Source organism: Bergeyella porcorum (genome assembly GCF_042427575.1).
GTDB lineage: Bacteria > Bacteroidota > Bacteroidia > Flavobacteriales > Weeksellaceae > Bergeyella > Bergeyella porcorum.
Window position 1 is genome coordinate 1 of the sequence record NZ_JBHMFD010000009.1, and the last position, 57,671, is coordinate 57,671.

Here is a 57,671-nt window from a genome sequence, read left to right on the forward strand (position 1 = left end):
ATTCCCTCTGGTTGTTCAGAAATTATTTTCATTAATAATAACTGAATTTACGAAATGCAAATCTAATAGCGAAGTCGAAAGCTAATGCCTAATCTGGAGTAAAATTAACAAAAAAAACTCCTTCAGCTTGGCTGAAGGAGGGTAAGGGATGATTTACAAAATTTATTTCTTCAATACTTTAAATGTTTTATCTCTTACTTTCACTATATAGAGACCAGAGTTGTCCACTTTATTGTCCCCTTTGCTTAGGCTAAGGCTTTTCACCACCTGTCCTACGGCATTCACCACTGTAACCTCTGTTGCCGTAGTGGTATAGAAAACTCACCAGAAGTAGGATTAGGATACACCTTAGTATCCTCTCCTTTTACCACATCTTGTATGGATAGTGTATAACATTTATTCAGCTGTCCGAAAGTTAGTGCCATCAATTGGTCGCGAGTTTCATAGGCGACTTTTACTTTACAGGATTGATTCTTAGTGATTTACACCGTAAATATATATACAGAAATGAGGTCTAAAATTTGTCTTATTATGGGTTTATTTGTATTTTTACTTCGCCTGAAGAGTGTCATAATTGAAAAAAAAAATGAGTTTTTTTCAATTATACGACATTCTCGGGCAACTTTTATTTTTAAAGTTTCAGATAGTTGTGCAATTCACGCAATATTTACAATATTTAACACTTAGTTTATAGAGTTTTTAATACCTTTGACAAAATTTTTTTTGAATGAAAAGACGAGATTTTCTGAAAGGCGGTTCGCTGGCATTTGGTGGACTTCTTTTCGCTCCTATAGGGGCTAAAGCCAATATAATAAAAGAAGAATTCAAAGGTAAAAAGGCCAAAAACATCATCTTTATGGTAAGTGATGGAATGAGCAACGGCACGCTGGTAATGGCTAATTTATACAGCCAAAGAAAGCTGGGCAAAGCCACCAATTGGATTTCTCTCTATGAGGATAGCCTCACGCAACGCGGGATGATGGATATGGCATCGCTAAACTCTATCGTTACAGATTCTGCTGCTGCTAGCTCCTCTTGGGGCGGTGGACATCGGGTAAACAATGGTAGCCTCAATGTAGGCCCTAATGGTGAAGAATACTTACCTATCCTGCAAAAATTTAAAAAAGCTGGAAAAAAAGTAGGCTGCGTTACCACAGTACCCATTACCCACGCTACACCAGCAGGGTTTTCAGTGTTCTCTAAAAGCAGAAATTCGCAGAGTGACATTGCTAAAACCTACTCCGAAATTGGTTTTGATGTGATGATGGGAGGAGGAAATCAATACTTTGATGCCTCTAAAAGAAAAGATGGAACCGATATGTATGAGGTGTTTCGCAAAAAGGGCTATACCGTAGCCAGAACAAAAGCGGAAATGATTGCCGCTCCTAAAAACCAACCGCTTCTAGCTACTTTTGATGAAGATGCTTTGCCTTACTCTGCCGACCGCAATAGCGATACAGAGCTTCAAAAAAACATCCCTACCCTTGCAGAAATGACCGCCAAAGCCATAGACCAAATGAAAGACCACCGCAATGGTTTTGTAATGCAAGTAGAAGCTGGAAAGGTGGATTGGGCTGCCCACGCTAATGATATTTCGGCATTGCTCTATGACCAATTGGCATTTGATGAAGCGGTAAAAGTAGCAATGGACTTCGCTAAGAAAGATGGGAATACCTTGGTGGTAATTACTACCGACCACGGTAATGCCAACCCAGGGCTTATCTATGGTAAAAATGTAGATCAGAACTTTGATAACATCCAAAAATTTACCCAAACCAATGAATGGATTTTACAAGGCATCAACCCTACAGATTCTATAAAAACGGTAAAAGATAGAATTGCACAGGCTAATGCAGGAATTTTAATCTCCGATGAAAAAGCCAAAGAAATCCTCTCCTATTACCAAACGGCAAAGCAAGAAGATGGCATCTACAACCCAAGACATCTTCCTTTCAAATTGCTTTCTGATATTCAAAAAGATTATACCTCTGTAGGATGGATTAGTATGGACCACTCCTCAGACTATGTAGAGCTCACAATGTATGGCCCTGGTAGTGAAATGATGAAACCTTTTATGAAAAACACAGATATCCATCCATTTTTGCTAAAAGCAGCTCATATAGAAAATAAGTTTTAATCTATATTACCCAAAAAAACCATCTCTCCATAAAGAGATGGTTTTTTAGTTCTTCAAACTTTAAAATAATTCAGAGAAAAAAATTCACCATCGTGTAACTTTTTCATAACTTTACCTACTCATTATAAAAATTAGATTTAAAATGAAAAAGAAATTTTTATCTGTTGCAGCATCGGCATTCGTTGCAGTGCTTGCTAATGCTCAGCAAATCAATTTTGAGGAGTATAAACTGTCTAATGGATTGCATGTAATCCTCCATCAAGACAACTCCGCACCAGTAGTTACTACTGGAGTAATGTACCACGTAGGGTCTAAAGATGAACAAGTGGGAAAAACAGGCTTTGCTCACTTCTTTGAACATCTTTTGTTTGAAGGCACCCACAATATCCAACGAGGAGAGTGGTTCAAGATTGTTTCGTCTCACGGAGGTAGCAACAATGCTAATACCACCACCGATAGAACCTACTATTACGAAACTTTCCCTTCTAATAATTTGGAGCTTGGACTTTGGATGGAATCTGATAGATTGCTACAGCCTATCATCAACCAAATTGGGGTAGATACTCAGAAAGAAGTGGTAAAAGAAGAAAAAAGACAAAGGCTAGACAATCAGCCATACGGAAGATTCAGCTACGGCGAGGCTACGATGCCACACATCTTTGATAAGCACCCATACCGATGGAGTGTGATTGGCTCGTTTGAAGATTTGAGCAGTGCCAAACTGGAAGACTTCCAGCATTTCAGCAAAAAATATTATGTTCCAAACAATGCCGTATTGGTAGTCGCAGGAGATTTTCAAACTCCAGAAGCTAAAAAACTGATTGAGAAATATTTTGGCTCCATCCCGAAAGGAGAAGTAATAAAGAAAAGCTTCCCGAAAGAAGAGCCTATCACCCAAGAGAGAAGAGTAACAGAGTACGATGCCAATATCCAGATTCCTCTTTTAGCTTTTAACTATAGAACTTCTGATAATAAGTCTAAAGATGCCTACGCTCTTGATATGCTTTCCAGCTATTTATCTGGTGGTAAAACCTCTGTGCTTTACAAAAAATATGTAGATGAGAAGAAAGAAGCATTGCAAATCTTTGCATTCAACCGTCAGATGGAAGACTACGGGGTATATACCATAGGGGTACTTCCTCAGGGGAATACACCATTAGACAAATTGGAGCAAAGCATTCAGCAGGATATTGAAAAGGTACAAAAAGATTTGATTTCCGAAGAAGAGTATCAAAAACTTCTCAACACTTATGAAAATCGTTTTGTTTCTCAGAGATCTGGTGTAGAAAACATTGCTCACGCTTTGGCAGACGCCTATATGTTGCAAGGAGATACCAATAAAATCAATACCGAACTGAAAGTTTTCCAATCTGTTACCAGAGAAGATATCAGAGAAGTAGCGAGAAAATATTTGGGTAAAAACCAAAGAATCATCATCAACTACTTACCAGAATCTGCAAAAAAATCAGAGAAAAAATAATCTTTAATCAGACATTAGACAAAAAAAATGAAAACAAAAATATTATCCATTGCGGTTGCTTTTTTAGCCCTTACTGCCAATGCTCAGATCAATCGTCCAATGCCAAAACCAGGACCCTCTCCTGTAGTCAACCTAGGCAAACCAAGTGAATTTAAACTCAGCAATGGTCTTACCGTTATCGTAGTAGAAAACCACAAACTACCAAGAGTAAGTGCCACGCTATCTATAGACAATAAACCATTTGCCTTGGGCGATAAGAAAGGTGCTGATGATCTTTTAGGCGGTCTTTTAGGAACTGGAACTACAAAACTCTCCAAAGATGACTTTAATAACAAAGTGGAGCAATTAGGAGCTAGAGTAAGCTACTCTGATGGTGGTGGAAGAGTTTCTTCCCTATCAAAATATTTCAACGAAGTATTCGGGTATTTTGCAGAAGGAGCCTTGAATCCTAAGTTTACACAAGCAGAATTTGATGCCTTGAAAGCAAGAACTATAGAAGCTTTAAAATCTGATGAAAAGAATGTGAGCTCTGCCGCTTCTAGAATGGGAAGCGTATTTACCTATGGTAAAAATCACCCTTTTTCAGAGTTTGAAACTGAAGAAAAAATCAAAAACTTATCCTTGGCAGATGTAGAAAACTACTACAAAAAATACTATGTTCCCAACAATGCCTACCTTATCTTTGTAGGAGACATTACCCCTGCAGAGGCTAAGAAGCTTTCAGAAAAGCACTTCTCTGGTTGGAAGAAAACCAAACTCAACATTGCTGATTTGCCAAAGGTAGCAGAGGTAAACAAAACAGAGATTGCCGTAGTTAATATGCCTAATGCTGTACAATCTGTAGTAGAAGTAAACTATCCTGTAACGCTTACCAAAAAAGACCCAGACTTCTATGCCGTACAAGTGGCTTCTACCATCTTAGGAGGGGATTTTAATTCAAGATTGAATATGAACCTTCGTGAAAAACACGGCTGGACTTACGGTGCCCGTGGTGGTGTAGTGGACTCCAGATATGCAGGAAGATTCTACACGAGTGCTACGGTGCGTAATAGCGTAACCGATTCTGCCGTGGTAGAAACCATCAAAGAAATGCGTGGTATGACGCTTAATAAAATAGACAACCAAGAGTTGGAAAATGTAAAGGCTAAATTCCTTGGTAACTTCGTACTGTCTTTGGAAAGACCAGAAACCGTAGCAAGCCAAGCCCTTACCAAGAAAACCAACCAATTGTCTGACGATTTCTATGCCAACTACATCCAAAACATCAACAAAGTAACCGTAGATGATGTTTTGAGAGTATCTAAAAAATACTTCCGCCCAGAGCAGGCTAAAATTGTAGTTACGGGAAAAGCAGAGGAAATAGGCGAAGGTCTGAAAAAATTAGGCTATCCTGTATCTTTCTTTGATGCTTATGGCAACCCTATAGAAGACCCTGCTAAAAATAAAAAACAAGCCAATGTTACGGCTCAGCAAATTGCAGAGAACTACATCAAAGCCATTGGAGGTAAAGCCAATGTGGACAAAGTGAAAACCGTACTACAATCTGGTAAAATCTCAATGATGGGTATGGAAGGCGAATATGTGACTAAAAATGCTTTTCCTGATAAAGTAAACAGCGTTATCAAAATAATGGGGGCTGAAATCAAGAATGTATTTGATGGTAACAAAGGTTATGCTTCGCAAATGGGTAATAGAAGAGATATGGATGCGAAACAAATTGCAGCTATGAAAGGGCAAAACAATGTATTCCCAGTATTATCTGTAGGTTTTGCAGATAGTAAAGTAGATGGCATCGTAAACCTTAATGGTAACGACCACTATAAAGTAGTGAACACAGCGGCTAAAAAAGTGGAATACTATGATGTAAAAACAGGTTTGCTTTCCAAAGTTGAAACCACTACTTCTACCCCACAAGGCGACATTACTTCCATAGCCAATTACAGCGAGTACAAAACCTTTGATGGAGTATTATTCGCTACCGTTACAGAAATGCAAGTAGGGCCTCAAACCTTTAAAATCACTTTTGACAAAGTAGAAGTGAATAAAAATGTTTCTGATGCAGATTTTCAATAATCCCTAAAGAGACTTTTTCCAATACACGAAAGTCGCTCCTTACCGAGCGGCTTTTTTTATATTAAAAGACAATCAGTTTCCAAGTTTTTTCCTAATTTTACGCCAATAATCGTAAAACAAACAGCAATGAAGAAGATTACAATAAGTCTATTGGCGTTTTCGGGGATTGTATTCCTCAACTCGTGTACCACCCAAAAAGCTCACAGCACTACCGAACCAGAAGTGCAGACCGTTTCTGAAACCTATTCTAACAAAGATAAAGGTCTGAATCTAGAATATATGGACACCACCGTGCGTCCTCAGGATGATTTTTTCAGTTTCGTGAATGGCAATTGGTACAAAACCGTGGAAATCCCTTCCGACAAAGCCAGTTGGGGATCTTTCAATAAGTTGAGAGAAGACACCGATGAAAAATCACTTTCTATCCTCAATAAAATCCTTTCTGAAAACTACGCTCCCAACTCCGAAGGACAAAAAATACAAGCCCTCTACGGTACTTTTATGGATTGGGACAAGAGAAATGAACTTGGCATCAGCCCTATTCAAAGTGATTTAGCAAAGATTGACGCTATAAAATCCATCGCAGATTTGCAGAAATATCTGATAACCGCCACCAAAACAAGAAACAATCCTTTCTATATGTGGGGCGTAGGCTCTGACCTAAAAAACTCTAAAATGAATGCCGTCTATCTTGGTGGACCTTCTTTGGGATTAGGAAAAGACTATTATCAAAAAGTGAATGAGTCTAATACCAAAACCCTAGCAGAGTATCAAAAATTCGCAGCTCAATTGTTCTCCGTTCTAGGATATGCTAACGCCGATGCTACAGCACAGAAAGTGGTAAACTTTGAAAAAGAACTAGCCAACTACCTCCTTACCAATGAACAAGCTAGAGATGCCAACCTAAGATACAACCCTAAAACCACCGAAGAGCTTAAAACTTTGGTGAAAAATATCAATCTTCCTACTTACCTCACCTCCGTGGGCGTTAATACCGATAGGGTGATTATTGGTGAACTAAAATATTATCAAAACTTAGATAAAATCCTTAGCTCCAAAAACCTACCCCTCATCAAAGATTATATGAAATATCAGCTTCTTAGAGGAAATTTAGGCAGCTTGGATAAGAAAATGGACGACATCAGTTTCAATTTCTATTCCAAATACCTGCAAGGGCAAAAAGAACAAAGAGCAATGGATAAGCGAGGACTACAGCTCGTAAATGGGGTATTGGGTGAAGCCTTCGGAAAACTTTATGTAGAGCAATACTTCCCTGCAGAGGCCAAAGGTAAAATGGAAGAGTACATCAACTACATCCGAAAAGCTTTCTCAAAAAGAATAGATGAGCTAGACTGGATGTCTGCTGAAACCAAAGTAAAAGCCCAAGAAAAACTAGCTAAATTTAATGTAAAAATAGCCTATCCAGATGAGTGGAGAGATTACTCAAAACTTCGAATGACCGCTCCAAAAGATGGTGGAACTTATTACAATAATATGGAAAACCTTGCTGAATGGAGCTACCAAAGAAATCTGGATAAAATAGGGAAACCAGTAGATAAAAAAGAATGGGGAATGTCTCCACAGACGGTAAATGCCTATTACAGCTCTACCAACAATGAGATTGTATTCCCAGCGGCTATCTTACAAGCTCCGTTCTTCAATTTTGATGCCGACCCAGCCGTTAATTTCGGTGGCATTGGAGCGGTAATTGGTCACGAAATCTCTCACGGTTTTGATGATGGTGGTTCAAGGTTTGATGGAGATGGCAACTTGAAAAACTGGTGGACAGATGCGGATAGAAAAAACTTTGATGTTAAAGTTGGTCAGCTAGCCACACAGTTTGACCAATACGAACCCGTGAAGGGAAGTTTCGTCAATGGGAAGTTTACCAGCGGAGAAAATATTGGCGACTTGGGTGGCGTAGCCGTAGCCTACGAAGCATTGCAAATGTATCTAAAAGATAAAGGCAACCCTGGTACCATCAGCGGATATACCCAAGACCAAAGATTCTTTATGAGCTGGGCAACGGTATGGAGAACCAAATCTACCGACCAATACTTGCAAAACCAAGTAAAAACAGACCCTCACACCCCAGGGTATTACAGAGCTTTCGCTCCCCTACTGAATATTGATGCCTTCCACGAAGCTTTCAATACCAAACCGGGAGATAAGATGTACAAAGCACCAAACGAAAGAATTAAGATTTGGTAATTGTGAATATAAAAAAGGCTATCTTTATTGAGATAGTCTTTTTTGTTCTTATAATTCAACCTTTAAAAGTAACTTTTTTTCAAACTTAACTCGTGTGCTTATTTTTGGGGAATAGTATACCACCTACACAAATCTATCTCTATTGATATTCACCACGGGCGTTGGCTCGTGGTTTTTTATTTTCCATTAGCCATTTCATCACGGGGGAAGCCTTGGGTAATTGCTCAAACCTCATTTCACTTCGGGGGAAGCTTCGGGAAAATGATTTTTTGCCGTTTCATCTCGGGGGAAGCCTTGGGCAATTGCTCAAGGCTCATTTTATCTCGGGGGAAGCTTCGGGCAATTGACTTTTTGCCGTTTCATCACGGGGGAAACTTCGGGGTTTTTATTCATTAATAATTATTTTATATTTTCACGAAATTCAATAAAAAAACCGTGTTATTTTTGCATATACCAATAAATCGCTCGCATAATACTTTCCCCAAAGTGTAATAACACCTTTGATTCAGCAGCAACAAAAACTCAAAAGCCTGCACTTTACACAGTGGCGATTTAAGGAAATTTCATCGAAAAGAAAATAATGAAACGCTATTTTGAAAAGTAGTAATATCAGGCTCAAAATAAAAAGCAACAACCATCCGCAGACTGCTGTTGCTATTATTATCGGGTCTAAAAGTAGATTACTTCACAATCTTCATTTCGTTCAGTAGCCATTTGGCATCGGCATATTTATCAATAATGAAAAGAATGTACTTGGTATCTACCATTATATTTCGGCTAAAACGAGGGTCAAAGTTGATGTCACTCATTGTTCCTTCCCATTGGCGGTCAAAATTGAGTCCTATCAAATTACCGTGGGCATCCAATGCTGGACTTCCCGAGTTACCGCCCGTAGTGTGGTTGGTCGCCGTAAAATTGACAGGAACATCACCCGTTGCGTTTTTGTACACGCCAAAGTCTTTTTTATTGTAAAGTTCTATCAGTTTTTGTGGTACATCAAATTCATAATCTCCAGGCACATATTTTTCCATCACACCAGCAAGGTGAGTCTGATAGCCGTAGTAAAGTGCATCTTTCGGATTAGAACCTTTCACTTGCCCATAGGCTACACGCAGTGTAGAGTTGGCATCTGGGAAGAAAGGTCTGCTCTTATCCGTTGCCATCTGCTGTGCCATAAAGGTTTTTTGCTCTTTATCAATCTGCTTTTGAAGTTCGGTATATCGGTCTGCAACCTTTCCGAAATAGGCTTTTTTCAGCATTACTAAAACGCCCATCAGCGGGTCATTAGCGATTTCTTTTTTTAAAGCCTCTTGGTTTTCAAAAACTTTATTGATATCGCTGTGGGTAGTAGCTCCATTGAAAGGTTTTCTCCCCGTCACCACAGAGTTTTTAGACCATCCTTCTACTGCGTTCAAAGTTTTATCCAAATCTTTGAATTGGGCAAAACCTTCTGGCAAGAACTGCTCTGGCGTTTTAAGAGCGTAAAGGTTAAGGATTTTCGCTGTTACTTTGGCGTCTAATTCTCCATCATAATCCTTGTAGATGGACGCCAATCTCTTGGTGTCAATTTTATTCTGAGCCAAAAGCCCTTCGTATAGGTTGAGTAGCATCAGCGTTTCTGAATTTCTAAGCAACTCGCTGTAATATGCACGGTTGAGGGCATACGGAGCTTGCTCGTTGTACAATCTATTCAGATTATCCACCGTGGTTTTTACCGCTGGATTTTTCTTGATGAGTTCCGCTTCATAAGCCTTTTTCTTGGCTACGGCGTTGGATTTTTTAAGCCCCTCTACCTCGCCTTGCCATTTCTTCCAATAGTTGGCAGTAGAAGCAAATTTAGATGCATATTTTATTCTGGTAGCGTCATCGGTACGCATCTTTTCATCTAAGACCTTCAAGGCAATATCCCTTACGGAAATCATTGCAGGGTCTATCTCATTCATTATTTTTTCTACAGCAATGGCTGGAAGGTATTCTTGCGTTCTCCCTGGAAATCCGAAAACAAAAGTAAAATCTCCCTCTTTCTTGTCTTTGATGGAAATTGGCAAGAAATGTTTAGGCTGATATGGGACATTGTCTTTGGAGTATTCTGCAGGCTTATTGTTTTTATCCGCATAGATTCTAAACACGGCAAAATCCCCTGTATGCCTTGGGAACACCCAGTTATCTGTATCTGAACCAAATTTACCAATAGAAGATGGCGGAGCCCCCACCAAGCGAACATCTTTGTAAGATTCTATGATGTAGGCGTAGTATTTATTACCATAATACATTGATTTTACCACCACTTTTTGGTAAGGTTCTACTTTGAAGGAAGCTTTTACCTTCTCTATATTTTGATTAATCTCCGCTTCGGAAAGGTTGGGATTTCCTGCCAGCACCTCGTTGGTCACTTCTTTAATATCCACCACGAAATCTGCCGTTACCCCAGGATTAGGCAATTCTTCACTCATATTTTTTGCCCAAAAACCATTTTTAAGATAATCGTTTTGAAGGGTAGAATGAGCCTGAATTTCACTATAACCACAATGGTGATTGGTAAGGAGCAAACCTTTTGGAGAGATAATTTCCCCCGTACAGCCGCCATCGTACTGCACTACAGCATCCTTAATGCTGGGTTTATTCGGGTTGAAAATATCTTTTGCAGAAATTTTCATACCGAGTTCTTTCATTTCTTTTTCATTGAGTTCGGTAGGCATCCACATTCCGCCGTATTGCTGTGCAAAAGCCATTACTGCAGGAAATAGAGCCGATAGAAGTATATTCTTTCTTAGCATTGTTTAAAATTTTGGGGTTAAAAATACGGATTTTTGGAGAATTATTCTACGATAAAAGATTTCATTTTTTTGATAATTACGGCTTGTAAACTTTCAATTAGTCAGCATTACTCTTGTTATAATAAAAAAATTCCAACCCTTATAAGTTGGAATTTTATTTTTTATTATTTCTTTGGAATATTAGCTAAAATATCTTTCAGATACCCCCAAAACTTCTGAGTGGAAGAGATGCTGGCTCTTTCGTCTGGTGAATGTGCCCCACGGATGGTAGGTCCAAAGCTTACCATCTCCATCTCTGGATAATTGGCTCCAATAATACCACATTCTAGCCCTGCGTGGCACGCTACAATATGAGGCTTTGATGTAAATTTTTCCTCATAAAGTTGCTCCATTACTTTTACTATTTCGGAACCTGGCTTAGGTTTCCATCCTGGGTATGAGCCACTAAACTCTACCTTAATTCCAGCTAATTCAAACACAGATTTTAATTGCTCTGCTACAGCCATCTTGGAAGACTCTACAGAAGAACGCGTGAGACAAAGGATTTTCAGCTCCCCGTTTTTAAGGGCTACTCTGGCAACATTATTAGATGCTTCTACCAAGTCTGCCACATCTGGACTCATTCTATAAACGCCATTGTGTGCTGATTTCAAGGCTAAAACTATCTTTTGGGAATGTTCTACAGAGATTCCTTTCTCCGAGGAAGGATACTGTGCTATGGAAATGCTCAACTCTTTTTCTAATGATTCAAATTCTTCTAAAATCTCAGCTTTCAATTCTGAAAAAGCATCTAAGTATTGTTCTGCATTTTTCACCGATATTACCGCAATGGCTTCCCTCGGGATAGCATTTCTAAGGCTTCCCCCTTCTATGGAGATAAGCTGAAGATTTTGTTCTAATGCAGGATAAAGCAATCGTCCTAAAATGATATTAGCATTCCCCAGTCCTTTGTGAATATCCATACCAGAATGCCCACCCTGCAATCCTTTAATCTCTATGCGAAGTGTGGTACCTGCTACAGACTCTTGTGGATAGCTCTGTGTAGCCGTTACATCTATCCCTCCTGCACAGCCTATATCTATCTCATCATCTTCTTCGGTATCTAGGTTGAGGAGAATCTCACCGTGAAGTTGCCCCGGCTTTAAGGCTAATGCCCCCGTCATTCCTGTTTCTTCATCTATGGTAAAAAGAGCCTCCAATGCAGGATGTGGAATATCTGAACTTTCTAAAACTGACATTATTGCCGCCACTCCCAAGCCGTTATCCGCTCCCAAAGTAGTTCCTTTGGCTTTTACCCAATCACCATCAATTTCCATCTCTATGCCTTGGGTTTCAAAATCAAATTCTACATCATTGTTTTTCTGGCAAACCATATCTAAGTGAGACTGAAGCACTACTGGCTTTCGGTCTTCCATACCTAGGGTGGCTGGTTTTTTGATGATGACATTGCCTACCTCATCTACGGTAGTTTCAAGTCCCAATTGCTCGCCAAAGTTTTTGATAAAAGCAATCACTTTTTCTTCCTTTTTAGAAGGTCTAGGAACTGCATTGAGTGCAGCAAAATTTTTCCAAATAATTTTAGGTTCTATATCTGTAAGATTCATATATGAATATTTTTTCCAAATTTAAGAATAAAAAAACGGACCGAAAAGTTTTATCAGTCCATTAACTTTTGAAAGATGTTATCCTCTTGCTCTTTCCAGAAGCACCATCATCATTAGTGATAGGATAATTAGACTTTCTTTATCATCGGTAATATCTACTTTTCTTCTGAGCTGAAAGCGTCTCCCGAAAAATGAAGGCATTTTTTTAAGTTCGAAAAGTAGATTTCCGTTTCTATCTTTTACATCATAAGTAGGATTGAGGAAATATCCCGTAAAGAAACCTATAATTGGTAATTCTCCCACGAAGCTGTCCCAAAATTTCACCCACGCATTGCGTTCGGAGATATGATATTGCACTTGTTTATTTTCGTCTAAAACTTCGTAGGTAGATTTCCACAGAGAACGCATTCCCTTTCTAGCTAAAGTGCCTACAAGATTTCCCAAATGGTCTCGTAACGCATAAGAAGCATTGAAATCTATCCATTGATTGGCAGCGATATGATACAACTCTTCTCTACGACTTTCATCTGAAAATACCACCACTTTTTCCTTTAGTTTGAAAAGTTTTTGGCGTACATAGCACACATAGTTGCCATTGGCATCTGTAATATTAAAATCACTAGAAAGTGTAGAAATTCTGAATTTAAAATCCAATGGATAATTGAGGTTTTTAAGCGTCATCATAATTTATTTTTCTCAAAGATAATTATTTTTACTATACCTGAAGTTTAAACTACTCTAGTATGCTATGCAGTTTTAAATAAAATCTCAAATATATTATCAAAATCATCTATTTTACTCTATAACTAAAAGTAGTATCTATTTTATGAATATGATTTTTGGAACCATCAATATTTATTTTAATAACAATGCTATCTGTATCAGATTTTAAAGAATAAACCTTCATAAGCTCACTATACACAGAATCACTAAATACTCTAATATTATTTTTATTAAGCCTAACATTAGGGCTATCTATACCACCTCTTTCTATTGAAATGTAATGTATTTTTTCACCTTTATGAGGATAAAAATATGTAATATAAAGTCCAGTACTTTTTTTAAAATTTTCAAAAAAAGATATTTCTTTTGAAGTCATTGTATGAGCATCAGCTTTACCCATAGCTAAAGACCAAAAAATCATATTTCCGATAATAACAAATAATAAAACCATTGGTGTCCCAATGAGAAATAATTTTAAAATATTTTCTTTTTTCATCATTTTAATCCAAAAAAAATCATTTTTATAACGAAAAATTTTAACAACTTTTTTTTCAATACCTTGATTTTACACAATCTAAAATACAACTAGTAAAGATAAGCAATTAATCGGTTTGCAGTTTAATTTCCTAACTTATTCAAAAATCTATCATAAGAATCCACTTACCATTCATCAGCTTGATAAAAGCTAACATTTTCCATCATATCCAAATTTCCAATGTTAATTTTACATTAATTATTTGTTAATTCAATTTAAATTCACTTACTTTGTATTGGATTATCATCCAATTCACTGATTAACAACCCTAAAATTACAAGTAAGATGAAAAATACAATATTGAAAACCTTCGGTTTTATAGGCGTTTTGGCGATTTCAGCAGTTTTCTCTAACGCTAAAGCTCAGGACGCAAACCTCTTGCAGGAAGTGAATATAACACAAAAAGATAATTTCAAACAACTGAGAAACTTGGTATCTCAAAACTTTGATTTTACCAACCCTAATTTATCAGAGGGCAATACGGAAAGTGTAGTTAAATTTGAAGTAGCTGAAAATGGAAAAATCAGCAATGTGGAAGTTAGTGGCGACTGCAAATACATCAATGAAGAGCTGAAAAATGTAATGACACAGCTTAGCTATAAGTTTCACAATCCTAATCAGTTATCCAATGTCTATGTGATGCCTATCAACATTCTCATTGCATCAAGATAACAGCAAAATCATTTAAAGCCAAAAGAAGCCGTCTCACAACCCGTGTAAGACGGCTTTTTGATTTTTGCTATCCTATTATTATACCTCCCCCTGCCCCTTTCAAAGAGGAATGCTATTGACACCGTTTTTATTCCACGCCAGTCGCATTATTCTCATTAAACATAGGAACAATAAAAAACCTCATTAAAATTGATTCAATAAGGTTTTTCATATCATTTTACTCGTCTTCGTACTGTTCCAGATAATAGGCAAAACTAAACCCATCTACTTGCTCCTCCACATCTTCTAAAGTTGATAGCAGGTCTTCAAAATCCTCCAATTGCTCCACGCTCATATTCACGAACTCTATGCGCAGAGGCATTGGCAACTCCCCTGTTATCACATCTTCCAAAGCATCCAGATTGTCTCCAAAATACTCTGGTAAAGATACTTTCTCTTTCAGCTGAGTGTAGAAATCTTCGTAATCTCCTATCTCTACAAAATCTATATATACCGTCATTGTTTCTATTTTTTTTATTGTTTTTGAAAACTTTTGTAATGATTGTGCGTTAGCCAGACCTCCCCTTTCTTGGTAAACACAATACGGTCTGCTCCACGATTGCCACAATTATAGTTGACATCCGCCTCGAAATATTGCTCCCCTTTAGGTAACTTTCCTTCCCTATTAGAGAAGCGGTCTCCACCAATAGCTTGCCCTGGCAGCACCTCACAGAGATTCCCTTGGGAAGGTATCCAGCCTTTCTTTTTCGCTTCAGACTTGGTAAGATAGTAGGAGGGCAATGTTCCATTTTGTTTCACGAAAGGAATTACCACTTCCTCCGAGGTCAGCTCGTCTATTGCCTTAGAATCTGATGTCCTTGAAACCTCTTTTGTTTCACTAAAAGTATTCATCTCCTCCTGCGTGGCTTCATTTTTCTCTAACAAGCGAGGCAACAGCGTTCCTATGACAATCCCTACTGCAAGGATGAGTAATGTTTTTATTATTTTAAAATTCATTATTTATCTTTAGTTCACTACAAAAGCCCTATCGCGGATAAGCTCCGCAATGGCTAAAATATCTTTACCTATCAGCCTATCGTCTTCCAATTTAGCCACTTTACTTCTTACAATATCATAGTTCTTTTCGATAATCTCTGAACATTGGGCGGGTCTTCGGAATTCCAAACCTTGTGCTGCATACATCAACTCGATGGCAAAAATATTCACCAAATTATCCAACACCTGATTAAACTTTCTCCCCGAAATACTGCCCATAGACACGTGGTCTTCCTGCCCCAGACTGGTAGGCACGCTATCTGCTGATGCAGGGAAACATAAGGTTTTATTCTCGGTAACCAACGCCGCAGAGGTGTATTGCGGAATCATAAAGCCAGAGTTAAGCCCAGAGTATTCTGTGAGCAATCTTGGCAAGCCAAATTTGCCTTCCAATAAAAGGTAGCACCTCCTATCCGAGATATTTCCCAACTCCGCCGATGCCAAAGTGGCGTAGTCTAACGGCAAAGCCATCAGCTGCCCGTGAAAATTTCCACCAGAGATAGACTCTTCAGCACTCAAAACAATAGGATTATCCGTTACAGAGTTCAGCTCCGTTTCTGCCATTTGTTTCAGATGTTCAAAGGCATTTCTGCTGGCACCGTGCACCTGCGGTACACATCGGAAAGAATAAGGGTCTTGTACTCTATCACAAAACTCGTGTGAAGAGAGATTTTCAGAATCTTTTAGAAAGTGAAGCATCCTAGCCGCTACTTTTTTACTCCCTTCAAATGGGCGAATATCGTGCAACTCCTTCTTAAATGGGCTTGCAGAGCCTCGGTAGGCTTCTAGCGACATTGCGGCTGCCATATCTGCTAGGTCTAAGAGGTATTCCATTTTCTCTAATCCTTTGATGGCGTGGGCAAGGATGAACTGCGTTCCGTTAATCAAGCCCAAACCTTCTTTTGGCCCAAGCTTTAACGGTTCTAGTTGATGCTCTTTCAATACGATTTCCGTATCACAAGGCTCCCCATCTTTCCATACTTTTCCCAGACCTATCAACGGCAAAACTAAGTGCGATAGCGGTGCCAAATCTCCCGATGCCCCCACCGAGCCCTGCTCTGGCACTACGGGGATAATGTCTTTCTCCAGCATTAGCACCATACGCTCTATCACTTCCAGAGAAACCCCCGAAAATCCTTTGGACAGGGCGTGGACTTTAGCAATCATCATTATCTTAGAAAGCTCTTTATCTATGGGTTTTCCTACGCCTACTGCGTGAGAGATGATGAGATTATGCTGCAACTGAGCCGTTTCCTCTTCAGAAATCTTCACATCGCAGAGGGGACCAAATCCCGTGTTAATCCCATAGACCGTTCTATCTGACTCTACAATCTTTCGGACATTTTTTTGCGATTTTAATATTTGATTTTTAGCTTCTTTGGTCAGTTTTCCTTTCGATGGATTCTTTGCAATTGCCAAAACATCGTGAAAAGTAAATGTATCTATACCGTAAATCATTATAATAATTTTTTAAGCCCTAAATTTAAAGTTAATTATTGAAATATTAAAATGTTATCCTTAGAGTTAAAGTATTTTAATCTTTATACTCCTCTGGAATCGTACAAACTGGGATAGGATTGATTTTATGCTGAGCGGCTTTGTGCATACGGGCAAAGATTTTATAGACTTCCAAATCTCTCTCTTTATAGTCGGCTTCTGTTTTCTTGCCCCATTCTTTTTGGATTTTTTCCAACTCTGGGTAGGTGGCTCCTATCTGCTGCTCATCGGTACGCTCGGTATCCCAAAGTCCATCGGTAGGGATGGCATTCTGGATAGATTCCACCAAATTGAGGGCTTTTGCCAAGGCATAAACTTCTGTTTTATAAAGGTCTGCGATAGGTGAAACATCTACGCCTCCATCACCGTATTTGGTATAGAAACCTATCCCAAAATCTTCCACTTTGTTGCCTGTACCGCATACTAGCAAGCCATTAATCTGCCCATAATAATAGAGCGTAAGCATTCTCAGTCGGCTTCGGGTATTTGCCAGAGCCAATTTTTCGTTGGCACTTTCGGTTTCCTCCGCTTTGAAGGTGGTCAATAGTTCCTCAAAAGCGGGGGTTAGGTTTATGCTCATTGCCTTGGCATTGGGGAACCTTGCCGTAATGTCATTCATATGTTCCCATGCACGGTTTACTTGGTCTTCCTTTTGGCGGATGGGCATTTCCAGCATCAGTAAATCTAGCCCCGTCATTGCACACAATGTAGAGACTACACCGCTATCTACCCCACCAGAAACACCTATGATATAACCCTTTACGCCAGCTTTGGTAGCATAGTCTTTCAGCCAATCTACAATGTGATTGATAATTTTATTGGTTTGCATCGTCATTCTATTTTAAAAGTTTAAATGAAATAACTACTTTTGTAAATATTTATCGTTGTAAAAATAATGAAGTTTTTTAGATATACCGCTATTTTTTTAATATTCGTTTTAGGATTGATGTCTTGCCAAAAAGAAAACGCTTCTCATTGGGACAATGCCATAGATACCCCGAAAGAAGCGGTATCGGTAACTGATATTTCTGGAGATTTTTTCAATCCCAGCATCAGCACTGTGGCTTTTAAACAAAAATACCCTTGGTTTCAAGGGACGGTAAGCGATGCTGATTTTGAAGCGCGCAGAAGCGATTCCACGGAAATTAAAATCTACAAAGAGGCGATTGCTAAAATCAATCAACCGCAATTAAAAAGCGATTTATCTGAGCTTTTCACAAGGGTAAAATTTTATTTTCCTTCCTTTCAAACTCCGAAAGTCTATCTTTTTTCCTCTGCTCTTCAGATGGCAAAAGACCCGATAATCTTGGACCCTAATGAAGGTTTTCTGTTTATAGACATTTCTGGATTTATGGGAGAAAACAACTCTAATTACAAAGGGATAGAGCAATATTATCAAAAGTCTATGCAGCCTCAAAATATTGTCCCAAAGGTATCTCAAATCATTGCTGAGCAATTGGTTCCTGCAAGTTTGGAGCATCAGAAATTTATTGATATGCTAATCTACAATGGAAAAATAATGCTGCTGCAAGATGCTTTTTTGCCTAAAACCCCCGATGATTTGAAAATCAACTACACGCCTCAGCAGTACGATTGGGCGATTGCCAATGAGGAAAATATCTGGAACTATTTTATAGAAAATGATTTGATTTTCAGTGATGAATCCCGATTGCAAGAGCGATTTATTACCCCAGGTCCTTTTTCTAAGTTCTATACGGCTATTGATAACGAGTCTTCTCCACAAATTGGAATTTTTATAGGATGGCAAATCTGCAAAGCGTATTTTGAGAAAAATCCTAAAACGCCATTGATGGATTTCCTAGCTCTAGACTCTGAAACCATTTTTAATAATAGCGGATATAAGTAATTGTTAATTGTTAATTATAAATTTAAGCTATCAACCGACAACTATAAACTATAAACTATAAACTATAAACAATCATCAAACTAATAAAAAAATGCGTAAAACAACCATTACCATAGATGTAGAATTAGATGAAAATCATATTCCTGAAAAAATGACTTGGAATGCCCAAGATGGTGGCATTGAATCTCAAGAAACCAAAGCTACAATGATTTCCGTTTGGGATGATAAGGCAATGGAAGCCCTCAGGATAGACCTTTGGACAAAGGATATGCCCGTGGACCATATGAAGCGTTTTTTTCATCAGATTATCATTTCCTTAGGACACACCTATCAAAGGGCTACGGGCGAAGATGATGTAGCAGAGTGGATAGAGAATATGGCAGAGGAATTTGCAATTAAATCGGCTATCAAATAAATTTTATATCTTTAATGAATCAGATTATAGACATTCTAAAAAACGGTGGCACCATCCTCTACCCCACAGATACCATCTGGGGTATAGGTTGCGATGCTACCAATGTAGAAGCCGTCCGTAAAGTATTTGATATTAAAAAACGAGAAAAAAACAAGTCTTTCATCATCTTAGTAGAAAGCGAAAAACGACTGCAAGATTTGGTAGAGGTACCAGAGATGGCTTGGGAAATCATTGACCTGAGCGAAAAACCCGTTACCATTGTCTATGATAATCCCCACGGATTGCCAAGAGAACTTTTAGCCGAAGATGGAAGCATTGGCATCAGGCTGGTGAAAGATAATTTTTGTAAAAAACTGATTTCCAAACTCAATCAACCTTTAGTTTCTACCTCTGCCAATTTTAGCGGAGAGAAAAGCCCAATGAAGTTTTCAGATATCAATCCTGAAATCATTCGCTTGGTAGATTACGCCGTAGAAGACCATAGAGAAAGGGTTTCGCAATGGCAAGGTTCATCCGTGATTAGAGTGTGGGCAGATAATAGAATTAAAGTATTGAGGGAATAAATTCTTATTACAAAATCAATATTAAATAGTAGAAACATAAAGGACATCTCCATAATCCTTAACAAAATAATGCATATCAATCTTAATCAAAATAAAAATTTAAAATTATTTAAAACCATTTCTGAAGTAGCACACCAGCAGGGGCAGACTGTCTATGTTGTTGGAGGCTATGTGCGTGATTTACTAATGAAACGCAAAGCACCTACGGATATTGATTTTGTAACGGAGCAAAATGGCATTCACCTCGCTCAAAAAGTTGCCGAAAGCATCAATCCAAAACTCAAAGTTTCTGTATTCAAAACCTATGGCACGGCGATGTTTCGTCATAATGATTTGGAGCTAGAATTTGTAGGTGCCAGAAAGGAAAGCTACTCTGAAGATAGCCGAAAACCATCGGTAGAAGTAGGCACTTTGGAAGACGACCAAAAACGCCGAGATTTTACCATCAATGCAATGGCTATTTCTCTCAATAAAGACAATTTTGGAGAACTGATAGACCCCTTCAATGGAAGGGAAGACTTGCAAAACGGCATCTTGCGTACCCCTTTAGACCCCCATCAGACTTATTCTGATGATCCGCTGAGAATGATGCGTGCTATCCGATTTGCTTCCACATTAGGTTTCAAAATAGAATCTAAGTCTTTGGAAGCCATCAAGAAAGAAGCCCACCGCATTCAGATTGTGTCTATGGAACGCATTATGGTGGAGTTTAACAAAATTATGCTTTCAGAGCAGCCTTCTATCGGACTAAAACTATTGGATGATACCACGCTTTTAGAAAAAATCATCCCAGAGCTCACCGCCCTGAAAGGCATAGAAGAAGTGGAAGGACAAACCCATAAAGACAATTTCTATCATACACTGGAAGTGGTGGATAACATCTCTAAAAACACCGATAAACTTTGGCTTCGCTGGGCAGCTTTGCTTCACGACATTGGGAAAGCTCCTACCAAAAAATTTGTAGAAGGAACAGGCTGGACATTCCACGGACACGAGTTTCTCGGTTCCAAAATGGTGAAAAAACTCTTTCAAAGGCTTAAACTTCCCCTCAATCAAGATATGAAGTATGTTCAGGAAATGGTAAAGCTGTCCTCCCGCCCTATCGCTTTGATTACCGATGATGCTTCAGACTCTGCACTAAGGCGTTTGCTCTTTGATGCAGGAGAGGATTTGGAAGATTTATTCATCCTCTGTAAAGCCGATATCACTACTAAAAACGCTTCCAAACAAAGGAAATATCAGAAAAACTTTGATTATGTCGCTAAGAAAATCAAAGAGGTGGAAGAAAAAGACCAAATAAGAAACTTTCAGCCACCTGTTTCAGGAGAAGAGATTATGGCAATGTTCGGTTTAAAACCTGGGCGTGAAGTGGGTATTTTAAAAGAAAAAGTGAAAGAAGCCATCTTGGAAGGCGATATTGCTAATGATAAAACCGAAGCCATCGCCTTTGTAAAACAAGAAGCCAAAAAAATGGGATTATAATAAAAACTCAAAATTAACATAAGATAAAAAATGAATTACGAAGACAAAATTCAGAGCTCAATTACCAGAGTATTTAAAGTGGTATTTCCTAACATTACCAACCATCACAATACAATGTTTGGTGGTACAGTAATGGAAATGATGGATGAAATTGCCTTTATGACCGCAACCCGTTTTGCAAGAAAATCTTTCGTTACGGTGAGTTGTGATAGAATTGATTTCAAAAAACCTATCCCAGCCGATACTATTGTAGAGCTGATAGGGAAAGTGAAATATGTAGGTAATACCAGCATTAAAGTAAATGTGGAAATCTATATAGAAGAAATGTTTGCCGATGTGCGAGAAAAAGCCGTTTCGGGAGATTTCACCTTAGTAGCCATAGGCGATGATGGCAAGCCTAAAAAAATCTTTGAATAATAGTTTCTAAAAGTAATTTGCTCAGACCACAATAGTCTGAGCATTGTTTTTTTCTACATTGTCATTCCGATATCTATTCCTTTTATTTTTCGGTAGAGGTCGGTTGCAAAATTATCCGTCATTCCCGATACGAAATCCAACACGCCCAAAACCTTCTGGTAAGTACTGCCATCTTCATAGTGAAACTGGGGAGGCATCAGTTGTAAAGATTTTTTATCATAAGAAGTTCGCCTTTCCTTTGGTTTCATTATTGGAAATACAAAATGATTGAGCAACTCATACATCACATTATACCCCGCATTTTCTATCTCTACCACAGAACGATGACCATAGATTTTCTCTATTGAAAATTTTTCTATCTCTTGTAATGAAGGGTTACCTTTCTTGTAAATATCCAGCAATGCCACCTCCAAAGTCCCTGCCAGTATCGCTTCAAAATTTTGCTTAAAAATCTGAAACGATTGATTAATCAAAGCATTAATCACCTTAGCACGGAGATAGGCAATGCGTTCGTTAGCATTGGTAAGCACCGCCATTTTCTCTTCCACTCTTCGGGTGTCTGCATTTTCAGATTTTATCAGTTCAAAAAATAGGTTTTCAATATCCGAAGTTGCCACAATCCCCAGCCTATGGGCATCTTCCATATCTATAATATTGTAGCAAATATCATCTGCCGCCTCCACCAGCCATACAAAAGGATGGCGTCTAAAAATGGTAGGCTCTTCATTTTCTTGTAACATATTTACCGATTGGGCAATGTTCAGAAAGGTTTCTTTTTCGTTTTGGAAAAATCCAAATTTCTTACGATGCAATTCACCTTTTTTCTTAGCAATCGCTTCACAAGGATATTTGGCAATACTTGCCAAGGTGGTATGCGTCAGTTGGGTTCCACCTGCGTCTTTTCCCTGCTGCTGATGCGTCAGTACCCTAATGGCATTGGCATTTCCTTCAAAATTGATTAAATCTGCCCATTCTTTTTCGGTAAAATATTGTTTTAAATCGGATTCATTTCTTTGAAAAAAACTGGCAATAGCATCTTCCCCAGAATGACCAAAGGCAGGATTGCCCACATCGTGGCACAAGCAAGCTGCCGCTACCACATTACTCAGATTATAGAGATAGAAACTCTCTGCCTCTTCGGACAAATCTTTCCCATAATGCTCCACGATAAACTCACCTGCCAAGCTGCCCAAACTTCTTCCTACAGAGGATACCTCCAAAGAGTGCGTCAATCTATTGTGGACAAAGACACTTCCTGGCAAAGGAAACACTTGCGTTTTATTTTGTAACCTTCGGAAAGCTGATGAGAAAATTAATCTATCAAAATCCCTTTGGAAATCCGTTCTTGAAGCCTTGGTTGCCCCGTGATTTCCTGTTCTTTGATTGGTGAATAAACGATTTAAATCCATACGAGCCAAAAGTAAGACTTAAAATTGAATTGTGAAAATCAATACTTGAAAATCGCCATTAGCCACCAGAACTAAAAAATTTTCAAATGAAATATTAATTCATATATATTATTGGGTAAAATTAAATATCTTTAATAAAATCTTCATATTCCCAATAAAATCGTTCGAAGCCATCCATCTCATCATAGAAAAATTCAAAAATATCTCTCCAAGTATCTCTATTAAAAACCGAAACGCCGTGTTTCTCTACCCAAATTCGGCTGATGACCTTGCCATTATCCAACGGATAAAATTCATCTTTATGAAAAGCTCCTACAAAATCTTTTAAAATATCCTCCAAAGACCAGATTTTTTCATAATAAGCATTACGAAACAACTCATCTTTCATCTCTATATCTATGGAAACTTCCGCTTTTTTATTATCCACATAGAATTTAAAAGAGAAATCTTTAATCTTGGTATCATACAATATCCATTTACGAGGAAAAGATTTTCCAAACGCTGTCCAAAACTCCTTTTTTATCTGTTGTGCTTCTTGTTTGCTAAACATTGTTTTCTAAAATAATCCCTACAAAAATAATAAAACCATCTCATTTCAGAGGATGAGATGGTTTTTTAAAATAGTGTTCAATTAAAAGTTATACCAACATTGTTAGAGGTTGCTCCAAGTAAGTTCTCAATGTTTGCAAGAACTCTGCTCCTGTAGCTCCGTCTATCACTCTATGGTCACAAGCCAATGAAAGTTTCATCGTATTGCCCACCACAATCTGTCCATCTTTTACCACTGGTTTTTCTATGATGGCTCCCACAGAAAGAATTGCCGCATTAGGCTGATTGATAATAGATGTAAATGTTTCTATACCAAACATTCCAAGGTTAGAAATAGAGAATGTAGAACCTTCCATTTCGTTGGCTTTCAATCCTTTATTTTTAGCTCTACTTGCCAAGTCTTTCACCGATGCAGAAATCTGATTATAGTTCATAAAATCAGCATTTTTCAATACTGGAACCACCAGACCATCTGGAATAGCCACAGCCACCCCGATATTGATATTACCGTGGTGAACAATTTTATCACCTCCCCAAGAAGAATTAATCTGCGGATGCTTTCTCAATGCCATAGCCGTTGCCTTGATGACCATATCGTTGAAAGAAACTTTGGTATCAGGTAAAGTATTCATCTCTTTTCTAGCTTGGATGGCTTTATCCATATTGATTTCCACCATCAGATAGTAATGTGGTGCAGAGAATTTACTTTCAGAAAGTCGTTTTGCAATAACATTTCTTACTTGCGAATTTGGCGTTTCTGTTGTTTCTCCTGCCACAAAGTTCATAGCCACTTGCTGAGCAGCCGGCTGAGCTACTGCAACATTAGCTGCTACTGCATTAGTTGCCGATGGCTGATAGTTTTCAATATCTTTTCTTACGATTCTTCCATTTTCTCCTGTCCCTTTCAAGGTAGAAATATCAATTCCTTTTTCTTGAGCCATTTTCTTTGCCAAAGGAGAAATCGCAATTCTATCCGAAGTAGTAGCCGAGATAGAAGCAGGTGAAGGTGAAGGTGATGCTACAACTTTTTCTTTATTTTCAGTTTTTGGAGTCTGAGCCTGAGGTTTTGCAGTAGCTCCTCCTCCATTTACAATTGCAGAAACATCTGTTCCCGCAGGTCCAATAATGGCAAGAACGGTATCTACCAAAGAAGCTCCACCTTCGGAAACGCCTTGGTAAAGCAATGTCCCATTAAATTCAGATTCAAAATCCTGAACCGCCTTATCTGTTTCAATTTCTGCTAAAATATCGCCTTCTTTCACAGCATCGCCCACATTTTTGTGCCATTTGGCTACTTTTCCTTCCGTCATTGTATCCGAAAGGCGAGGCATTGTAATCACCTCCACTCCTGCTGGAACTTCGGCTACTGCTTGTGGTTCTGAAGATGGTGTTTCCTCTACTTTTGCCTCTACTGGTGCTGCTTCTGCTTTTGGAGCCGCCCCACCACCGATAAGTGCCGAAATATCCTCACCTGCATTGCCAATAACTGCCAATACAGAATCTACCGCAGCGGCATTCCCTTCTTCTGTCCCGATGTATAGGAGGGTTCCTTTAATTTCAGATTCAAAATCCTGAACCGCTTTATCGGTTTCAATTTCTGCTAAAATATCGCCTTCGTTTACGGCATCTCCTACTTTCTTGTGCCATTTCGCCACTTTTCCTTCCGTCATTGTATCCGAAAGGCGAGGCATTGTAATTATTTCTGCCATAATTTTAATATATTAATGAGGGAATTAGATGATTGAAAAATTAAGCAATGAAATAATGATGTTCACTCTTGCTTGTAGAATTATCTTATTTTCAAATTATCCAATTCTCAAATTAGTTTTTACTGATTTTCAATTTTATCAAGGAAAGGATAATCCTCCTGTGCATATACATACTCGTAGATTTTCTCTGCATCTGGATACGGAGAATTTTCCATAAACTCTACACATTCTTCTACAAAATCTCTGGACTGATTATCCAACGCTTCCAATTCTTCTTCTGTAGCCCATCCATTGGACAAGATTCTTTGTTTTACCAGTTCTATTGGGTCATCTTCTTTATGCATTGCCACTTCTTCCTTAGTTCTATACGGCTCTGCATCCGACATAGAGTGTCCTCTGTATCGGTAAGTTCTTGCTTCTATAAAGGTAGGTCCATCACCTCTTCTCGCTCTTTCAATAGCTTCATAAGCTGCCTCTGCTACTTTCTCTGGGTCCATAGCATCTACTGGCAAGCAAGGCATTTCATAGCCAAGACCTAGTTTGTAAATATCCTCGTGGTTGGCTGTTCTTTTCACGGAAGTTCCCATCGCATATTGGTTGTTCTCCACTACAAATACTACAGGTAATTTCCAATTCATCGCCATATTGAATGTCTCGTGAAGTGAACCTTGTCTGGCAGCACCATCACCGAAGAAACAGATATTCACCGCTTTTCTATCAAAATATTTATCTGCAAAAGCAATCCCTGCTCCTAATGGAATTTGCCCTCCTACAATACCGTGCCCACCATAGAAACGGTGTTCTTTACTGAAAATATGCATAGAACCACCCATACCGCCAGAAGTTCCTGTGGCTTTACCACACAACTCTGCCATTATTCTTTTCGGATCTACGCCCATCGCCATAGGGTGAATGTGGCAACGGTAAGCGGTAATCATACTATCTTTGGTGAGATCCATTGCGTGGGCAAAACCTGCTGGAATAGCCTCCTGACCATTGTAAAGGTGCAAGAATCCACGGATTTTTTGTTTAAGATAAAGAGAACGGCACTTGTCTTCGAACCTTCTCCACATCGTCATATCTGCGTACCATTTTAGGTAAACTTCTTTAGAAAATTCCTTCATTGTTAGTTGAATTATGACTGCAAAAATATGAAATTTATTGTGAAGGATAATCCTATATATTGTAAAAAATAAACTTAGCCGAAATAATTTATTCCAAGCTGTAGCTTAGAAGAGGAACACAACTAAGCAAAAATAAATTAAAACCACTAATTATCAAACATTTAACATTATAATTTCAAAAGTGTTTTGATTAATTCTCGTTTACTTTGGCTCATCACAGAGTAGGTATACTGCCTAGCACCGAAGCGTTGAAAAAAAGTTTCTATCTGCGGCTGATTGCTCCCCATAAAACTAAAATTTCTACATTCTGAAAACTCTTGCAATAGTAAATCTATAAGAATAGATGGGCAATTTTCTTTCAGATACCCAGGATGGTTGATAAGCGAAGTGGAATATACAGTATGCCCATCATCGTAAAGGAAGGCGATGCTTGCCACTTCCCCATCGTAATATAGCGTTCTTATTTTCAGCAAATTACTATCATAATACTTTTGATAAAAACCCAACAAAATAGCTTTAGCTTTATCATCTAATCCTTTAGAATATTGACAAAAAAACGACTTTAATTCTTCCAAATCAATAGATGATTCTAATCTTATTTTCCCTTGATTTTTGGGCAATATTCTTACATTTCTTCTCCTATCAGAAGTATAGTTTTGCCTTATAGCTTCATAAGCATTTTTAGAAATAATATAATTTTTACGCTGTAAAAGTTGGGATTTTAAAAACTGATTTTTCTCGTTAAAAGCATAATAATGAATGCGATACCGCTGTTTCAGTTCAGCAAGAAATGCTTCATTCAATTGAGGCAAATCCTCCTTACTGAATATGCCCAATTGCTGTATACCCAAAGGTATTGTTGCAAATTTAACCCCCAATTTTCGGGTAATGTATATGGGCATCACAGCTAGGTAATCTTCTAAGACTAGAAACTCCCAATGCGAAGCTCCATAAACCTCTAGGCACGCCTGTGTGGCGGAAAAATGATACTGTGCCGAATGGGTTATACAATCGTTATACTTTTCAAAATCTATTTCGTCATATTTCAAACATCGTATCATAATAATCCCTCATTTGAAAAGCTAAAAAAAGAAGTCTGATTCAGAATCAGATGGTCTATCAAGGTAATATTCAACAATTTACCTGCCTGATGTATCTGCTTGGTGATTTTAATATCTTCCTCACTCGGTTGCAAACTTCCTGCAGGGTGATTGTGAGCTAAGAAAATTCCCGTTGCAAAATGGTCTAACGCCGTTTTGAACAAAACCCGCACATCTACCACCGAACTAGAAATCCCCCCTGAAGAAATCTGAGAAAAATGAAGGATTTTATTTTTTTGATTCACAAAAGCTGCCCAGACTTCCTCCGTTTGCAAATCTGAAAGGTAAGGTTTGAAAAACCAAAACGCTTCATTGGGAGATGTTAACGATTTTTTTTCTGCCACTTCTTGCGATGCCCTTCTGCGTCCTATTTCTAAAGCCGCTGCTATGGCAATAGCCTTCGCCTCTCCCACTCCATTGAATTTCATTAAATCTTTGATGGATAATCTGCTGAGCTGATGCCAATTGTTCCCCACCGATTGTAAAATTCTTCGGCTAAGTTCCACGGCACTTTCATCTCTATTACCACTCCCGATGATGATTGCCAAAAGCTCTGCATCCGAAAGTGTATTTTTCCCTTTCAGTATAAATTTTTCTCTCGGGCGGTCATCTTCCGCTAGGAATTTTATAGACATCGCGTCAGGATTAAATCATTAAAATATTTCAAACATTTAAAATCTATTTTCTAATCTCCAACTTCTAACCTCTAATTTCTAAACTCTAACCTCTAATTTCTAAACTCTAACCTCTAATTTCTAACCTCTAAACAATCAATCCATCTTTCATCACCAGTTTCCTATCGGTAATCTCTGCCAGCTCTTTATTGTGTGTTACGATAACGAAGGTTTGGTTGTATTTATCCCTTAAATCAAAAAACAATTGGTGCAAATCATCGGCATTTTTAGAGTCCAAATTTCCCGTAGGCTCATCTGCAAAAATAATTTTAGGAGCATTAATCAAAGCCCTTGCTACAGCCACTCTTTGTGCTTCCCCTCCTGAGATTTCATTAGGCTTATGATGCACTCGCTCGGCGATATTAAGGTCTTCAAAAAGGCTGAAGGCTTTTTCCAAATAATCTTTTTCATTCTTCCCCGCAATGCGTATTGGCAAAAGTACATTCTCCAATGCGGTAAACTCTGGTAAAAGCTGATGAAACTGAAATACAAAGCCTATATTTTCATTTCTAAATTTGGAAAGCTCCTTATCTTTCATATTGATAAAGGATTTCCCATCAATCTGAATTTCAGTTTGATATTTAGACGGATGCGAAGGAATATCTAGGGTTCCTAAAATCTGAAGTAAGGTAGATTTTCCAGCTCCAGATTCTCCCACAATGGAAACCACCTCTCCTTCTTTGATGTGCAAATCTACACCCTTCAGCACCTCCAAATCTCCGTAATATTTATGTATGTTTCTTGCTATAATCATTGTTTCAAATGTATTAATTTATCGCAAATGAGCGATTATTTTGTGGAATAAAAATAAACCAATAGTACAATCCCCACAATGATTCTGTACCAACCCCAAAATTTGAATCCATATTTGGTAAGCACGGCAATAAAAGTCTTCACGGCAATCATCGCCACAATAAACGCCACAATATTCCCTACGATGAAGACCTGAATATTTTCTGACGATGCCATTATCATTTCATAACCTTTCTGAGGGTGTCCTGTGGCTTCGCCCCAAGTTTTTACAAAAACTGAATAGACCGTTACGGCAAGCATTGTAGGCACTGCCAAGAAGAATGAAAACTCCGCAGCTGCTTTTCGGCTAAGCCCTTGCGTCATCCCTCCAATGATAGATGCCGCAGAACGCGATGTCCCTGGCATCATTGCCAAACATTGCCAAAATCCTATAATAATGGCTTTTTTTATGCTGATTTCCTTCTCATCATCTATCTTAGGATTTTTAAACCATTCATCCACAAACAATAATACCACACCTCCTAAAATCAGTACTGTGGAAATGGCTATTTGATTACCTAAAACAGCTTCTATCTTATCATCAAACAACTTGCCTAATACCAAAGCAGGAATCACTGCGAAGGCTAGCTTGATGTAAAAATTCAGATTAGAAAAGTTGAAAAACTTTTTCCAATACAACACCACGATAGACAATATCGCTCCAAACTGTATAGACACCTGAAACATTTTGAGGTATTCTGTTTCTTCCATTCCCATCAGAGCTGCTGTAAACCCCATATGTGCTGTGGAAGAAATGGGCAGATACTCTGTAAGCCCTTCTACTATTGCAATGATAATTGCTTGTATTAAATCCATCTTTATTTTTTCGCTTTATTAAAACAAAACTTTGCCGAAGTTTTTACCCAAAACCTCAACAAAGTTATTCTATTATTTCTATTGTATTAACGCTGTTTTTTCAGAATAGCATAGACCTCTACGGCAAATCCTAAAATCACCAATAGCGGTGCTATTCTAATCCTCAGTACAGAAAAAATACCATCGTTCCATTGGTTAGGGTCATACTTGCCATCCACGGTATTGGCATCTGCTCCCAACATCAGTACAAATCCCAAAGCAATAAGCCCTAAACCGATGAGCATCCATTTATAATTATCTTTCCCGAAGTAAAATCCAAAGGTCTTAGATTCGTCTTTTAGCTGTTTCATCTTTTAGTTATAATAAAGATTATCAATATTCGCTTTTAAGAATCTCCAAGTTGCAAAAATGGTACTGATAACGGTGATGAATATCCCTACACCTAATACCAATAAAACCAACCATAAGTATTTCACATCACTAGGAATAAAGGCTTCACCAATCTCTTGTGTAAAATAATACCATACGCCAAATAATGCCAATAATCCCAAAACAGACCCTACTAAGCCTAATAATACCGCTTCTAAAATAAACGGCTTTAGGATAAATCTTCTTCTAGCCCCTACCAGCTGCATTGTCTTGATGATAAATCTTTTGGAGAAAATTTTCAATCGGATAGAGTTATTAATCAACACCACAGCCAAAACCAAAAATAAAATAGAAAATCCTAAAATCCATTTTAAAATTCTATTAAGGTTGTTGTAAACCTCTACCATCAGAGAGCTATTATTTTTCACTTCTTCTACCCCTGGTACTGCCTGCAATTGCTTCAAAGCATCATCTATCTTAGCTGGGTCCACATACTCAGGTTTCAGTGCGACCTCCACAGAAGACGGAAAAATATTAGCATCAAAAAGAGCATCGCTATCTATCCCCATACTCTTTTTAGCCTCTTTTGTAGCCATTTCTCGGGAAATATAAGTTGCTCGCTTCACAGGTTCTAACACCTGAATTTTGTGAAATGCTTCTTGTTCTAACTTAGCAACTTTTGCTGAATCTTTGGGGTCATAATTATCATCAAAATAAGCATTGACTACCAATTGCTCTTTGATATAATCCGAATATTTCTGTGCATTGATAAGAATAAGCCCCATTAGTCCCAATAAAAACAATACTAATGCAATGGAAATGACCACCGTAATATTGCTGGAACGGAGTCTTCGCTTATTAAAATCATCAACTGTTTTTGACATCAAATAAAATTTTTGGCTAAAATAGAAAAAAACTTCCGAAATTTGCCGAAATTGGCGTTAAAAAATCTGTTAAAAAACCTATAAAATCTTCCGTTTTGGTGATGAAATTAACCATTAAAGTTTGTTTTACAAGCATTTAGAATTTCAAAAAACATTGATAAACCAAAGGAACAACAGATGGATTATCCCTGATAAACAAAATACTTATGAGCGTAAAGGCAAAAAAACACCTCGGGCAGCATTTCCTTACAGATGAAAATATTGCAAAAAAAATAGTAGATGGATTATCTTTCTTTGGATACCATAGCGTCTTAGAGGTAGGCCCTGGGATGGGCGTTCTCACCAAATATCTTTTGGAAAAAGATACCTCCCTCTACCTTGCAGAAATAGATACCGAGTCTATTGACTATCTAAAAAATCATTACAGTGCCATTACAGATGCCACCTTTGTAGGTGATTTTTTAAAAACAGATTTTTCCAGCATCACCCCAAAGCCATTGGCTGTTATTGGTAATTTTCCGTATAATATTTCCTCTCAGATTCTTTTTAAGATTGTGGACCATTTCCAAGAGATTCCAGAGATGGTGGGAATGTTTCAAAAAGAAGTTGCCGAGCGTACGGCTGCCGTACCTCGCACCAAAGATTATGGTATTTTATCCGTATTGGTACAGGCATACTATGAAGTGAAGTATCTATTTACCGTTCACGAGAATGTCTTTAACCCTCCACCTAAAGTAAAGTCTGGCGTTATCCGCCTAAGTCGAAATCCTAAGGCAGGACTAGAAGGCAACGAGGTTTTATTTAAACAAATTGTAAAAGCGGGGTTCAATCAAAGGAGAAAGAAACTCTCTAATGCCCTGAAGGTATTGAACATTCCTGAAACTTTGAAGTCTCATCCGTTTTTAGACCAGCGAGCTGAGGAACTTTCCGTGGAAGATTTCATCCAATTTGCTACACTTTGGAAAGAGGCACTTTGATATAAAAATCATAGCAAATACCTATAACTAATAAAATCATTTTTGTTGGTTAAATATTTTAGTAAATCTGTAACTATAATGTTCGCCTGTTCCCCGAAAGGAGCAAAAGTTATAATGTTATTCTTGAATTTTGAAGAAAGAGCAAAGAAGAAAGAAAAAAAGACCATCAACCGACAACCAACAACTATCAACCATTTTTGAGTTCTGAGTTTTGAGTTTTTGACAATTAACCATTGATAATTAACAATTAATAAAAGACCATCAACCAATTCCAAGTTTTGAGTGTTGAGTGTTGAATCAGCCCCCTAGCCTCCGAAGGGGAAACTACCAGCAACCAACAACTATCAACCACTAAATTGATACCCCTCAACCACTAAATTAATACCCCTCAACCACTAAATTGATACCCCTCGACCATTAAGTTAATACCCCTCGACCATTAAGTTAATACCCTTCGACCATTAAATTAATACCCATCAACCACTAAATTAATACCCCTCAACCACTAAATTGATACCCCTCGACCATTAAGTTAATACCCCTCGACCACTAAGTTAATACCCCTCAACCACTAAATTAATACCCCTTGACCACTAAATTGATACCCATACCAGTTCTAAGTTCTAAGTGCTGAGTTTTGAGTTTTCATCAATTAACCATTAACCATTGATAATTAATAATTAATAGACAACCAACAACCAACTTGTGTTTTGAGTTTTGAGTTGTTGAGGAAAGAAGAAAGAGGAAAGAAGAAAGACCTCTTAACCTTCTAGCTTTTTAGCTTTCTAACAATTGAAAACCATTAACCATTGACAATTAACAATTAATAAACGACCATCAACCAATTCCAAGTTTTGAGTATTGAGTGTTGAGTTTTCAACAATTAACCATTGACAATTAACAATTAGTAAACGACCAACAACTATCAACCATTTCATACCGTTTTCTTTCAATAAATTATTATTTTTGCACTTTAAAATCTTCATCAATCTTAATACACCTTTCTTATTTTGGCTGACGAAACACTGAACATACAAGAGCAACTGAAAAATGCCATTCTACAACATAATGTAGGTGATGCTTCTGCCATTATCTCCGAAATGGAGGCGGTGGATATTGCCCATTTCTTTGAGCAATTGGATACCGAAAATCAAACCTTCCTCTATGACTTGATGAACAATGAGCAATCTGCAGAGATGCTCTTGGAAATCGATGAAGATAAAAGAAAAAAATTCCTCAGCACCCTATCATCAAAAGAAATTGCAGATGAAATTATCAATGAAATTGATTCTGATGATGCCGCAGACCTTATTGGTGAACTTCCCGAAAATCAACAGGATGAAATCATCCAGCAAATTGATGATAAAGACCACGCCCAAAGCATTGTAGATTTATTAAGATATGATGAAGATACTGCAGGGGGGCTTATGGCAACGGAATTGGTAAAGGTAAACCAAGACCTATCCATCATTGCAGCAGTAAAGGAAATGAGAAAACAAGCCGAAGAAATGGCAGAGGTTTACTCTATCTATGTGGTAGATGAAAATGATAAACTCTTGGGAACACTCAGCTTGAAAAAACTCCTTACTACCAGTTCCTCTACCAAGGTTTCTAATGTTTTCAATTCTAAAATCCGTTCGGTAAAAGATTCTGAAGAAGCCGAAGAGGTGGCAAGAATGATGCAAAAATACGACCTCTTTGAGGTTCCCGTAGTAGATTCATTAGGAAAATTGGTAGGGCGAATTACCATTGACGATGTGATGGATTTCATCAAAGAAGAAACCGAGAAAGACTACCAGCTCGCTTCGGGGATTTCTATAGATGTGGACCACACCGATAATATCTTCCATATGACCAAAGCAAGGTTGCCTTGGCTCTTTATTGGGATGGTAGGAGGACTTATTGGTTCACGCGTTTTGCAAGGGAATCAATCTGCATTGGAAAGCGTTCCTGCTCTGATGTTCTTTGTCCCTCTCATTGCAGCTACAGCAGGCAACATTGGCGTACAAGCCTCTGCCATCATTGTACAAGGTTTAGCCAATGACACTTTGGGACGCGATACCTTCAAGACATTAGCCAAAGAAGTGAGCGTTTCTGCCGCATCGGGGATTATCCTTTCTCTGATTATTTTCGCTTTCAATCTCCTGATTAACCATCACGATTTCACCATTTCTATGACCATTTCTCTGTCTCTTCTGGCAGTGATAATGGTTGCCGCTGTTATTGGTACCATTGTTCCCATTATCTTGGACAAAAACAAAATAGACCCCGCCATTGCAACAGGCCCCTTCATCACCACCTCTAATGACATCCTCGGTGTACTGATTTATTTCTCTATCGCTAAGATGATTTTACAGATTTAAGGATTTTTACATCGTTTTAATACTAACAAAAAAAAGCCCAACTGCTATTTATTCTCAGTTGGGCTTTTTTTAGTATCCTTTAGAATTTATAGTTGAGCTGTACAGCAAAATTTCGTGGGTCTGTTCTATTGAGATAACCGCCACGGAAATATGCGGAATAGCCAATAGAGTCTGTAAGATTGTTTGCAAATACTCTGATGCCCATATTTTTACAAGTGTATCCCACTTGTGCATTGATGGTGGTATAAGCTTTCAAATAAAATGGAGCTACTCCTGGTATCGCATCATTTTCGTGTCCACGGCTGATTACAGTTTGAGTATGGTCATTTACTGGTCTTTCACCTATATAATAAACCCCTCCACCGAAGTTGAGCCCCTTTAAAACTCCTTCTTTCACCGTATAATTGAGCCAGCCATTGGCTGTATGTTTTGCGGCCATCATTGGAGCAGAGCCTTCTACAAAGGCTGGCGTGTTTTTATATTTCGCATCAAGGTAAGCGTATCCTGCCATTACCTCAAGTTGTGGAAGAAGTTTACCTATCAGGTCTATTTCCACCCCTTTTCTGGTAAGGTCTCCTGCAAATTCATAGAGGTTGGTAGCAATATTAGGATCGGTTCTTACTTCATAAGTAAGGTTGTTCATATCCATTGAGTAAAGGTTGATGTTAAATCTCAATTTTTCATCAAACCAATCAGATTTAATCCCCGCTTCCCATTGTCTTGTCACTGAAGGACCTGCTGTGCCGCCATTTATCATCACTCTATTCACTGTTCTTAAGTCTGTAGTATTGGTATAAGACCCATAAACATTGATGTTTTCTCTTGGTGCAATCATCAATCCGAAAGATGGATTCCAAGCATCTTTTTGTCCTTCTCTTGGTCCATTGAATGAGCTATACCTCACACCCATTATGGCTTTTACATATTTTCCAATGTGCATTACTTCCTGAGCCATTAGCCCCACTGAAGGATTTTTTGCAGTATAAGTTCTACCAAGGAGCTGCAATAGACCAACATTGACATCCGAAGGCAAAATATTATTAACATCTTGCGTCACATCTATCACTCCCGCAGAGACATAGGTAACCCTTTGGTTTTGTCCATTGACGGTTCTGGTATAGCCATAAGCATCGGAGAATGTCTCAGATTCTTTCCAATCGAAGCCTACTTGGAAGGTGTGTTTTAGAAATCCTGTTTTCACCTCCTGCCCTATAAAATCAAACTGAAAAACTTTGGAACGATCCTCAGAGTAGCCTTTTGCTTTTCTTCTTTCTCTCATTTCATAGCCTTGCCCTCTCACTGCTGCGAGGCTGGTGGTTTCAGAATCGTTAGAATTATCAGAAGACATATAAGCTGCTCTTAATTTGAACTTATCAGAAAGTTTTCTCTCAGCCGTTATCATATAGCTAAAAGACTTTGTTAATGCCTTATCCGAAGCGAAGCCCAAGAACTTGTTTTTCGGCATATCATAGATGGCATAAGTATCGTTTGCTGCTAAGTTTACCGTACCTTGGTTGGGCGTTCTTTCATTATGAAGGTAATCCATTTCTGCTATAATGCTGGTTTTATCATCTGGACGAAATGCAACCGAAGGATTAATGTAAATTCTTTCTCCCTCTACATAATCCACATAAGATTTATTGTTTTGATAAGCTGCATTAAACCTTACTGCCACCTTCCCTTGATTGTCCAAAACTCTTTGGAAGTCCACTGTCGGGCGATACATATCCCAACTTCCATATCGGAAACCTACATTGGTAGCATTATAAAATCTAGGGGGTTTGGTTACCAAATTAATCACGCCTCCTGCTGCTCCTAGTGCATTTCCGATACCTTGGGTAATTGCTGCTGAACCTCTAATCACTTGGATGCTTTCTATTCCCTGCATATCGGCAATCATAGAGCTCGTTCTAAAATCAGAGTTCATTAGAACACCGTTTTTCAGCGTAGGCGTTCCACGGTATCCACGGATAGACATACTCTCTGCACCTCCTCCATAGTTGCTAAACAACACTACCCCAGGGATATTTTTAGCGGCATCGGTAATGGTGAGTGCCCCATTTCCTCTATTGCTTTATGAGAAATAATAGAAATACTTTGGATTTGATCTCTCGGTTTTAGAGGAAGACGGGTAATGATTTCCATCCCACGAGGTTGTTTTTTCTTCTCTCCGAAAAGTTCAATTTCATCTATTTTAGACTCTTTTCCCAGAGAATCTCTCTGTTTCTTCTGAGCATCTACTGATACCAATCCTATCAGTAAACTAACACCTATATATGCTTTTTTCATAATTAAAACTTTCCGCAAATATAGTTGTTTTTAAATAGTCTAAATAAAATTTATTTTATGATTTTTATCACGTATGGAGTATTAAAAACAACAAAAAAATAAGCTATCCAAAAAGGGAGGTTTCACATCTATTCTTCCACATTTTTCAGTGCCATTAGCAATTGGTAGGCTCCTTTGGTTACGATGGATTTATTGGCGTGGGGTTCAAAATTCAGAAGTTCGGTAAAGCCATTTTCAGAATCACCTATGGTAATCAGCAGCATTTTGTAGGTATTGGGTTGGGTTTCCTCAAAAATGTATTGCTTGCCCTCCCAACTGACGATGGCGTCGTCTGGCACCACAGTACCTTTCTTAGAGGCTATTTCTACATCGGCATTCATAAAAGTTCCAACGATGAGTTCCTGACTGGCATCTGCCAACTGACATTGTACTAAAACGCTTCTATCCATTGCCATATCTTTCCCTATAGACTTGATGGTTGCTGCATATTTTTTTGTAGGATTTTGATTGGTATATGCCCATACTTTTTGCCCTACGCTTAACTGTACCAAATCTTTTTCAAAAGCTTTCAACATCAGGTAGATATGCTTGTTGTTCACGATTTCATACAGCACATCGGCAGTGGTTACATATTGCCCTATACTGGCATTTACCTTAGAGATATATCCCGATATAGGGGCTACCACACGCACGGTCTGTGTGATGTTTCCTGTACGCACGCTATTGGGGTTGATGCCATAGGCTCTGAGTTGAGAGGCAATTCCTTGCACAGAAGCACTTTGAGACTGTGCTTCGTTGGCTGCTCTTTGGGTTACCTTGTCTGATGCTGCCTGATATTGGTTGAGGTATTTTTGGCGTTCGTAATCTTTCTGAGCATACGCCAGATTGGATTTTGCTTGTAAATATTCTTGCTGAAGCCTTGCCAAATCTGGATTTTCTATCACAGCCAAAGTTTGTCCTTTTGAGACATAATCACCTGGCAAAAAACGCATTGTCTGTACCATACCTCCCGAAAGCGAAGACACACTCGCCACATCAGACGGCGGTGTATCTATCTGCCCTGAAAGGATGATTTTGTTAGAAATATCTTGCTGATGGACATTTTCTACCACTACCCCTGCATTTTTTTTCTGCAAAGCGGTGAGGGTAATTTCATTTTCTGTTTTGGTGTACACTTCCTCTGTGGTGGTATTTTCTTTGTTAGAACAAGAAAATAGTAAACCGAGGGCTAATATCGCGATGATGGATTTCATAATCATTTTTATTTTAATTGTTTGCACTTAGATAATTGAGTTCTATGACCTTTTCGTTGAGCATTTTCTGTGCATCGAGGTATCGGTTTTGAATGTCTAACGCTTGATTAATCAATGTGGTGTATTCTAAATAATTGGTTTCTCCTTCTTGCAAAAGCAATTGGGCGGTAAATAGAATGGTTTCTGCATTTTTCAATCCTTTTGATTGATAATATGCTATTTCAGATTTCAGTTTTAGATACTCGCTATAGGCGGTTGCATACTGATTTTTAAAGTTTTTCACTGCCTGATTGTAATTGTTTTCGGCAATTTGCTGATTCACTTTCTGCCCTTCAATCACCGATTTTTGTGCGGCATTAAAAATCGGAATCGCCACGCCTACCACACCACTTTGGAAGCGATGCGTGCCATTGTAGTGGATGTTATCTGCCCCTGTACCTTTCATCGACATCGAATTGATTCCTATAGAAAAGCTCGGTAAAAGTTTGGATTTTTCGGCTTCTAAACGGGCGTTTTCTATAGATTTCTGATAGTCTAATTGCTCTAAAACCAATGGATTTCCAGAAAACTGTGCATCGTAATCAAATGACGAAGTGTAGAAATTACTCGGTATATTCACATATTGTTGCTCTTCATCATTGATTAAAAAATTGAATTGCTGCAATAGAACCGCCTTGTCTTGCGTAGCGTTATTCAACTGAATTTGCATTTGGCTACGATATGCTTCGGCAGTTGTTTTCTCCAAAATATTGCTTTCACCTTTCTTCAATCTCAGTTCGGCTATGTGGTAATATCTAGAATAGATGCTATCGCCTTTTTTTAGGAGTTTTTGCTTTTCATCGATATAATTCAACTGATTGTATATCATCTGAATATCCCTCTTCAATTGCCATTTTTGCACTTCTAATCCCAATTGTGCATTTTGCCACTCGTGTTCTAAAACCAATTTTTGAGCGTTGTAAAACTTAGGCAATCTTAGGGTTTGCGTCACAGAAATTCTATTATCCACATAAGCAGAGTTAATTTGTCCTACTTCTGCAGACACATTCAGTGGGTCTATTGCTACATAAGACCGTTTCATTTTTTCTTGATAATCTATTCTTAGTTTTCCAGATTTTATATCCAAATTATTCTGAAATGCCTTGCTGTAAGCCTCTTCTAAACTGATGGGTACTTGTCCCCAGCTCCACAAAGGCAACCACAGCAGTAGATATTTTATATATTGTCTCATTGTATTCTTATTGAATTAGTATTTATTGAAGGTCTTCTTGCTGGTGCGATTTTTTGGTAAAATGTTTTTCAAACCAAATGTACATCACAGGAAGAAGATACAAGGTGAGGAATGTCGCTAAGAGCAATCCTCCAATGACTACCGTTGCCAAAGGATGCTGTACCTCAGCTCCTTCTCCAGTAGAAGTTGCCATCGGAAGGAAGCCCAATGAAGCTACAAAAGCCGTCATCAGCACGGGGCGTAATCGGGTTTTTCCACCTAATTTTACCACATCTTTCAGGTCGGTAAGACTTTCTTTCTGTCGGTTAAATTCTGCTACGAGCACAATTCCGTTGAGCACCGCAACCCCAAAAAGAGCGATGAAGCCAACACCTGCCGAAATACTAAAATTCATATCCCGAATCCAAAGCGAGAAAATTCCTCCAATGGCAGATAGCGGAATTGCAGAAAAAATGAGGAAGCCATATTTTACCGAGTTGAACGCGAAATACAACAACAATAAAATCAAAAACAAACTCACCGGAACGGCAATGAGCAATCGGGATTTTGCTTGCTGAAGGTTTTCAAAAGTTCCTCCGTATTTAATAGAATATCCCGCAGGCAACTTCAGTTCTTGCTCTACCTTTGTTTGTAGTTCTTCCACTGTAGATTGGATATCTCTATCTCTTACATTGAAGCCCACCACAATACGGCGCATTGCATTTTCTCTTTGGATTTGATTGACACTTTCTTTGAGCTCAACTTTTGCCACTGCACTTAGTGGAATTTCGGTGCCGTTGGGCGTTGGTATCAAAAGGTTGTTGACATTATCCACATTCTCTCTCTGCTCGCCTTCTAAACGCACCACCAAATCAAACTTTTTCTCTCCTTCATATACCGCACCTGCTACTTGCCCAGCAAAGGCGGTGTTCACCATATTATTGATATGGTTGACATCCAATCCGTATTGAGAAATTGCCTCTCTATTGTAGGAGATGATAATCTGCGGAACACCAGAGATGGGTTCTACATAAATATTCTGAGCCCCTTGTACCTTTTTAGAAATTTCGCCCAATTTTTCGGCATAGACCTTCAAGGTATCTAGATTTTCGCCAAAGATTTTGCACACCACATCTTGTCTAGCCCCCGTCATCAGTTCGTTAAAACGCATTGCCACAGGATATTGAAAAGAATAGGTAACACCTATGAGGTTTTTCTTCAACTCTGCCGACATCTTTTCTGCCAGTTCATCATAGGTTTTGGCAGAAGTCCATTCTTCACGTGGTTTTAGGATAATCATCATATCGCTGGCATCTATCGGCATTGGGTCTGTAGGGATTTCGCTACTTCCTGTTTTACCTACGATTTTTTCTATTTCAGGGAATTTTTTCAGCAATACTTTTTGAGATTTCAATACGGCTTCTGTAGAAGTTTCTAGGTTACTTCCTGGCAACACTCTGGTATCTACGGCAAAATCCCCTTCGGGCAAGGTAGGGATAAACTCCCCTCCCAATCTAGACATCGTAAATACGGCAACAAAAAACAAGGCTACTACGCCAAAAAACACCCAGTTTTGCACTCTAATGACGCGGTCTAAAGAGGATTCATAGAAATGCTCTAGTTTCTCCATCACCCTATCGGAAATCGTTTTCTTGTGGCTAATGTTTTTAGAAAGTACCAAAGACCCCATCATTGGCACATAGGTAAGCGATAAAATAAACGCTCCTAATAGTGCGAATATCACGGTTTGTGCCATTGGCTTGAACATTTTTCCTTCGATGCCTTGTAGGGTAAGAATAGGCAGGTAAACCATTAGAATGATAATTTGCCCAAATACTGCGGAGTTCATCATTTTGCTGGCAGAGGTTTTTACTTCCTCGTCCATTTGCGATTGGGACAGTTTTCTATTCTGAAGAAGTCCATTGCCATGTAGCTTGTGCAGCACCGCTTCTACAATAATTACGGCACCGTCCACAATCAGTCCGAAATCTAGAGCACCTAGACTCATCAGGTTTCCAGAGACGCCAAAAATATTCATCATAATAATGGCAAAAAGCATCGATAGTGGAATGACAGATGCTACCAGAAAACCTGCTCTAAGGTTTCCAAGGAATACCACCAATACGAAAATAACAATGAGTGCCCCTTCTATCAAGTTTTTAGAAACGGTACCTATGGCGTTGTTTACCATTTTGGTTCTGTCCAAAAACGGTTCTATTTTCACCCCTTCGGGCAGTGTTTTTTCAATCTCGGCAATTCTATCTTTTACTTTGGCAATCACCTCGTTAGAGTTAGCACCTTTCATCATCATTACCACAGCTCCAGCCACTTCGCCCTCACCGTTGTAGGTCATTGCACCATAGCGAATGGCTTTTCCGTACTGTACTTTTCCAATGTTTTTGATGTAAATAGGCGTGCCATCAGCGAGGTTTTTCACCATAGTATTTTCGATATCGGCAATTTTCCCTAATAAACCTTCGGTTCTGATGAACAAGACATTAGGCCCTTTTTCTATATAAGCCCCACCGGTGTTTTGGTTGTTTTTTTGAAGAGCATCAAAAACCTCCGTCATCGTTACGCCCATCGCCTTTAGCGTGGCAGGATTGATGGCTACTTCATATTGTTTTAAATCTCCTCCAAAGCTGGCAACATCTGCTACTCCTTCGGTTCCTAATAGCTGACGACGCACCACCCAATCTTGTATGGTTCTAAGTTCCATCGCATTATAGCGGTGCTCAAATCCCTTTTTAGGACGAATGGCATATTGGTAAATTTCTCCCAATCCTGTGGAAATAGGAGCCATAGTAGGTGTTCCCAAACTCTGAGGAATTTCTTTGGAAACCTGTTGCAAACGCTCTGCTACCTGCTGGCGTGCCAGATAAAGGTCTATATCATCGTGGAACACAATGGTGATTACCGATAAACCAAACCTTGAAAAACTTCGCATCTGCTTGATGCCCTGAATGTTGTTATTGGCTTGTTCGAGCGGAAAAGTGATAAAACGCTCTACATCGGTAGCACCTAAGCTGGGAGATACCGTGATGATTTGCACCTGATTGTCTGTAATATCTGGTACGGCATCTATGGATAGTTTTTTGAGTTCGAATAATCCATAAACCAGTAAGCCTAAAGTCATTAAAGCAATAACTAGCTTGTTTTTTATAGAGAACTCTATAATTTTACTTAACATATATTTAATTGAAATAAAAGTTTGACTTTGTTTTAAAAGGCATTTGTCCTACATTGTACAATGAGGAATATCAAAAAGCCATAAGCGTCTTTTTTTCAATTAAATCTTAGGTGGTTGCCAAATAGAGGTAAAAACAGAGGGGTAAAACGGTTCTACATAAGCGAAGTTATGCGATTGTTCTCTGTAATTGGTAGGTTCTTTCGTGAAATAAAGTTGCATTTGCTTCTGTGGAAATGCGATACCCAACGCCATAGATACTAAATCTATTTGCTTGAAAGGCAATTGCATATCTTGCTCATAGTCGGCATCTTGCACCTGTGGGTCTAGGTAATGTATTCTGAAAAATGTGGCTAAAGTCATCTCTTCGTTTTGCTGCTTATGCGTGAGGTAATGCTCTATCAGCAAAGGCAATTTCAATACCTGCCGTACCTCGCTGAAAGAGGTAAGGTATAGGATAATGAACAGATATGGTATCAGCCTTTTCAAAATGGTTTATTTAGTAAAGCAAAGGTAGCTGAAATATGAATACAAAAAATCGTTTCTTAACATTTGTAATAAGAATAAATAAAAAGCATATAATCTAGCCAAAATCACTCAGTAGGCAACAAACTATAAGCAATAAGCTTTAATCTCTACACGATAGATATTTTGCAAACACTCTTCTACAACCCTTTCAATTCACTATATATCAATATTTTTTTTAAAAAAATCTTCTCTTAATATTCTAAAATAACTGTACTGAAAAAGCAGGCGGGCTTTTAGGGAAAAACAGGCGAGCTTTTGAGTAAAAGCAGGCGGGCTTTTTGAGAAGACCTGCCGTATAACTTCACAACTGAATAAAATAATCCTTGTGCAGATAGACTGACATAAAAAAAATGAAACCGCTAATCTCTTATTAACAAGTCTTCTTTATGTGTATTTATCAAACATCTTCAAAATATAATTTCTTGCATTTAGCCTAAAATATCATTTGGCTATAAATCCGAACTGAATAAATTTCATAACTTTACACACTGAATAATTTTAGAAAAACAAAACCTCTGTGGCGAAACTTAAAACAGCATACTTTTGTCAGAATTGTGGAACACAGTTTTCCCAATGGCACGGACAATGCAAGAATTGTGGAGAATGGAATACCTTAACGGAAGAAATCGCAGAGAAAATTTCTCCTAATAAAGGTATTTCGGATAAGAAGAAAAATCACATCATCAATATCATTGAGGTGGAAACCAATGAGGAGCCTCGCATCAAGACCGTTTCTGAGGAGCTCAATAGAGTGTTGGGAGGTGGTATTGTCTTGGGGTCGGTTATTCTCATCGGTGGCGAACCTGGGATAGGAAAATCTACGCTTTTGCTTCAATTGGCATTGAAAATGAAGAAGAAAATTCTCTATATTTCTGGGGAAGAAAGTGCTTCGCAAATTAAGATGAGAGCTGACCGATTAACCGATGTGCAAAATCCCAATTGTTTCCTCTTTACAGAAGTTTCGGTAGAGAAAATTATTCACGAAGCCAAAAAGCTACAGCCCGATTTGATGATTGTGGACTCTATCCAAACGCTGCAATCTCAGCTTTTGGAAAGCTCACCGGGGACAGTTTCACAGATTAGAGAATGTTCTAACGAGCTGATAAAATTTGCCAAAGATACCAACACTCCTATTATTCTGGTAGGACACATCACCAAAGATGGGCAGATAGCAGGGCCTAAGCTATTGGAACATATGGTAGATGTGGTGCTCAATTTTGATGGAGATAGGAATCACCTCTTCAGGTTGCTCCGTGCTAGTAAGAACCGTTTTGGCTCTACTGCGGAAATTGGAATTTATGAGATGATTTCTCAAGGGCTAAAAGAAATCAAAAATCCATCGGAAATCTTGATAACCAAAAAGTTTGAAGAACTTTCTGGGAATGCCATTGCTGTAACTTTGGAGGGCAATCGCCCAATGCTTTTAGAGATTCAGGCATTGGTAAGTACGGCGGTTTATGGTACGCCACAGCGTAGCTGTACAGGGTTTGATGCCAAGCGACTGAATATGCTACTTGCCGTTTTGGAAAAAAGAGCAGGGTTTCAGTTGGGAGCAAAAGATGTCTTCCTCAATATCACGGGGGGCATCAAGACCGATGACCCAGCTTTAGACTTGGCTGTGGTAGCCTCTATTTTATCCTCCAATGAGGATATCTCTGTATCAGAAAAATATTGTTTTGCTGGGGAAATTGGCTTGAGTGGGGAGATACGCCCCGTTCCACAGATAGAGCATCGTATTTCGGAGGCGGAGAAATTGGGGTATGATAAAATTTTCGTTTCTAATCTTAATAAAATACCTAAGCGTAAATTTGGCATCACCATCGTAGAGGTAAGCAAGATAGAGGAAGTTCACGAGATGTTGTTTTAGGATTTAAGGATTGAATAATTTAAAGATTAAAAGATTATACCGCTTAAAGTCTACTACTTAACTCAAAATTTAAAACTACTCTTTTGAACTACCTTGTCCATTCATATCTGTCGTTTTCTGAGGAGCAAATTGCAGGGCAATTTCTTCAGGATTTTATTCGGAATAGTGAGCGATTTTCTTTTTCGGAAGGCATCCAGCAAGGGATTGTTTTGCATAGGGCGATAGATACTTTTACCGATCAGCACCCAGAGATTCACCTGGCAAAGAAGCTGTTTTCCCCTCTGGTGCGGCTTTATGCAGGGGCATTTGTAGATGTAGCATTTGATTATTTTTTAGCCAATACATTAGATGAATCTTCTTTGAAAATACACTCGCAAAGGGTGTATCAAGCCTTTCGGAATTATGAATCGGTGTTTCCTGAAGTGGGCAAAAAAGTACTGCGAAAGATGGCAGAAGATGATTGGCTTTTCAATTACCGATACCATTGGGGGATTAATTTTTCAATGAAAAATGTACTGAACAAAGCCCGATATTTGGATAAAGATTTGCCCGTTTTTGAGGTGTTTTTAGCCCATCAATCCGAATTGAAATCGCATTTTGATGTCTTTTTTCCAGAGTTAGAACAGCATATTTTACAATGGCATCAAGCGTTAAAACTGAGCTGAAAAATTAGTTTTGGGATAACTAAGTTTATGGCTCTGTCGCTTACCTCCTACAATGATGTGGAGGATGTTGATTTGGTCGTCAAAGAGGTTGTAAAGCGTATTTACCTTAGCTTCCACTTGGCGAGGTCTTTTCACGGGAACACTTTCCAGATAAACATTAACCACTTCTCTATCTTCTTCAAAACCAATATATTTTAATTGGATATTTTGCTTGTTGGCTTTTAGATTGATGGTCTCCAAAAGATATTGTTCCAAATATCGGTTCATCAACGCTTTGGACTTTTCATTGTGAAAAAATAATGATGTTTTAAACCGTTGGTTGATGCCATTTTCTAAATCATCGGTAAAAAACCTACCTGTAATCTCAAAAGATTGAAACTTTGCATTATGGTTTATTTCAACAGAACCTAAATGATATGGATGAAGCATAAACGAACTCAACGCCCACCATAGCAGTACGATACAAAATCCAAAAGCAATTTTTTTCCTCATTTTTTCACCAATATTTTTACAGAAACGAAAATAATCATTATTTTCGTATCAAAGAAACTTATTGGGACAAACCAAATTTCACGAGTATATTTTTAAATAAAATGACTAAAATCAGAATATGCAAGACTTCATAATGTATCTCAAATTAGGCTGGGAGCATATCATTTCTTGGGACGCGTTAGACCATCAGTTGTTTATCTTGGCACTCATCGTTGCGTTTGGTTTTAACGATTTAAAGAAAATTCTCATCTTGGTTACCGCTTTTACAGTAGGACATTCTTTAACACTGGCACTGAGTGTGTTAGATTGGGTAAGAGTACCGAGCGATTGGGTGGAATTTCTCATTCCCCTAACGATTGTGATTACCGCTTTGGATAATATCTTGATGAAGAAAAAATCAGATACTTTCCTGAAAATCAATTATATATTAACCTTATTATTCGGATTGATTCACGGGATGGGATTTGCCAATTTGGCAAGAATGACATTGGCTCAGGAACAAAGCATTGCCGTACCCTTGTTAGGTTTTAATATCGGATTAGAGTTGGGGCAAATCGTGGTGGTCATTGCATTTTTGATTCTGGCATTCATTATGACCAACCTACTGAGAACCCCGAAAAGAGATTGGCAACTTTTCGTTTCCTCAGCCGTATTTGCATTGGCTTTACAGATGACTTTGGAGCGTATTCCGTTTTAGATTTTTTTCAATTGAAATATTAAAATATTAAATAAAATTTAACCCAAAAATAAAATATGAAAAAACTAATTTCACCAATTCTTTTATGCACTTTTGGATGGTTTGTGGCTCAGAACCATCAGAATAACCCAGGTAGCAACCACGGAAACAAATTTGAACCCCTAGGAACCATTTTACCTACACCCAATGTCTATCGTGCCGCTTCGGGAGCACCTGGACACGCCTATTGGCAACAGCGTGCAGATTACGATATTTCTGCCTATTTGGACGAGGATAAGCAAAATCTAAGAGCCACAGAAACCATTACTTATTATAACAATTCACCTGATGATTTAGAATATCTTTGGCTTCAGTTAGATGAAAATCAACACTCTAGTATCAACAATGCAGGTTATGAAAGGTCGAGTAAAACGCCTAACGCTTTCAATGTAGATGGATTAAAACCTACCCAATTACCCAAAAAAGATAATGGCTACGGCATCAATATAGAATCTGTGAAAGATGCTTCGGGAAAGGCAATTCCTTTTATCGTGAATAAAACGATGATGCGGATAGACCTTCCTAAAACTCTGAAAAGCAAAGAAAAAATCACTTTCACCATCGCGTGGAATTACAACCTTGTCAATCGTATTGAGATGGGCGGGCGTGGTGGCTATGAGTTTTTCCCAGAAGATAACAATCATATTTTCACCATTACCCAATGGTTTCCAAGAATGTGCGTATATAGCGATTTCAAAGGTTGGCAGCACAATCAGTTTTCAGGGAGAGGCGAGTTTGCTCTCAATTTTGGAGATTACAAAGTATCCATCAATGTTCCTGCAGACCATATTGTAGCCGCTACAGGCGAGTGTCAAAACTATGAAGAAGTGCTTTCCCCTGCCCAAATGGAACGCTGGAAAAAAGCCCAAACTGCCAAAGAACCAATAGAAATAGTAACCTTAGATGAAGCGAAAAACGCTGAGAAAAATAAATCAAAACAGCGAAAAACTTGGATATTTAAGGCAAATGATGTAAGAGATTTTGCGTGGACTTCTTCCCGAAAATATGTTTGGGATGCAATGGCAATTAAGCTGGAAGAAAACCATCAAAAAGTAATGTGTATGAGCCAATATCCGAAAGAGGCATACAATCTGTACCGTACTTTTTCCACCAAAGCAGTGGCACATACCGTGAAGACCTACTCGGATTTTACCATTCCATATCCTTATCCCGTGGCTCAATCTGTGGAAGCCGCCAATGGAATGGAGTACCCGATGATTTGTTTCAACTTTGGAAGAACTGAAAAAGATGGCACTTATTCCGAAGCTACCAAAAATGGAATGATTGGTGTGATTATCCACGAAGTGGGACATAATTTTTTCCCGATGATTATCAACTCCGATGAAAGACAATGGAGCTGGATGGATGAGGGACTGAATACCTTTGTAGAATACCTTACCGAGGAACTTTGGGATAATAAATTCCCTTCCAGACGAGGGCCAGCTCACACCATTGTGGATTATATGAAGTTACCAAAAGACCAATTGGAACCTACAATGACCAATTCTGAAAACATCATCCACTTTGGGCCCAATGCTTATAGCAAACCCGCTACGGCACTCAATATTTTGAGAGAAACCATTATGGGAAGAGAGCTGTTTGATAAAGCATTGAAAACCTATGCGAAAAGATGGGCATTCAAGCATCCAGAGCCAGCAGATTTCTTCCGAACGATGAATGATGCTAGTGCAGAAAACCTTGATTGGTTCTGGAGAGGGTGGTTCTTTGGTACCGACCCAGTAGATATCGCCATAGAAAAAGTAACGGTAGCCACCCCTAATTTTAGCACCCCTGAACCAAGAAAGCCAAGAACCTATACGGTGGACAAACCTCAGGTGAATGTTTTTGAGGATATTTCTAAAATCCGTAACCGAGAGGATAAAAACATCAAATTTGCTACAGATGAAGATAAGAGTCTGCAAGACTTCTACTATCGCTACGCTCGTGGCAAGGAAAAAGTGGATACCTCTAAGGAATATACCGTACAACCAGACACCTTTGAGCCTATTTCTAAAACTGAAATGGAAAAACTCAAAAATATGACGGCTTATCAGATAGATTTCAAAAATGTAGGCGGACTGGTGATGCCGATTATCTTAGAGTTTACCTTTGAAGACGGTTCTAAATTGTACGATAAAAAATCGGCACAGATATGGCGACATAATGAAAACAATGTAACGCTATCCTATGTTTTTGATAAGAAGCTGAAATCTATTCAACTAGACCCGATGAAAGAAACCGCAGATATTGATACTACCAACAATTTCTGGGGCGAGAACTCTGAAAGTCAGCTCACGAAATTCCAGCTCTTCAAGCAGAAAAAAGAAGCCAAAGGACGCGGTGCCGCCAGCGGTGCAGTCAATCCAATGCAAGCTGCAGGGAAGAAGAAGTAAAAAACTTAAAAAAATTGTAACTTAGTCCACAGTAATGAATTTACCCAGATACGCCTTAGTTTCAAGTGATAAAATGACAACTTTTGAATTTGTTAGCGAGGGAAATAACGGAAAAATCCATAAAATTGTTCAGTACCAACCAACTAATTTAAAAGATGTTTATAATCTTGCTTTTGGAGATAAAAATACACAAACAGGAGAAGTAAGTGATGAAGTCATTTCAAATAACGGAGATAGCGAAAAGGTATTAGCAACTGTTGTAGCAACTATCTATGCTTTTACGGATAAATACCCCGAAGTTTGGATTTATGCAACTGGAAGCACAAAGGCAAGGACAAGACTTTACAGAATGGGAATTTCAAAATTCTTTGAGGAAGCAAAAAATGATTTTGATATTTTTGGCGAACTTATAGATGATTGGGAAGAGTTTAAACTCAATATAGAATACGAGGGCTTCTTAGTTAAAAGAAAAAATAAAAATTATGAAAGTAATAAATGAATTAAAAGCACGAAAAACGCCAATTGTAACGATTGATAAATCTCTTAATCAGTTGGATAACAAAATTCTTTTTCCTGAAAAATTAGAAAAAGCTAATAAAATGCTAAAAGAAATTGGCTTACCTAAGTTGAAAAATGAAAAATAATTTCAACCCTACATAAAATCACTCAGTAATGGGTGATTTTTTTTTCTGCCAAAATTTCATCTTGAAAAATACAAAATCGGACATTTTGAGCATATCGCTTACCGCTTATTGCCCATTGCTACTTTTGGCATATAATTGGAGAAATAGTTGGGGATTGAAATGTGTAAATTGAATCAACACTAATTTCAATCATTAAATCTTTTTAATCTTTAAATCATATAATTAAAATAAAAAATATGTCAGTAAACTTCAGACCATTAGCGGACAGAGTATTGGTAGAGCCAGTAGCCGCAGAGACTAAAACCGCATCAGGAATCATCATTCCAGACACAGCGAAAGAAAAACCACAAGAGGGCGTAGTAGTAGCCGTAGGTGATGGAAAAAAAGATGAACCATTAACTGTAAAAGTTGGCGATAAAGTCCTTTACGGGAAATATGCTGGACAAGAATTAAAACTAGATGGCAAAGACTATCTTATCGTAAGAGAAAGTGATTTGCTAGGGATTTTAGGATAAACAGATGTACAATGTAGAAAGTACAATGTACAAAGATTTTAAACTTTACATTAATCAATTAAACTAACATAAGGTACTTTGTACATCGTACATCGTACATAAATACAAAATAAAATGGCAAAAGAAATTAAATTTGATATTGAGTCAAGAGACGCATTAAAAAGAGGTGTAGATGCTCTTGCAAACGCAGTGAAAGTTACATTAGGGCCAAAAGGGCGTAATGTGGTAATCGAGAAATCTTTCGGTGCTCCTCACGTAACTAAAGATGGGGTTTCTGTAGCGAAAGAAATCGAACTAGAAGACAGAGTAGAAAATATGGGGGCTCAGATGGTAAAAGAAGTCGCGTCTAAAACCAATGACATCGCTGGGGATGGAACGACTACAGCTACTGTTTTGGCTCAAGCTATCGTTCGCGAAGGTTTGAAGAATGTAGCAGCAGGAGCTAACCCAATGGACCTGAAAAGAGGAATTGACAAAGCGGTTTCTACCGTAGTGGAAAACCTAAAATCTCAATCTCAAGAGGTGGGAGATTCTTCTGAAAAAATCAAGCAAGTAGCTTCTATTTCTGCGAATAATGATGATGCCATCGGTGCATTAATCGCAGAAGCTTTCGGTAAAGTAGGAAAAGAAGGTGTTATCACCGTAGAAGAAGCAAAAGGAACTGATACTACTGTAGATGTGGTAGAAGGTATGCAGTTTGATAGAGGTTACCAATCGCCTTACTTCGTTACCAATCCAGAGAAAATGGTAGCGGAATTAGACAATCCTTACATTCTTTTAGTTGAGAAAAAAATCTCTTCTATGAAGGAGTTGTTGCCAGTTCTAGAGCCAGTAGCACAACAAGGAAAATCGCTTTTAATCATTTCTGAAGAAGTAGAAGGCGAGGCATTGGCTACTTTGGTAGTGAATAAATTGAGAGGTTCTCTTAAAATCGCTGCGGTAAAAGCACCTGGCTTCGGGGACAGAAGAAAAGCAATGTTAGAAGACATCGCTATCCTTACAGGTGGAACGGTAATCTCTGAAGAAAGAGGTTTCACTATGGAGAATGCTTCTATTGAATTGTTGGGTAGAGCAGAGAAAGTGGTAATTGATAAAGATAATACCACTATCGTAAATGGAGCAGGAGATGAAGAGCAAATCAAAGGGCGTGTGAACCAAATCAAAGCTCAAATGGAATCTACCACATCGGATTATGATAGAGAAAAACTTCAAGAAAGATTGGCGAAGTTGGCAGGTGGTGTAGCGGTGCTTTATGTAGGGGCTGCTTCTGAAGTGGAAATGAAAGAGAAAAAAGACAGAGTAGATGATGCTCTACACGCTACCAGAGCTGCTGTGGAAGAAGGTATCGTAGCAGGTGGAGGGGTTGCTTTGGTAAGAGCGATTGCTTCTTTGGAAAACCTCAACGGAACCAACCAAGATGAAAACACCGGGATTAAAATTGTGAAAAGAGCCATTGAAGAGCCATTGAGACAAATCGTTGCTAATGCAGGAGGCGAAGGTTCTGTAATCGTTGCCAAAGTGGCAGAAGGAAAAGGCGATTTTGGTTACAATGCTAAAACAGATGAGTATGTGAATATGCTGGAAGCAGGGATTATAGACCCTACCAAAGTAACGCGTGTAGCCCTTGAAAATGCGGCATCTGTTGCAGGAATGCTTCTCACTACCGAGTGTGTTATCACCGAAGTGAAAAAAGATGAACCAGCAATGCCACCAATGGGCGGCGGTATGCCAGGAATGATGTAACGGTCAGCGACCGAGGCAATAAATTGAAAGACCAATGACACTTGTGTTGTTGGTCTTTTGAATAAAATGTTTAATTATAAAAAATTTTTATGTCAAATACTGGAAAAAAAGAAATTCTGCATCAGGTTTTTTCTCCTATATCACCAATAGAAGAAATTAATTTGTTTTTTGGAAGAAAAGGTCAATTAGAAAAGGTAAGAGATGCTATAAATGAAAAAGGACAACACGCAATTTTATATGGAGATAGAGGAGTAGGTAAAACATCATTAGCTAATATAATGTCTCGTTCATATACTAACTTGTATGCTGTAAAAATTACTTGTGATAGAAGAGATAACTTTAAAACAATTTGGGAAAGAATTTTTGATAATATAAAAATTCCCTACAATACTGAAAGTATAGGGTTCGTTAAAGGTGAAAATAAAACAGAAATTTATACTCTTAAAAATAAAATTTCATCAGTGGATGAATTAACTCCTAATATTTTAGTAGATATTATAAATTCATTAGGGGAAACAAAATTATTATTTATTATTGATGAGTTTGATAATGTTAGAGATGATAGAACTAGATCTTCTTTTGCAGATTTGATAAAATCATTATCAGATAATAATAAGAATACAACTATATTACTTGTGGGAATAGCAGATAGTGTAGAAGAATTGATAGGTGATCATCAATCATTGGAAAGGTGTTTAAAACAAGTGAAAATGCCAAGAATGAAAAAAGAAGAGTGTGAGGATATTATACGGAATGGTATGGAGAAGTTAGAGATGAAAATAGATAATTCTGTTAAGGACAAAATAATAGATTTTTCTTCAGGGTTTCCTCATTACATCCATTTATTATGTAAATATGGATGTGAGGAACTAATAGACAATTCGCGTACTGTTTTTACAGATGCATATTTAAAAATTGCTGTTAAAAAAGGAATAGAGAATACAGCAGAGCAACTTAGATCATCTTTTAGAAAAGGAGTGTTAACTTCTAATAATAGTAATAAATGGAAAGATGTAATATATTCTTGTTGTTCTTGTGAAATAGATGAGTTTAATTCTTTTACGATAAGTAATGTCGCTAAAAATTATGAAAAAATAACAGGAAAGCAAAGTGATATAAAATATAATTTAAATCAGTTAACAAAAGAAGGAAGAGGTGAGATATTAGTAAAGTTAGGAAAAGGTAAAAGTACAAAGTATGCATTTAAGAACCCTATGATGAGAGCATTTGTTAAATTGAAAATGAATTCAGAATAAAAAAATATCTTTACCCTTGTCAAAGTTCCAAACTTTGACAAGGTTTTTTACCCACAAACCGTAGGGGCGTTTTGCAAACGCCCAACGCAATACCATCATACACAAGAGCGAATTGCATTCGCCCCTACAATGAAATCTAATCATTCCGCATTTGGTTTCCCACCAGCAGTGAGGAAGTAAGCAAAAGATAGTTTATAATTGAAATGTTAAAGACCAATGACACTTGTGTTGTTGGTCTTTTTTGTTACGCTTCAAAATTATATCAGAAAAGAAGGCATAAAGGGCAATTAATATTTTCATAAAAACTATTGAAAAAGGTTAAATATAAACAAAATCAAAAAAAACTTTCAAATTATTTGTTGATTCAACAAGTTTTTATAAATTTGGGAGGGATTAGAATATACCAATATTAATCTTAAAAACAAAATATTATGAACAAGATTACACTTCTATTATTATTTATGGTGATGAATTCGGTTCATCTTTTTGGGCAAAATCACTCTTTTACTTATGAGTATCGCTTTCTTTCAGATTCTACTGATGTAGCAAGCCAAAGGAAAGAAATATACACTTTGAAGGTTGATCATCGCCAATCCATTTATTTTTCAGAATACCACAAAAGAAGGGACTCTATCGAAAATATGTTTGCAAGTACCTCCAAAAGCAAACCTGTTATCGTTAAATATTATGATAATACTGAAACTCATCAATACTTGAAATTGAGCGAAAGGCTTTATCATATAAAATCCAATGATAAACTCAATTGGCAGATCCTTGAAGATGTGGAATACATCAATGGCTTTCATACTCAAAAAGCATCTGTAAATTTTGCTGGAAGAAAATGGTTTGCTTTTTTCACAAAAGACATCCCCATCGCAGACGGTCCTTATAAGTTTCACGGCTTACCTGGGCTAATTATCAGGCTGGAATCTGATAACAAAACCCATCAGTTTGAACTATTAGAAGTGAAATCTTCTGAGAAAAATAGCTTTTCATATCTGAACTTAATCAATAAAACCAAATGGATAGACATCACACCAGAGCGTTACAAAAAACTGTATCAGCAATACCGAAGAAATCCCTTGGAATCTTGGAGAAGGCACGATATCACAAAAGGAACAATAAATGGCAAAACAATGTCTGCTGATGAATTTTTCAAAACAATGGAGAAAATGGAAAAAGAGAGATTGATAAAAGATAATAATATTCTAGAACTTAGCCTTTTGAAATAGATTAAATATTATGAAAGATACAATATTCACTAAACATAAAATCACATTAAGTTTTGGATATAAACTCCAAATTTAGTTGGTAAAAAAGAAAAAATCGTCCGCAATAATTGCATCGATTTCGCAACAAAAATGCATAAAAATGTTTAGTGATATTTATAACTTAAATCTAAATAACAATCAAAAATGAAAAAAATTACATTTCTTTTACTTTTTATGAATGTCTTTTATTTTAATGCTCAAATGCAAAGATTAACTTTTGAATTTGCGTATAAAATAGACTCTTTAGAAAATGATATAGAAAGAGATATTTATCTACTGGATATTACTAAAGATGATACAAAATTTTATAAAGAAGAATTTTTACAGATAGATTCTTTGAACCAAAATTTAAAACACAAGACGCAGGCTTCTTTACCAAATGGGTTCAATATTTTAGTGAAACGTAAAACTGGACAACAAGAAAACAAAAATTATAGCTTTATTAACGGGCAATACTATGTCTTTGAAACTGTCGATAAAATAAAATGGACTTTAAAGGATCAAATGAAAAGTATAGGTAATTACACTGCACAACTTGCTGAATCTGACTACGGAGGAAGACATTGGTATGCTTGGTTTGTAAAGGACTTACCTTTAATTGAAGGCCCTTACAAATTTAATGGCTTACCTGGAATGGTTATAGAAGTTTATGATAGCCAGCGAAACTTCAGTTTTACGCTTACAAGTCTTTCCAATCTTAAAGAATTACCAGATACACAGAACTTTTTAGAAACAAACTTTGGACAAAAACCAATAAAAGTTAGTTTAGAAAAATTTAATAAAGCTCTTATAAACGCATACTACAATCTTTACAGTGAGTTCAAAAATGACAAAACAGGTCGTTGGAGTATAAATACAGAAGATGGCAGAGTTATAAAGTCTTTACAAGAACTGAATTCTCTAATTAGAGAAGAGCAAGCAGAAATGAGAAAAAATTATAATCCAATTAATAAAACTCAAGGTGTCAAATATCCTAAAAAATGAAAGCATTATTATTTATATTTTTATTGATTTCTACAATGATGTTTCCTTAAAAAATTTGAAGAAAAATAATGGCTAATATAAAAAAGATAACAACCCTATCGAACGCTAGCTATGAAAAAGATACTTTTTATGTTACTCCTTTCAGTAATTTCTCTAAAAGCACAGACAATAAGACTTGTGTATAAAACCACATCCACAGAAGCTGCTGAACGCATTGTAGAAAACTATCACCTTGATATAGATACCAAAGCTCAAAATGCTATTTATTACAATAGAGTTTATTTCGTGAACGATTCTATTTTCAAAAAATCTGGAGAATTTGGCTATACTGGGTTCAAAATGACAGACTTTGTTAAAACCAACTTATTAGAGAGTAAATATTCAGAGGAGTATAAAATACTGAATATGGATGTATTCAAAATAAGAATGGAAAATCCCCAAAATTGGGAAATTACGAAAGACACCACAATTTGGGAAAATAAGGTTTTGCAAAAAGCAACTACCAACTATGGTGGCAGACATTGGGAAGCGTGGTTTGATGCCAGTTTACCCATTCATACAGGTCCATATTATTTCAACGGTCTTCCAGGGCTTATCGTAAAACTAAATGATTCTGAAAATAATTTTAGCTTTGAATTGATTAAACTTCAAAATCTTCCTGAGCCTCAGACCATTGATTTCATCGGTACTTTACAGAATAATGCAGTGCCAATTACTTTGGACAAATGGAAGAAACTAATGCTTCAAAGCTATAAAGACCCCTTGGGATATATTGCCAAAGGATTATCGGATAGTGATAAGCCTATTCGCTTGGAAGATGGCACATTACTCACCAAACAAAACCTAAAATCCAGTGAAGAAATTATAAGAAACAGACTAAGAAAACAAAATCCCATTCATTTAGATTTCAAAGTTTCATATCCGAAACAATAGCCCCAAACTTATTTTTCCGTATTTTTGAGGCATTAAGCAAACGATATGAGCAATCTATTCAATCCCAGAGATGTTACTTGGCTCGCCTTTAACGAAAGGGTGCTACAAGAGGCAATGGATGAGAGCGTCCCACTTCCCCTCAGAATACGCTTTCTTGGTATTTTTTCTAATAACTTAGACGAGTTTTTCCGCGTACGCGTAGCAGGGCTAAAACGGGCTATGGACTTTAAAAACAAAATCCTTACGGATAGCTTTTTCCAGCCACCTTCCAAGATTTTAAAACAAATCAACGATATTGTTATTCATCAACAAGAAAACTTTGATAAAACTTGGAAAAAAATCCAAGAAGAAATGGCAGAGGAAAAAGTTTTCATCAAAGACCATAGAAACCTCACCCCAAAGCAAGCAGAGTTTGTACACCGTTATTTTGATGAAGAGGTGGAAAGCAATGTCATTCCCATACTCCTTCACGAAAACGAACCAATGCCCTACCTCAGGGACAAAAGCCTTTATATAGGCATCGCAATGCGAAAAAAAGAATGGCAATACATCAGCAGTTATGCCATTATAGAAGTCCCATCTAGAGTTTTGGGGCGTTTTGTGCTGTTGCCATCGGAGAAGGGGGAGAAAAATGTAATGCTTTTAGAAGATGTCATCATTTGCAATTTACCTTATATATTCTCCTATTTCGGTTATGATGATTTTGAAGCCCACTGTTTTAAGGTAACCAAAGATGCCGAGTTTGATTTGGACAATGACATCCGCACCACGCTAGCAGAGAAAATAGAAAAAGCCGTGAAAAGCAGACGGAAAGGGAAGCCTACCCGTTTTGTTTTTGATAAAGATATGGACAAAGCCCTGCTGGAATTTCTCATCAAAAAGCTAAACCTCACTTCCCGAGATAGCATTATCCCAGGGGGAAAAATTCATAATTTCAAACACTTTATGGATTTTCCCAATGTCTTTTCGGAGGTAGAAAAACCAGAGGAACGCACCTCCTTCACCCATCCAGATTTCCAAGATGAACAAAGGGTAATGGATGTTGTCTTGAAGAAAGATGTCCTCCTCACATTCCCCTATCACACCTATACACCCGTGATTAATCTGCTGAGGGAGTCTGCAATGGACCCCGATGTGAAAACCATTCAAATCACGGCTTATAGATTGGCATCCAATTCTAAAATCGTAAACGCCCTTATCAACGCTGCCCGAAACGGAAAAGAAGTGACCGTAATGGTGGAACTCCGAGCCCGTTTTGACGAGGAAAACAACCTTAAATGGAAAGAGCGATTGGAGCTAGAAGGCATTAAAGTATTGGTGGGACTCCCGAATAAAAAAGTACACGCCAAGCTCTGCGTTATCAAAAAGAGAGTGAATAATAAAACCATTCAATACGGATTTATAAGCACAGGAAATTTTAACGAAAAAACAGCCAAAATCTATGGGGACAA

Annotated in this window: 51 protein-coding genes and 1 pseudogene (1 of these 52 running past the window's edge); 25 read left to right on the forward strand and 27 right to left on the reverse strand. The window is 37.9% G+C overall.

Annotated features, from left to right (window positions below):
• Positions 1-162: 162 nt before the first annotated feature.
• Entirely contained in the window at positions 163-285 is a 123-nt protein-coding gene (locus ACFFUE_RS05580; protein ID WP_376833374.1) for a hypothetical protein, read from the reverse strand.
• Positions 286-380: 95 nt separating this feature from the next.
• Positions 381-572 (reverse strand): annotated as a pseudogene (locus ACFFUE_RS05585) (IS4 family transposase); the annotation flags it as partial.
• Positions 573-727: 155 nt separating this feature from the next.
• Here ACFFUE_RS05585 and ACFFUE_RS05590 point away from each other — a divergent pair.
• From ACFFUE_RS05590 to ACFFUE_RS05605, 4 genes are all read left to right on the forward strand, one after another.
• Positions 728-2,137, forward strand: a complete 1,410-nt coding sequence (locus tag ACFFUE_RS05590; RefSeq protein ID WP_376833376.1) for an alkaline phosphatase — start codon at positions 728-730, stop codon at positions 2,135-2,137.
• A 142-nt stretch (positions 2,138-2,279) separates the two neighbouring features.
• On the forward strand, positions 2,280-3,617 hold the full coding sequence (locus ACFFUE_RS05595) for a M16 family metallopeptidase (RefSeq protein ID WP_376833378.1): 1,338 nt from the start codon (positions 2,280-2,282) through the stop codon (positions 3,615-3,617).
• 27 nt (positions 3,618-3,644) lie between these two features.
• On the forward strand, positions 3,645-5,690 hold the full coding sequence (locus tag ACFFUE_RS05600; protein WP_376833380.1) for a M16 family metallopeptidase: 2,046 nt from the start codon (positions 3,645-3,647) through the stop codon (positions 5,688-5,690).
• A gap of 126 nt (positions 5,691-5,816) precedes the next feature.
• Positions 5,817-7,901, forward strand: coding sequence for a M13 family metallopeptidase (locus ACFFUE_RS05605; protein WP_376833382.1), 2,085 nt, complete (start codon positions 5,817-5,819; stop codon positions 7,899-7,901).
• A gap of 680 nt (positions 7,902-8,581) precedes the next feature.
• Here ACFFUE_RS05605 and ACFFUE_RS05610 read toward each other — a convergent pair.
• From ACFFUE_RS05610 to ACFFUE_RS05625, 4 genes are all read right to left on the reverse strand, one after another.
• Positions 8,582-10,678 (reverse strand): S46 family peptidase, encoded by a 2,097-nt coding sequence (locus tag ACFFUE_RS05610; RefSeq protein WP_376833384.1) that lies wholly within the window; start codon positions 10,676-10,678, stop codon positions 8,582-8,584.
• A gap of 164 nt (positions 10,679-10,842) precedes the next feature.
• The gene (locus ACFFUE_RS05615) at positions 10,843-12,282 is read right to left on the reverse strand and encodes an aminoacyl-histidine dipeptidase (RefSeq protein WP_376833386.1); all 1,440 of its coding nucleotides are present in this window, start codon (positions 12,280-12,282) and stop codon (positions 10,843-10,845) included.
• A 78-nt stretch (positions 12,283-12,360) separates the two neighbouring features.
• On the reverse strand, positions 12,361-12,963 hold the full coding sequence (locus ACFFUE_RS05620) for an LURP-one-related family protein (RefSeq protein WP_376833654.1): 603 nt from the start codon (positions 12,961-12,963) through the stop codon (positions 12,361-12,363).
• A 109-nt stretch (positions 12,964-13,072) separates the two neighbouring features.
• Entirely contained in the window at positions 13,073-13,504 is a 432-nt protein-coding gene (locus ACFFUE_RS05625) for a hypothetical protein (RefSeq protein ID WP_376833388.1), read from the reverse strand.
• Between the two features lie 321 nt (positions 13,505-13,825).
• Here ACFFUE_RS05625 and ACFFUE_RS05630 point away from each other — a divergent pair, with 321 nt between their 5' ends.
• On the forward strand, positions 13,826-14,212 hold the full coding sequence (locus ACFFUE_RS05630; protein ID WP_376833390.1) for a hypothetical protein: 387 nt from the start codon (positions 13,826-13,828) through the stop codon (positions 14,210-14,212).
• Between the two features lie 217 nt (positions 14,213-14,429).
• On the opposite strand, the gene ACFFUE_RS05635 is transcribed toward ACFFUE_RS05630, so the two are convergent.
• The 4 genes from ACFFUE_RS05635 to nadE form a co-directional block, all read right to left on the reverse strand.
• Entirely contained in the window at positions 14,430-14,711 is a 282-nt protein-coding gene (locus ACFFUE_RS05635) for a barstar family protein (RefSeq protein ID WP_376833392.1), read from the reverse strand.
• 14 nt (positions 14,712-14,725) lie between these two features.
• Entirely contained in the window at positions 14,726-15,208 is a 483-nt protein-coding gene (locus ACFFUE_RS05640; protein WP_376833394.1) for a ribonuclease domain-containing protein, read from the reverse strand.
• A 9-nt stretch (positions 15,209-15,217) separates the two neighbouring features.
• Complete coding sequence (gene hutH, locus ACFFUE_RS05645) at positions 15,218-16,705, reverse strand: histidine ammonia-lyase (protein WP_327984337.1); 1,488 nt, start codon at positions 16,703-16,705, stop codon at positions 15,218-15,220.
• A gap of 76 nt (positions 16,706-16,781) precedes the next feature.
• Positions 16,782-17,573: an NAD(+) synthase gene (nadE, locus tag ACFFUE_RS05650; protein WP_376833397.1), complete on the reverse strand. Its 792-nt coding sequence runs from the start codon at positions 17,571-17,573 to the stop codon at positions 16,782-16,784.
• A gap of 66 nt (positions 17,574-17,639) precedes the next feature.
• Here nadE and gldB point away from each other — a divergent pair, with 66 nt between their 5' ends.
• From gldB to ACFFUE_RS05675, 5 genes are all read left to right on the forward strand, one after another.
• Positions 17,640-18,611 (forward strand): gliding motility lipoprotein GldB, encoded by a 972-nt coding sequence (gldB, locus tag ACFFUE_RS05655; RefSeq protein ID WP_376833399.1) that lies wholly within the window; start codon positions 17,640-17,642, stop codon positions 18,609-18,611.
• A 91-nt stretch (positions 18,612-18,702) separates the two neighbouring features.
• Positions 18,703-19,026: a gliding motility protein GldC gene (gene gldC, locus ACFFUE_RS05660; protein ID WP_327984334.1), complete on the forward strand. Its 324-nt coding sequence runs from the start codon at positions 18,703-18,705 to the stop codon at positions 19,024-19,026.
• 14 nt (positions 19,027-19,040) lie between these two features.
• Positions 19,041-19,589, forward strand: coding sequence for an L-threonylcarbamoyladenylate synthase (locus ACFFUE_RS05665; RefSeq protein WP_376833401.1), 549 nt, complete (start codon positions 19,041-19,043; stop codon positions 19,587-19,589).
• A 69-nt stretch (positions 19,590-19,658) separates the two neighbouring features.
• Positions 19,659-21,071: a CCA tRNA nucleotidyltransferase gene (locus ACFFUE_RS05670; RefSeq protein ID WP_376833403.1), complete on the forward strand. Its 1,413-nt coding sequence runs from the start codon at positions 19,659-19,661 to the stop codon at positions 21,069-21,071.
• Between the two features lie 30 nt (positions 21,072-21,101).
• Positions 21,102-21,488 carry an acyl-CoA thioesterase gene (locus ACFFUE_RS05675; protein ID WP_327984329.1) on the forward strand — a complete coding sequence of 129 codons (387 nt, stop codon included), beginning with the start codon at positions 21,102-21,104 and terminating at the stop codon, positions 21,486-21,488.
• Between the two features lie 53 nt (positions 21,489-21,541).
• Here ACFFUE_RS05675 and dgt read toward each other — a convergent pair whose 3' ends face one another.
• From dgt to ACFFUE_RS05725, 10 genes are all read right to left on the reverse strand, one after another.
• Positions 21,542-22,897: a dGTP triphosphohydrolase gene (gene dgt, locus ACFFUE_RS05680; RefSeq protein WP_327984328.1), complete on the reverse strand. Its 1,356-nt coding sequence runs from the start codon at positions 22,895-22,897 to the stop codon at positions 21,542-21,544.
• A 121-nt stretch (positions 22,898-23,018) separates the two neighbouring features.
• The gene (locus ACFFUE_RS05685; protein WP_327984327.1) at positions 23,019-23,447 is read right to left on the reverse strand and encodes a DUF4268 domain-containing protein; all 429 of its coding nucleotides are present in this window, start codon (positions 23,445-23,447) and stop codon (positions 23,019-23,021) included.
• A gap of 88 nt (positions 23,448-23,535) precedes the next feature.
• Complete coding sequence (locus tag ACFFUE_RS05690; protein ID WP_376833406.1) at positions 23,536-25,155, reverse strand: dihydrolipoamide acetyltransferase family protein; 1,620 nt, start codon at positions 25,153-25,155, stop codon at positions 23,536-23,538.
• A gap of 119 nt (positions 25,156-25,274) precedes the next feature.
• Entirely contained in the window at positions 25,275-26,279 is a 1,005-nt protein-coding gene (gene pdhA / locus ACFFUE_RS05695) for a pyruvate dehydrogenase (acetyl-transferring) E1 component subunit alpha (RefSeq protein WP_327984325.1), read from the reverse strand.
• 167 nt (positions 26,280-26,446) lie between these two features.
• Positions 26,447-27,340, reverse strand: coding sequence for a GNAT family N-acetyltransferase (locus tag ACFFUE_RS05700; protein WP_376833408.1), 894 nt, complete (start codon positions 27,338-27,340; stop codon positions 26,447-26,449).
• Entirely contained in the window at positions 27,337-28,014 is a 678-nt protein-coding gene (gene radC, locus ACFFUE_RS05705; protein ID WP_376833410.1) for a RadC family protein, read from the reverse strand. The genes ACFFUE_RS05700 and radC overlap by 4 nt, the downstream gene beginning before the upstream one ends.
• A 127-nt stretch (positions 28,015-28,141) precedes the next feature.
• Positions 28,142-28,807 carry an ABC transporter ATP-binding protein gene (locus ACFFUE_RS05710; protein WP_376833412.1) on the reverse strand — a complete coding sequence of 222 codons (666 nt, stop codon included), beginning with the start codon at positions 28,805-28,807 and terminating at the stop codon, positions 28,142-28,144.
• A 35-nt stretch (positions 28,808-28,842) separates the two neighbouring features.
• Positions 28,843-29,661 (reverse strand): undecaprenyl-diphosphate phosphatase, encoded by an 819-nt coding sequence (locus ACFFUE_RS05715; protein WP_376833414.1) that lies wholly within the window; start codon positions 29,659-29,661, stop codon positions 28,843-28,845.
• Between the two features lie 86 nt (positions 29,662-29,747).
• Positions 29,748-30,011, reverse strand: a complete 264-nt coding sequence (locus tag ACFFUE_RS05720) for a DUF3098 domain-containing protein (RefSeq protein ID WP_376833416.1) — start codon at positions 30,009-30,011, stop codon at positions 29,748-29,750.
• Between the two features lie 3 nt (positions 30,012-30,014).
• Positions 30,015-30,914 (reverse strand): cell division protein FtsX, encoded by a 900-nt coding sequence (locus ACFFUE_RS05725; protein WP_376833418.1) that lies wholly within the window; start codon positions 30,912-30,914, stop codon positions 30,015-30,017.
• 206 nt (positions 30,915-31,120) lie between these two features.
• Between ACFFUE_RS05725 and rsmA the strand changes: the two genes are divergently transcribed.
• Entirely contained in the window at positions 31,121-31,891 is a 771-nt protein-coding gene (gene rsmA, locus ACFFUE_RS05730; protein ID WP_376833420.1) for a 16S rRNA (adenine(1518)-N(6)/adenine(1519)-N(6))-dimethyltransferase RsmA, read from the forward strand.
• Between the two features lie 1,010 nt (positions 31,892-32,901).
• Entirely contained in the window at positions 32,902-34,254 is a 1,353-nt protein-coding gene (gene mgtE, locus ACFFUE_RS05735) for a magnesium transporter (protein WP_327984845.1), read from the forward strand.
• A gap of 79 nt (positions 34,255-34,333) precedes the next feature.
• On the opposite strand, the gene ACFFUE_RS05740 is transcribed toward mgtE, so the two are convergent.
• The 6 genes from ACFFUE_RS05740 to ACFFUE_RS05765 form a co-directional block, all read right to left on the reverse strand.
• Complete coding sequence (locus ACFFUE_RS05740) at positions 34,334-36,268, reverse strand: TonB-dependent siderophore receptor (RefSeq protein ID WP_376833423.1); 1,935 nt, start codon at positions 36,266-36,268, stop codon at positions 34,334-34,336.
• The gene (locus tag ACFFUE_RS05745; RefSeq protein WP_376833425.1) at positions 36,268-36,543 is read right to left on the reverse strand and encodes a hypothetical protein; all 276 of its coding nucleotides are present in this window, start codon (positions 36,541-36,543) and stop codon (positions 36,268-36,270) included. Before ACFFUE_RS05745 ends, ACFFUE_RS05740 begins: the two co-directional genes overlap by 1 nt.
• Positions 36,544-36,671: 128 nt before the next feature.
• Positions 36,672-37,796, reverse strand: a complete 1,125-nt coding sequence (locus ACFFUE_RS05750; RefSeq protein ID WP_376833427.1) for an efflux RND transporter periplasmic adaptor subunit — start codon at positions 37,794-37,796, stop codon at positions 36,672-36,674.
• A 13-nt stretch (positions 37,797-37,809) separates the two neighbouring features.
• Entirely contained in the window at positions 37,810-39,027 is a 1,218-nt protein-coding gene (locus tag ACFFUE_RS05755; RefSeq protein ID WP_376833429.1) for a TolC family protein, read from the reverse strand.
• A gap of 22 nt (positions 39,028-39,049) precedes the next feature.
• Positions 39,050-42,142: an efflux RND transporter permease subunit gene (locus ACFFUE_RS05760; protein ID WP_376833431.1), complete on the reverse strand. Its 3,093-nt coding sequence runs from the start codon at positions 42,140-42,142 to the stop codon at positions 39,050-39,052.
• 153 nt (positions 42,143-42,295) lie between these two features.
• Entirely contained in the window at positions 42,296-42,682 is a 387-nt protein-coding gene (locus ACFFUE_RS05765) for a hypothetical protein (RefSeq protein WP_376833433.1), read from the reverse strand.
• 556 nt (positions 42,683-43,238) lie between these two features.
• Between ACFFUE_RS05765 and radA the strand changes: the two genes are divergently transcribed.
• Together radA and ACFFUE_RS05775 are read left to right on the forward strand one after the other, a co-directional pair.
• Positions 43,239-44,588 (forward strand): DNA repair protein RadA, encoded by a 1,350-nt coding sequence (gene radA, locus ACFFUE_RS05770; RefSeq protein WP_376833435.1) that lies wholly within the window; start codon positions 43,239-43,241, stop codon positions 44,586-44,588.
• Positions 44,589-44,671: 83 nt separating this feature from the next.
• Entirely contained in the window at positions 44,672-45,253 is a 582-nt protein-coding gene (locus tag ACFFUE_RS05775; RefSeq protein WP_376833437.1) for an acyl carrier protein phosphodiesterase, read from the forward strand.
• Here the strand turns inward: ACFFUE_RS05775 and ACFFUE_RS05780 are convergent.
• Entirely contained in the window at positions 45,239-45,745 is a 507-nt protein-coding gene (locus tag ACFFUE_RS05780; RefSeq protein ID WP_376833439.1) for a DUF6702 family protein, read from the reverse strand. The genes ACFFUE_RS05775 and ACFFUE_RS05780 overlap by 15 nt on opposite strands.
• Before the next feature lie 118 nt (positions 45,746-45,863).
• Here ACFFUE_RS05780 and ACFFUE_RS05785 point away from each other — a divergent pair, with 118 nt between their 5' ends.
• From ACFFUE_RS05785 to ppk1, 11 genes are all read left to right on the forward strand, one after another.
• The gene (locus ACFFUE_RS05785) at positions 45,864-46,442 is read left to right on the forward strand and encodes a HupE/UreJ family protein (protein ID WP_376833442.1); all 579 of its coding nucleotides are present in this window, start codon (positions 45,864-45,866) and stop codon (positions 46,440-46,442) included.
• A 56-nt stretch (positions 46,443-46,498) separates the two neighbouring features.
• Entirely contained in the window at positions 46,499-48,874 is a 2,376-nt protein-coding gene (locus ACFFUE_RS05790) for a M1 family metallopeptidase (RefSeq protein WP_376833444.1), read from the forward strand.
• Between the two features lie 34 nt (positions 48,875-48,908).
• The gene (locus ACFFUE_RS05795; RefSeq protein ID WP_376833446.1) at positions 48,909-49,373 is read left to right on the forward strand and encodes a DUF6934 family protein; all 465 of its coding nucleotides are present in this window, start codon (positions 48,909-48,911) and stop codon (positions 49,371-49,373) included.
• A complete protein-coding gene (locus ACFFUE_RS05800; protein WP_376833448.1) occupies positions 49,357-49,518 on the forward strand; it encodes a hypothetical protein in 162 nt (53 codons plus the stop codon). Before ACFFUE_RS05795 ends, ACFFUE_RS05800 begins: the two co-directional genes overlap by 17 nt.
• Before the next feature lie 236 nt (positions 49,519-49,754).
• A complete protein-coding gene (locus ACFFUE_RS05805) occupies positions 49,755-50,033 on the forward strand; it encodes a co-chaperone GroES (protein ID WP_327984866.1) in 279 nt (92 codons plus the stop codon).
• 114 nt (positions 50,034-50,147) lie between these two features.
• Positions 50,148-51,776, forward strand: coding sequence for a chaperonin GroEL (gene groL, locus ACFFUE_RS05810; RefSeq protein ID WP_376833450.1), 1,629 nt, complete (start codon positions 50,148-50,150; stop codon positions 51,774-51,776).
• Positions 51,777-51,865: 89 nt separating this feature from the next.
• Positions 51,866-53,032 carry an nSTAND1 domain-containing NTPase gene (locus ACFFUE_RS05815; RefSeq protein WP_376833453.1) on the forward strand — a complete coding sequence of 389 codons (1,167 nt, stop codon included), beginning with the start codon at positions 51,866-51,868 and terminating at the stop codon, positions 53,030-53,032.
• Positions 53,033-53,463: 431 nt separating this feature from the next.
• Positions 53,464-54,264, forward strand: a complete 801-nt coding sequence (locus tag ACFFUE_RS05820; RefSeq protein WP_376833455.1) for a GLPGLI family protein — start codon at positions 53,464-53,466, stop codon at positions 54,262-54,264.
• A gap of 183 nt (positions 54,265-54,447) precedes the next feature.
• Positions 54,448-55,287 (forward strand): GLPGLI family protein, encoded by an 840-nt coding sequence (locus tag ACFFUE_RS05825; RefSeq protein WP_376833457.1) that lies wholly within the window; start codon positions 54,448-54,450, stop codon positions 55,285-55,287.
• Positions 55,288-55,398: 111 nt separating this feature from the next.
• Positions 55,399-56,220 carry a GLPGLI family protein gene (locus tag ACFFUE_RS05830; RefSeq protein ID WP_376833460.1) on the forward strand — a complete coding sequence of 274 codons (822 nt, stop codon included), beginning with the start codon at positions 55,399-55,401 and terminating at the stop codon, positions 56,218-56,220.
• Between the two features lie 45 nt (positions 56,221-56,265).
• Positions 56,266-57,671, forward strand: partial view of a polyphosphate kinase 1 gene (gene ppk1, locus ACFFUE_RS05835; protein WP_376833462.1) — the 5' portion only. 661 nt of this gene lie beyond the right edge of the window; 1,406 of the gene's 2,067 nt are visible here — the first part of the coding sequence; it begins with the start codon at positions 56,266-56,268; its stop codon lies off the right edge, out of view.

What these genes read in the sequence shown, in the direction of transcription:
- ACFFUE_RS05590 (WP_376833376.1), top strand. Translation starts at nt 728, where the DNA reads ATGAAAAGACGAGATTTTCTGAAAGGCGGTTCGCTGGCATTTGGTGGA.
- ACFFUE_RS05595 (WP_376833378.1), top strand. Translation starts at nt 2,280, where the DNA reads ATGAAAAAGAAATTTTTATCTGTTGCAGCATCGGCATTCGTTGCAGTG.
- ACFFUE_RS05600 (WP_376833380.1), top strand. Translation starts at nt 3,645, where the DNA reads ATGAAAACAAAAATATTATCCATTGCGGTTGCTTTTTTAGCCCTTACT.
- ACFFUE_RS05605 (WP_376833382.1), top strand. Translation starts at nt 5,817, where the DNA reads ATGAAGAAGATTACAATAAGTCTATTGGCGTTTTCGGGGATTGTATTC.
- ACFFUE_RS05610 (WP_376833384.1), bottom strand. Translation starts at nt 10,678, where the DNA reads ATGCTAAGAAAGAATATACTTCTATCGGCTCTATTTCCTGCAGTAATG.
- ACFFUE_RS05615 (WP_376833386.1), bottom strand. Translation starts at nt 12,282, where the DNA reads ATGAATCTTACAGATATAGAACCTAAAATTATTTGGAAAAATTTTGCT.
- ACFFUE_RS05620 (WP_376833654.1), bottom strand. Translation starts at nt 12,963, where the DNA reads ATGACGCTTAAAAACCTCAATTATCCATTGGATTTTAAATTCAGAATT.
- ACFFUE_RS05625 (WP_376833388.1), bottom strand. Translation starts at nt 13,504, where the DNA reads ATGATGAAAAAAGAAAATATTTTAAAATTATTTCTCATTGGGACACCA.
- ACFFUE_RS05630 (WP_376833390.1), top strand. Translation starts at nt 13,826, where the DNA reads ATGAAAAATACAATATTGAAAACCTTCGGTTTTATAGGCGTTTTGGCG.
- ACFFUE_RS05635 (WP_376833392.1), bottom strand. Translation starts at nt 14,711, where the DNA reads ATGACGGTATATATAGATTTTGTAGAGATAGGAGATTACGAAGATTTC.
- ACFFUE_RS05640 (WP_376833394.1), bottom strand. Translation starts at nt 15,208, where the DNA reads ATGAATTTTAAAATAATAAAAACATTACTCATCCTTGCAGTAGGGATT.
- hutH (WP_327984337.1), bottom strand. Translation starts at nt 16,705, where the DNA reads ATGATTTACGGTATAGATACATTTACTTTTCACGATGTTTTGGCAATT.
- nadE (WP_376833397.1), bottom strand. Translation starts at nt 17,573, where the DNA reads ATGCAAACCAATAAAATTATCAATCACATTGTAGATTGGCTGAAAGAC.
- gldB (WP_376833399.1), top strand. Translation starts at nt 17,640, where the DNA reads ATGAAGTTTTTTAGATATACCGCTATTTTTTTAATATTCGTTTTAGGA.
- gldC (WP_327984334.1), top strand. Translation starts at nt 18,703, where the DNA reads ATGCGTAAAACAACCATTACCATAGATGTAGAATTAGATGAAAATCAT.
- ACFFUE_RS05665 (WP_376833401.1), top strand. Translation starts at nt 19,041, where the DNA reads ATGAATCAGATTATAGACATTCTAAAAAACGGTGGCACCATCCTCTAC.
- ACFFUE_RS05670 (WP_376833403.1), top strand. Translation starts at nt 19,659, where the DNA reads ATGCATATCAATCTTAATCAAAATAAAAATTTAAAATTATTTAAAACC.
- ACFFUE_RS05675 (WP_327984329.1), top strand. Translation starts at nt 21,102, where the DNA reads ATGAATTACGAAGACAAAATTCAGAGCTCAATTACCAGAGTATTTAAA.
- dgt (WP_327984328.1), bottom strand. Translation starts at nt 22,897, where the DNA reads ATGGATTTAAATCGTTTATTCACCAATCAAAGAACAGGAAATCACGGG.
- ACFFUE_RS05685 (WP_327984327.1), bottom strand. Translation starts at nt 23,447, where the DNA reads ATGTTTAGCAAACAAGAAGCACAACAGATAAAAAAGGAGTTTTGGACA.
- ACFFUE_RS05690 (WP_376833406.1), bottom strand. Translation starts at nt 25,155, where the DNA reads ATGGCAGAAATAATTACAATGCCTCGCCTTTCGGATACAATGACGGAA.
- pdhA (WP_327984325.1), bottom strand. Translation starts at nt 26,279, where the DNA reads ATGAAGGAATTTTCTAAAGAAGTTTACCTAAAATGGTACGCAGATATG.
- ACFFUE_RS05700 (WP_376833408.1), bottom strand. Translation starts at nt 27,340, where the DNA reads ATGATACGATGTTTGAAATATGACGAAATAGATTTTGAAAAGTATAAC.
- radC (WP_376833410.1), bottom strand. Translation starts at nt 28,014, where the DNA reads ATGTCTATAAAATTCCTAGCGGAAGATGACCGCCCGAGAGAAAAATTT.
- ACFFUE_RS05710 (WP_376833412.1), bottom strand. Translation starts at nt 28,807, where the DNA reads ATGATTATAGCAAGAAACATACATAAATATTACGGAGATTTGGAGGTG.
- ACFFUE_RS05715 (WP_376833414.1), bottom strand. Translation starts at nt 29,661, where the DNA reads ATGGATTTAATACAAGCAATTATCATTGCAATAGTAGAAGGGCTTACA.
- ACFFUE_RS05720 (WP_376833416.1), bottom strand. Translation starts at nt 30,011, where the DNA reads ATGAAACAGCTAAAAGACGAATCTAAGACCTTTGGATTTTACTTCGGG.
- ACFFUE_RS05725 (WP_376833418.1), bottom strand. Translation starts at nt 30,914, where the DNA reads ATGTCAAAAACAGTTGATGATTTTAATAAGCGAAGACTCCGTTCCAGC.
- rsmA (WP_376833420.1), top strand. Translation starts at nt 31,121, where the DNA reads ATGAGCGTAAAGGCAAAAAAACACCTCGGGCAGCATTTCCTTACAGAT.
- ACFFUE_RS05745 (WP_376833425.1), bottom strand. Translation starts at nt 36,543, where the DNA reads ATGAAAAAAGCATATATAGGTGTTAGTTTACTGATAGGATTGGTATCA.
- ACFFUE_RS05750 (WP_376833427.1), bottom strand. Translation starts at nt 37,796, where the DNA reads ATGAAATCCATCATCGCGATATTAGCCCTCGGTTTACTATTTTCTTGT.
- ACFFUE_RS05755 (WP_376833429.1), bottom strand. Translation starts at nt 39,027, where the DNA reads ATGAGACAATATATAAAATATCTACTGCTGTGGTTGCCTTTGTGGAGC.
- ACFFUE_RS05760 (WP_376833431.1), bottom strand. Translation starts at nt 42,142, where the DNA reads ATGACTTTAGGCTTACTGGTTTATGGATTATTCGAACTCAAAAAACTA.
- ACFFUE_RS05780 (WP_376833439.1), bottom strand. Translation starts at nt 45,745, where the DNA reads ATGAGGAAAAAAATTGCTTTTGGATTTTGTATCGTACTGCTATGGTGG.
- ACFFUE_RS05785 (WP_376833442.1), top strand. Translation starts at nt 45,864, where the DNA reads ATGCAAGACTTCATAATGTATCTCAAATTAGGCTGGGAGCATATCATT.
- ACFFUE_RS05790 (WP_376833444.1), top strand. Translation starts at nt 46,499, where the DNA reads ATGAAAAAACTAATTTCACCAATTCTTTTATGCACTTTTGGATGGTTT.
- ACFFUE_RS05795 (WP_376833446.1), top strand. Translation starts at nt 48,909, where the DNA reads ATGAATTTACCCAGATACGCCTTAGTTTCAAGTGATAAAATGACAACT.
- ACFFUE_RS05800 (WP_376833448.1), top strand. Translation starts at nt 49,357, where the DNA reads ATGAAAGTAATAAATGAATTAAAAGCACGAAAAACGCCAATTGTAACG.
- ACFFUE_RS05805 (WP_327984866.1), top strand. Translation starts at nt 49,755, where the DNA reads ATGTCAGTAAACTTCAGACCATTAGCGGACAGAGTATTGGTAGAGCCA.
- groL (WP_376833450.1), top strand. Translation starts at nt 50,148, where the DNA reads ATGGCAAAAGAAATTAAATTTGATATTGAGTCAAGAGACGCATTAAAA.
- ACFFUE_RS05815 (WP_376833453.1), top strand. Translation starts at nt 51,866, where the DNA reads ATGTCAAATACTGGAAAAAAAGAAATTCTGCATCAGGTTTTTTCTCCT.
- ACFFUE_RS05820 (WP_376833455.1), top strand. Translation starts at nt 53,464, where the DNA reads ATGAACAAGATTACACTTCTATTATTATTTATGGTGATGAATTCGGTT.
- ACFFUE_RS05825 (WP_376833457.1), top strand. Translation starts at nt 54,448, where the DNA reads ATGAAAAAAATTACATTTCTTTTACTTTTTATGAATGTCTTTTATTTT.
- ACFFUE_RS05830 (WP_376833460.1), top strand. Translation starts at nt 55,399, where the DNA reads ATGAAAAAGATACTTTTTATGTTACTCCTTTCAGTAATTTCTCTAAAA.